General features: G+C 64.2%; 51 protein-coding genes and 1 pseudogene (2 of these 52 running past the window's edge). 29 read left to right on the top strand and 23 right to left on the bottom strand.

Annotated features, from left to right (window positions below; genetic code table 11):
- From FNL56_RS26625 to FNL56_RS26615, 3 genes are all read right to left on the bottom strand, one after another.
- Positions 1-39, bottom strand: the 5' end (the start) of a protein-coding gene (locus FNL56_RS26625) for an EAL domain-containing protein (RefSeq protein WP_143575800.1). 1656 nt of this gene lie to the left of the window's left edge; only the first 39 of its 1695 coding nucleotides appear in the window; its start codon is at positions 37-39; its stop codon lies off the left edge, out of view.
- A 1748-nt stretch (positions 40-1787) separates the two neighbouring features.
- Positions 1788-2474, bottom strand: coding sequence for a GntR family transcriptional regulator (locus FNL56_RS26620; RefSeq protein ID WP_246660805.1), 687 nt, complete (start codon positions 2472-2474; stop codon positions 1788-1790).
- Positions 2461-3153, bottom strand: coding sequence for a DUF4286 family protein (locus tag FNL56_RS26615; RefSeq protein ID WP_143582476.1), 693 nt, complete (start codon positions 3151-3153; stop codon positions 2461-2463). The genes FNL56_RS26620 and FNL56_RS26615 overlap by 14 nt, the downstream gene beginning before the upstream one ends.
- Positions 3154-3236: 83 nt before the next feature.
- On the opposite strand from FNL56_RS26615, the gene FNL56_RS26610 reads away from it, so the two are divergent.
- The 6 genes and pseudogenes from FNL56_RS26610 to FNL56_RS26585 all read left to right on the top strand — a co-directional run.
- Positions 3237-3815: an amino acid synthesis family protein gene (locus FNL56_RS26610; RefSeq protein ID WP_143575798.1), complete on the top strand. Its 579-nt coding sequence runs from the start codon at positions 3237-3239 to the stop codon at positions 3813-3815.
- 3 nt (positions 3816-3818) lie between these two features.
- Positions 3819-5015 carry an amidohydrolase family protein gene (locus tag FNL56_RS26605; RefSeq protein WP_143582475.1) on the top strand — a complete coding sequence of 399 codons (1197 nt, stop codon included), beginning with the start codon at positions 3819-3821 and terminating at the stop codon, positions 5013-5015.
- 97 nt (positions 5016-5112) lie between these two features.
- The gene (locus tag FNL56_RS26600; protein ID WP_143582474.1) at positions 5113-5295 is read left to right on the top strand and encodes a hypothetical protein; all 183 of its coding nucleotides are present in this window, start codon (positions 5113-5115) and stop codon (positions 5293-5295) included.
- A 6-nt stretch (positions 5296-5301) separates the two neighbouring features.
- Positions 5302-6084, top strand: a complete 783-nt coding sequence (locus tag FNL56_RS26595) for a Bug family tripartite tricarboxylate transporter substrate binding protein (protein WP_143582473.1) — start codon at positions 5302-5304, stop codon at positions 6082-6084.
- A 1-nt stretch (position 6085) separates the two neighbouring features.
- Positions 6086-7318 carry an FAD-dependent oxidoreductase gene (locus FNL56_RS26590; RefSeq protein WP_143582472.1) on the top strand — a complete coding sequence of 411 codons (1233 nt, stop codon included), beginning with the start codon at positions 6086-6088 and terminating at the stop codon, positions 7316-7318.
- 152 nt (positions 7319-7470) lie between these two features.
- Positions 7471-8034, top strand: a pseudogene (locus FNL56_RS26585) (Fic family protein); the annotation flags it as partial.
- Between the two features lie 148 nt (positions 8035-8182).
- Here FNL56_RS26585 and rsgA read toward each other — a convergent pair.
- The 4 genes from rsgA to FNL56_RS26565 all read right to left on the bottom strand — a co-directional run bounded on the left by rsgA (position 8183) and on the right by FNL56_RS26565 (position 13714).
- On the bottom strand, positions 8183-9256 hold the full coding sequence (gene rsgA / locus FNL56_RS26580) for a ribosome small subunit-dependent GTPase A (RefSeq protein WP_441351255.1): 1074 nt from the start codon (positions 9254-9256) through the stop codon (positions 8183-8185).
- Between the two features lie 164 nt (positions 9257-9420).
- Complete coding sequence (locus FNL56_RS26575; protein WP_210245442.1) at positions 9421-11289, bottom strand: dihydroxy-acid dehydratase domain-containing protein; 1869 nt, start codon at positions 11287-11289, stop codon at positions 9421-9423.
- Between the two features lie 321 nt (positions 11290-11610).
- A complete protein-coding gene (locus FNL56_RS26570) occupies positions 11611-12579 on the bottom strand; it encodes a tripartite tricarboxylate transporter substrate-binding protein (RefSeq protein ID WP_143575793.1) in 969 nt (322 codons plus the stop codon).
- A 61-nt stretch (positions 12580-12640) separates the two neighbouring features.
- A complete protein-coding gene (locus FNL56_RS26565; RefSeq protein WP_143575792.1) occupies positions 12641-13714 on the bottom strand; it encodes a tartrate dehydrogenase in 1074 nt (357 codons plus the stop codon).
- A gap of 144 nt (positions 13715-13858) precedes the next feature.
- On the opposite strand from FNL56_RS26565, the gene FNL56_RS26560 reads away from it, so the two are divergent.
- A complete protein-coding gene (locus FNL56_RS26560) occupies positions 13859-14764 on the top strand; it encodes a LysR family transcriptional regulator (RefSeq protein ID WP_143575791.1) in 906 nt (301 codons plus the stop codon).
- A 6-nt stretch (positions 14765-14770) separates the two neighbouring features.
- On the opposite strand, the gene greA is transcribed toward FNL56_RS26560, so the two are convergent.
- A complete protein-coding gene (gene greA / locus FNL56_RS26555; protein ID WP_143575790.1) occupies positions 14771-15253 on the bottom strand; it encodes a transcription elongation factor GreA in 483 nt (160 codons plus the stop codon).
- Positions 15254-16756, bottom strand: coding sequence for an ATP-binding protein (locus tag FNL56_RS26550; protein WP_143575789.1), 1503 nt, complete (start codon positions 16754-16756; stop codon positions 15254-15256).
- A 261-nt stretch (positions 16757-17017) separates the two neighbouring features.
- Here FNL56_RS26550 and FNL56_RS26545 point away from each other — a divergent pair, with 261 nt between their 5' ends.
- Positions 17018-17935 carry a WecB/TagA/CpsF family glycosyltransferase gene (locus tag FNL56_RS26545; protein ID WP_441351319.1) on the top strand — a complete coding sequence of 306 codons (918 nt, stop codon included), beginning with the start codon at positions 17018-17020 and terminating at the stop codon, positions 17933-17935.
- A 108-nt stretch (positions 17936-18043) separates the two neighbouring features.
- Here the strand turns inward: FNL56_RS26545 and FNL56_RS26540 are convergent, their stop codons facing one another.
- Together FNL56_RS26540 and FNL56_RS26535 are read right to left on the bottom strand one after the other, a co-directional pair.
- Positions 18044-19177, bottom strand: a complete 1134-nt coding sequence (locus FNL56_RS26540; RefSeq protein ID WP_246660804.1) for a glycoside hydrolase family 5 protein — start codon at positions 19175-19177, stop codon at positions 18044-18046.
- A gap of 57 nt (positions 19178-19234) precedes the next feature.
- Complete coding sequence (locus FNL56_RS26535; protein ID WP_246661609.1) at positions 19235-21517, bottom strand: exopolysaccharide transport family protein; 2283 nt, start codon at positions 21515-21517, stop codon at positions 19235-19237.
- Positions 21518-21736: 219 nt separating this feature from the next.
- Here FNL56_RS26535 and FNL56_RS26530 point away from each other — a divergent pair, with 219 nt between their 5' ends.
- The 9 genes from FNL56_RS26530 (at position 21737) to FNL56_RS26490 (ending at position 32041) form a co-directional block, all read left to right on the top strand.
- A complete protein-coding gene (locus FNL56_RS26530; protein WP_246661608.1) occupies positions 21737-23254 on the top strand; it encodes a hypothetical protein in 1518 nt (505 codons plus the stop codon).
- Between the two features lie 180 nt (positions 23255-23434).
- The gene (locus FNL56_RS26525) at positions 23435-24814 is read left to right on the top strand and encodes a lipopolysaccharide biosynthesis protein (protein ID WP_143582470.1); all 1380 of its coding nucleotides are present in this window, start codon (positions 23435-23437) and stop codon (positions 24812-24814) included.
- Positions 24811-25944: a glycosyltransferase family 4 protein gene (locus FNL56_RS26520; protein WP_143578441.1), complete on the top strand. Its 1134-nt coding sequence runs from the start codon at positions 24811-24813 to the stop codon at positions 25942-25944. The genes FNL56_RS26525 and FNL56_RS26520 overlap by 4 nt, the downstream gene beginning before the upstream one ends.
- 19 nt (positions 25945-25963) lie before the next feature.
- On the top strand, positions 25964-27439 hold the full coding sequence (locus FNL56_RS26515; RefSeq protein ID WP_143575786.1) for a glucosamine inositolphosphorylceramide transferase family protein: 1476 nt from the start codon (positions 25964-25966) through the stop codon (positions 27437-27439).
- 155 nt (positions 27440-27594) lie between these two features.
- Positions 27595-28539 carry a hypothetical protein gene (locus FNL56_RS26510; RefSeq protein ID WP_143575785.1) on the top strand — a complete coding sequence of 315 codons (945 nt, stop codon included), beginning with the start codon at positions 27595-27597 and terminating at the stop codon, positions 28537-28539.
- Entirely contained in the window at positions 28536-29666 is a 1131-nt protein-coding gene (locus FNL56_RS26505; RefSeq protein ID WP_143575784.1) for a GNAT family N-acetyltransferase, read from the top strand. The genes FNL56_RS26510 and FNL56_RS26505 overlap by 4 nt, the downstream gene beginning before the upstream one ends.
- Positions 29667-29690: 24 nt before the next feature.
- Entirely contained in the window at positions 29691-31043 is a 1353-nt protein-coding gene (locus FNL56_RS26500) for a lipopolysaccharide biosynthesis protein (protein WP_246660801.1), read from the top strand.
- Positions 31044-31263: 220 nt separating this feature from the next.
- Complete coding sequence (locus tag FNL56_RS26495) at positions 31264-31509, top strand: DUF2934 domain-containing protein (RefSeq protein WP_143575783.1); 246 nt, start codon at positions 31264-31266, stop codon at positions 31507-31509.
- 139 nt (positions 31510-31648) lie between these two features.
- Positions 31649-32041 (top strand): hypothetical protein, encoded by a 393-nt coding sequence (locus tag FNL56_RS26490; protein ID WP_143575782.1) that lies wholly within the window; start codon positions 31649-31651, stop codon positions 32039-32041.
- A 41-nt stretch (positions 32042-32082) separates the two neighbouring features.
- Here the strand turns inward: FNL56_RS26490 and FNL56_RS26485 are convergent, their stop codons facing one another.
- Positions 32083-32301: a hypothetical protein gene (locus FNL56_RS26485; protein WP_143575781.1), complete on the bottom strand. Its 219-nt coding sequence runs from the start codon at positions 32299-32301 to the stop codon at positions 32083-32085.
- 99 nt (positions 32302-32400) lie between these two features.
- Entirely contained in the window at positions 32401-33702 is a 1302-nt protein-coding gene (locus tag FNL56_RS26480; RefSeq protein ID WP_210245441.1) for a PQQ-dependent sugar dehydrogenase, read from the bottom strand.
- A 109-nt stretch (positions 33703-33811) separates the two neighbouring features.
- Between FNL56_RS26480 and tenA the strand changes: the two genes are divergently transcribed.
- The 3 genes from tenA (at position 33812) to FNL56_RS26465 (ending at position 36388) form a co-directional block, all read left to right on the top strand.
- Positions 33812-34474, top strand: coding sequence for a thiaminase II (tenA, locus tag FNL56_RS26475; protein ID WP_143575779.1), 663 nt, complete (start codon positions 33812-33814; stop codon positions 34472-34474).
- 139 nt (positions 34475-34613) lie between these two features.
- Positions 34614-35402, top strand: a complete 789-nt coding sequence (locus tag FNL56_RS26470) for an alpha/beta fold hydrolase (RefSeq protein WP_143575778.1) — start codon at positions 34614-34616, stop codon at positions 35400-35402.
- Positions 35402-36388 (top strand): Bug family tripartite tricarboxylate transporter substrate binding protein, encoded by a 987-nt coding sequence (locus FNL56_RS26465; RefSeq protein ID WP_143578438.1) that lies wholly within the window; start codon positions 35402-35404, stop codon positions 36386-36388. The genes FNL56_RS26470 and FNL56_RS26465 overlap by 1 nt, the downstream gene beginning before the upstream one ends.
- A gap of 51 nt (positions 36389-36439) precedes the next feature.
- On the opposite strand, the gene FNL56_RS26460 is transcribed toward FNL56_RS26465, so the two are convergent.
- Genes FNL56_RS26460 through FNL56_RS26430 form a run of 7 tightly spaced genes read right to left on the bottom strand, consistent with a single transcriptional unit; the run spans position 36440 to position 44641 of the window.
- Complete coding sequence (locus FNL56_RS26460) at positions 36440-37471, bottom strand: ABC transporter ATP-binding protein (RefSeq protein WP_143578437.1); 1032 nt, start codon at positions 37469-37471, stop codon at positions 36440-36442.
- Positions 37468-38463: an ABC transporter ATP-binding protein gene (locus FNL56_RS26455; protein ID WP_143582469.1), complete on the bottom strand. Its 996-nt coding sequence runs from the start codon at positions 38461-38463 to the stop codon at positions 37468-37470. The genes FNL56_RS26460 and FNL56_RS26455 overlap by 4 nt, the downstream gene beginning before the upstream one ends.
- Positions 38464-38465: 2 nt before the next feature.
- Positions 38466-39362, bottom strand: a complete 897-nt coding sequence (locus tag FNL56_RS26450) for an ABC transporter permease (protein WP_143575774.1) — start codon at positions 39360-39362, stop codon at positions 38466-38468.
- Positions 39359-40339, bottom strand: coding sequence for an ABC transporter permease (locus FNL56_RS26445; RefSeq protein WP_143575773.1), 981 nt, complete (start codon positions 40337-40339; stop codon positions 39359-39361). Before FNL56_RS26445 ends, FNL56_RS26450 begins: the two co-directional genes overlap by 4 nt.
- 27 nt (positions 40340-40366) lie before the next feature.
- On the bottom strand, positions 40367-41998 hold the full coding sequence (locus FNL56_RS26440) for an ABC transporter substrate-binding protein (protein WP_143582468.1): 1632 nt from the start codon (positions 41996-41998) through the stop codon (positions 40367-40369).
- On the bottom strand, positions 41985-43001 hold the full coding sequence (locus FNL56_RS26435; RefSeq protein ID WP_143578435.1) for a CobW family GTP-binding protein: 1017 nt from the start codon (positions 42999-43001) through the stop codon (positions 41985-41987). Before FNL56_RS26435 ends, FNL56_RS26440 begins: the two co-directional genes overlap by 14 nt.
- Entirely contained in the window at positions 42998-44641 is a 1644-nt protein-coding gene (locus FNL56_RS26430; RefSeq protein WP_143582467.1) for an amidohydrolase, read from the bottom strand. Before FNL56_RS26430 ends, FNL56_RS26435 begins: the two co-directional genes overlap by 4 nt.
- Before the next feature lie 207 nt (positions 44642-44848).
- On the opposite strand from FNL56_RS26430, the gene pdxR reads away from it, so the two are divergent.
- Positions 44849-46363 carry a MocR-like pyridoxine biosynthesis transcription factor PdxR gene (pdxR, locus tag FNL56_RS26425; RefSeq protein ID WP_441351318.1) on the top strand — a complete coding sequence of 505 codons (1515 nt, stop codon included), beginning with the start codon at positions 44849-44851 and terminating at the stop codon, positions 46361-46363.
- Here pdxR and FNL56_RS26420 read toward each other — a convergent pair whose 3' ends face one another.
- Positions 46364-47146, bottom strand: coding sequence for a sulfite exporter TauE/SafE family protein (locus tag FNL56_RS26420; RefSeq protein ID WP_143578432.1), 783 nt, complete (start codon positions 47144-47146; stop codon positions 46364-46366). It abuts the gene before it with no gap.
- Positions 47147-47327: 181 nt separating this feature from the next.
- Between FNL56_RS26420 and FNL56_RS26415 the strand changes: the two genes are divergently transcribed.
- Together FNL56_RS26415 and FNL56_RS26410 are read left to right on the top strand one after the other, a co-directional pair.
- On the top strand, positions 47328-47735 hold the full coding sequence (locus FNL56_RS26415; RefSeq protein WP_143575767.1) for a nuclear transport factor 2 family protein: 408 nt from the start codon (positions 47328-47330) through the stop codon (positions 47733-47735).
- Positions 47732-49108, top strand: a complete 1377-nt coding sequence (locus tag FNL56_RS26410; RefSeq protein ID WP_143575766.1) for an NAD(P)/FAD-dependent oxidoreductase — start codon at positions 47732-47734, stop codon at positions 49106-49108. The genes FNL56_RS26415 and FNL56_RS26410 overlap by 4 nt, the downstream gene beginning before the upstream one ends.
- A 44-nt stretch (positions 49109-49152) precedes the next feature.
- On the opposite strand, the gene FNL56_RS26405 is transcribed toward FNL56_RS26410, so the two are convergent.
- On the bottom strand, positions 49153-49950 hold the full coding sequence (locus FNL56_RS26405; protein WP_143575765.1) for an alpha/beta fold hydrolase: 798 nt from the start codon (positions 49948-49950) through the stop codon (positions 49153-49155).
- A 120-nt stretch (positions 49951-50070) separates the two neighbouring features.
- On the opposite strand from FNL56_RS26405, the gene FNL56_RS26400 reads away from it, so the two are divergent.
- The 4 genes from FNL56_RS26400 to pyrC all read left to right on the top strand — a co-directional run bounded on the left by FNL56_RS26400 (position 50071) and on the right by pyrC (position 54970).
- Positions 50071-50706 carry a GntR family transcriptional regulator gene (locus FNL56_RS26400; RefSeq protein ID WP_143575764.1) on the top strand — a complete coding sequence of 212 codons (636 nt, stop codon included), beginning with the start codon at positions 50071-50073 and terminating at the stop codon, positions 50704-50706.
- A gap of 11 nt (positions 50707-50717) precedes the next feature.
- The gene (locus FNL56_RS26395) at positions 50718-52247 is read left to right on the top strand and encodes an aldehyde dehydrogenase (protein ID WP_143582466.1); all 1530 of its coding nucleotides are present in this window, start codon (positions 50718-50720) and stop codon (positions 52245-52247) included.
- Positions 52248-52323: 76 nt separating this feature from the next.
- Positions 52324-53691, top strand: coding sequence for an MFS transporter (locus tag FNL56_RS26390; protein WP_143575762.1), 1368 nt, complete (start codon positions 52324-52326; stop codon positions 53689-53691).
- A 184-nt stretch (positions 53692-53875) separates the two neighbouring features.
- Complete coding sequence (pyrC, locus tag FNL56_RS26385; protein ID WP_143575761.1) at positions 53876-54970, top strand: dihydroorotase; 1095 nt, start codon at positions 53876-53878, stop codon at positions 54968-54970.
- A gap of 208 nt (positions 54971-55178) precedes the next feature.
- On the opposite strand, the gene FNL56_RS26380 is transcribed toward pyrC, so the two are convergent.
- Positions 55179-56183 carry an ABC transporter substrate-binding protein gene (locus tag FNL56_RS26380; protein ID WP_143575760.1) on the bottom strand — a complete coding sequence of 335 codons (1005 nt, stop codon included), beginning with the start codon at positions 56181-56183 and terminating at the stop codon, positions 55179-55181.
- Between the two features lie 116 nt (positions 56184-56299).
- Between FNL56_RS26380 and FNL56_RS26375 the strand changes: the two genes are divergently transcribed.
- Both FNL56_RS26375 and FNL56_RS26370 read left to right on the top strand, forming a co-directional pair.
- A complete protein-coding gene (locus FNL56_RS26375; RefSeq protein WP_143575759.1) occupies positions 56300-56947 on the top strand; it encodes a TetR family transcriptional regulator in 648 nt (215 codons plus the stop codon).
- A gap of 282 nt (positions 56948-57229) precedes the next feature.
- Positions 57230-57358: the start of an ABC transporter permease gene (locus FNL56_RS26370; protein ID WP_143576395.1), read on the top strand. 630 nt of this gene lie beyond the right edge of the window; the window shows 129 of its 759 coding nt (coding positions 1-129); it begins with the start codon at positions 57230-57232; its stop codon lies off the right edge, out of view.

Raw genomic sequence — 57358 nt, 5'->3', positions numbered from 1 at the left:
ATCTATGGCTGACGCGAGGCGGCTTTTCTGCTTGAGCATGCGATACTAAGTACGATTAAAATCGCCGTTGCTAATGCCCCGTAAAAAGCCAACGTCCAAAACGCCGCCTGAACCGGTTCAGGTGCAAAAAATGTGATCATGTGGACCCACCCTGCGCCGGACCTCCGGACACACCCAAATGTAAGCCGACGCACTTAGCAAATGACCGAACTTTCTTGGAATGCCGTCTGTTCCATAAGATATAGTTAATGACGTGTCCCCTCTGCGTTCTTTGCTTGGTCAGCTAACCGGCCCGTCGCGTATTCAGTGTGTTCATAGAAAATTCTACCCGGTGAGTGGATTTGTTGCATCGGGTACAGCGGTAGCTCTGTGACTGTTTCGAATCCCCCTCGGGGGTGGGAGAAGTGGGAAATCTTTGCCATATTCAGGTTCTGCTTCAGCTGCGGCAGAACGGGCATATGGCAAGATCACTCGACCACTGTGGAATCCCTGTATTGCCGCCGTCGGAGGGGGAACCGGTTTTGTCTCTAGCCTCAAGGTTTGATTGGACGCCGGGGAATTATATGACCGCCTGCGGCGATCATGATGCTTCGCGGTCTTGATCGCCGCCGACCAATCAACTTTCAAACTGGTGCCGGGCCTCCTCGGTCTGCAGCCAAAAGCGTGCCACGCACACATGAGGATTGAGGAGACACTCACGCGTGTCATTGTCCGACGTCTATCGGGACCGCTACTACAAGCCGGGATGGGTTTATATCCAGGGGTCGACCGATGCGCGGCTGCTGAAGTTCGGCATCACGCTTCGAAGTCGTACATACTCCGATGAGGCAACGAGCCTTAGATCAGGGCCAACATCCCGTCTTTGTCGGTTCGAAGCCGTTTTATGCTTGGCGGGACGTTCGCGGAGCTGACGGAATGCCTCCGTTTGTCGATTACATTCAAAAATCTGGGCGAACACATAAGGTTGTCTGGATGCCGTCAGTGTAGCCTCCGACCCGTATTGCCCGTGGCAAGGAAGAAGGGCTAGCCGATGAAGAGGAATGGACCAGTAACCGGATTGATCCAAGCCATTCTGAGCCCCACGATGACGAACAATAGCTTTAGCGGGTCGGGAGTGAACAAGTGCGAGTGGCCTGCTAGCGCCAGACTGCCAATCAACTCCCAAATAGAATCTGGTCAGGGTTTAGAGCCTGAGGGAGCGGACCGGTTAGGGTGGTTATCCAGAGAGAGCCAGAGCTCAATCGAGAAAGCCCACCTACCATCGCAGACCGGTGCAAGCAGTCGTGCTGTTCAGCTGACGCGCGATCGGTCCAGCTTGCGATGCGACCATCCTGCGATGGGCTGGATCTCGCTTACTCAGGCTTGCGGTTGGTGGCGCAAGGGGGAGGGGGCCTAAAAGTCTGTGCGATGGGGAAAGCCGGACCGGTTAGGGTGGTCCGTGCGCAAAAAGTTGTTTTTGAATTTAGAATAAGGCCACTTGCTGGCTGATCTGCAACCGAGCACTCAACGGAATTAATACAGAAAGCCACTTCAGGTTTCGGGCACGCCGTCGACCATGGACCCATTCTGGCACGAAGCGGTCAGGTGCACATGTCCGCACTCGGGGGCAGTACCGACATTTCGCGCCGGCAAACTGAGGTCGCCATTAGACCCACTATCCGCGTCACACACTTAGCATCTGAATGATCGGGCATCACGCGATCTTTTTGAGACTGCGGACGATGACGCCACGAGCAGGTCATGCACTCAAATGGGAGACGGCGCGACGCGCCACAACCGGTCGGCAATCACACCGAGCTTTCTTCTGCGCTAAAAGATTCAAAGGCAGCATTCGCCGACAGGTGCGCATTCTCTACATGCTTCATAGCGGCGCTGCGCGCAGCGCTGCCGTTTTTCGTTGCAATGGCCTCATAAATCGCCTTCATCTCCCGCAGGCTGATCCTGGCCCGGCCCGGCTGCGACATCGAATGGGCCCGCAGGAAATTGATGCGTGCCAACAAGCCGTTCAGCGTCTCCTCTATGATGCGGTTGTCGCAAATCCGAAGAATATGGCTGTAAAACACCGAAGTAGCCGACACCTCGGTCCGCATGTCGTTGGAGCGAACCGCCCTGCCGAAAGCAGCAAGCGCCCCGCGCAGCAACTTGAGGTCGTCCGGGGTGGCACGTTTCGCTGCTATGAAGGCGGCTTCGCTTTCCAGAAGCGCCCGCACCTTATAGATATCAGCCGCATGGTCACGGGTCAGCACCGGAATCTGCGGGCCGCGATTGGGTATGATGGAGACCAGACGCTCTGCTTCGAGGCTGCGGAGCGCCTCGCGAATCGACGGGCGGCTGACACCCAGCATCTCGCACAAGTTTGCCTCAATCAGCCGGTCGCCCGGCTTGAACATGCCGTCCGCAATGGCGCCGCGCAATTTCTCGACGATCTGCTGCTGCACCGTCTTTGGCGAAATCCGAAGATTAAGTGTTGCCATTATCGCTGAGTTTTCCAATTTGCCGCGGCCCAAGGCGATCGAACATCGAATAGCTCGCCTTGAACCAGTCATTCTTGGCCAGGCGGTCGCGCCATGGGGTCTTTCTGGCGGCTTCGCGTTCCGGCGATTGCAGCGCCGTTGCGTCCGCCAGGTAGTGCAAAGCCATTTGGGTATAGTGGCCGGGAACGCCATCTGCAATCCGCATCCGCCGCACCATCAGCCATTCCTTGCACTGCATCAGGAGTGGAATGTGATCACTCTCATACCAGTCGTTGAAGTCCTCATGGTGCTCCGCCGGAATGTTGAACATCACTGCATAAAGTACCGGCGCATCCAGACGCGTGTCCGCCTCGACAGGGTTGTTGGGGGTCACCGAAGTCTCGCCGCCAAGGTAGCGAGTAAACCCCGTCACATTGGCGAGCATCCATGCGGTTTCTTCCGACGGATTTGTCTTGATCTCCTTGTAGGCGTCGCTGGACAGCACGTTCACGTCGTCCATTTCGTAGACAGCCAGAAAACCGCCGTCGCCCTGACGGCTGTAGCGTTGGGCGCTGACGAAGCCCTCGCAATCGACGCGGATCGGGATGTGATGGGAATCGTACCAGTTATGAAACCGGTCGACGAAGATCTCGCCCGGGATCATCTCCGAAAACAGAACCGCCTGGCCTTTGATAGTCATGATTCAAATAACTCGATTGACAGATTGTCAGACAAGATGATAGCGAAGTTACTGCGCCTGTCAAGTATGTGAGAGTCATTGCTATGAAGCTGAACATTCGCCGGACCTGGTCGATCGTCGAGGACAAGCACGAGCATGCCGGCCGCAAGGCCACCGTACCGGTGCGCAAGGTCGCCGTGGTCGCGGTACTGGAGAATCCCTACGCCTCGCAGGCGGTGGACGACCTCGGTCCACTGATCTCGGCAAGTGCAGGGCTTGGCGAGATGATGGGCAAGATGGCGCTGCAGGCGCTTGGCTCGTTCGAGGCGCAAAGCTACGGCAAGGGCGGTCTGGTCGGACTGAATGGCGAGATCGAGCACGCAGCCGCGCTGCTCAGCACCACCTATGCAGACCCGCTGCGCGACGTGATCGGCGGCGGCAAAGCGTGGATTTCGTCGATGGTCAAGGTGGCTCCGCCGGGCGGCTCGATCGACATTCCGATGAACCACCGCAATGACATCTACGTCCGTTCGCACTACGATGGCATGACCCTCACGATGCTGGACACCCCGATGCCCGACGAAATTGCGATCATCTTCTGCATGGCCAGCGCCGGCCGAATTGGGGCGCGGGTCGGCGGCCTGACCCACGAGGACGTTCTCAATCGCGACTTAAAGGCCTGACCTATGAAAACCGCCATCGTCAATCTCGGGGCGATCGTCAGTGGTGATCTGGAGGCGCCGATGGTAGCGGGTGACGCCATTATCATGTCCGACGGGCTGATCGTGTCCGTCGGCACGGCCTCCGCTGCTGCGGTCGATGCCTGCGACGTGGTGATCGATGCCGGCGGCGCCATCGCCATGCCAGGTTTGATCGACTCCCACGTCCACATCACGTTCGGCGACTACACGCCACGACAAAAGGTCGTCGGCTTCCTCGAGAGCTACGTTCATGGTGGCGTAACGACGTCGATCAGCGCGTCGGAAGTCCATGTACCCGGCCGGCCCGAAGATGTGGTTGGCGTCAAGGCGCTGGCCGTCGCCGCGCAGCGCTGTTTTGCCGATTATCGCCCGGGCGGTATGCGTGTCCATGCCGGGTCGCTGATTCTTGAGCCCGGTCTCGCGGAGCAGGACTTTGACGACCTGGTGCGCGATGGCGTCTGGATGGTTAAGGCCGGCTTCGGCGGCTTCAGGACACCGTATGACTACGCGCCGCTGATAAAAATGGCGCGCGCCCGCGGTATGATCGCTATGGTGCATACCGGAGGGTCTTCGATCCCCGGCTCCTCCGGTATCTGGGCGGACCATGTGCTAGCGATGAACCCCGATGTTTCCTATCACGTCAACGGCGGTCCGGTAGCGATTCCAGACCAGGATTTTCCGCGGCTGGTAAATGAGTCCGGCATGGCGCTGCAGGTTTGCACTGCCGGTAATCTGCGCACCACATTGCTGGTCGCAGATCTCCTCGACAAGGCCGGACAGAACGAACGGCTGCTCATAGCCACCGATACGCCGACCGGCAGTGGCATCATGCCGCTCGGCATGCTTTATACAATCAGCCATCTCGCATCACTAGGCGGCATTCCGCCCGAACGCGCCATCGCCGCTGCTACAGGCAGCAACGCGCGGGTCTACCGTTTGAACAGTGGCGTCATCGCCGCCGGTCGTGATGCCGACATCGTCATTGTCGATGCCTGTCTCGGCGGATCGCAACCAGACGCGCTGTCGGCATTGCGCAACGGCGATGTCCCCGCGGTGGGCGCGGTGGTCACGGCTGGCATTCCCCGCTTCGTCGGACGCAGCCGCAATACGCCTGAGACGACGCGCCGCGTGCACGTGGCACGCAGCAGCGTGGTTCAGGATTTTTCCGGCGCAGCGCACTAGCACCGCGCGCCGGCATGGTTACCGGCCTTGCCCGTAGGTCGACGCAAAAACGGACATCGCATCAATCGTTTCGCGCGCACTGACAATGGAGATTATCATGCACACTCGCCGCAACGTCATCGGCCGCGCTGCCGGAGCCGCCCTTTTCTCCTCGGGCGCGCGGGCGCAATCCTGGCCGCAAAAGCCGGTGACGGTGATCGTACCGTTCGCAGCTGGCGGCAACACCGATGGTATCGGCCGCATGTCTGCGCAGTGGCTGGGCGATGCCTTCGGCAAGTAGTCGTTCGTGGTGGAAAATCGGCCGGGTGCCGGCGGTGCCATTGCAGCCGAGATGGTGAAACGGGCGACACCGGACGGCTACACGCTGTTCATTGCTGCGCTGCCGGTGATGGCGGTGGTGCCGGCCATGCAGAAGGTGCGTTACGATTCACAGAACGATTTTGCGCCAATCAGCAACATCGGGACCAATCCGTTCGCGCTGGTGGTCAACAAGGATATTCCCGTAAAAACGTTGAAGGAATTCGTGGAGTACGTCCGCTCCAGCAAGGGGCAATTGGTCTACGGCTCTGCCGGCGTCGGTAGCCTGAACCATCTCTCCATGGCGCTGTTTCTTAAGCGCGCCGGCATCGAGATGACCCACGTGCCGTACAAGGGCAACGCGCCGGCTATGTCGGACATGGTGGCAGGCCACGTCCCGGCGATGTTTTCCAATCTCTCCGATGCGCTGACGCAGGTCGCCGGCGGAAATGTGCGGATGCTGGCGATCAGTTCCGAAAAGCGTTCGCCCCTGACGGCAGACGTGCCGACGGTCGCCGAGTCCGGCTATCCGAATTTCAACGTGCTGACCTGGAACGGTCTGATGGCGCCGGCGAGAACGCCGCCGGAGATTATCGACCGGATAGCGAAGGAAATGGCGGCGGCGGTGAAAGATCCGAAGTTTGCCGCGCAACTGTTGAACTACGGCGTCGACCCGCTCGGCGACACGCCGGCCGAATACGCGGCCACGCTGGCGAAGGACATCCCGCTATGGGCCGAAGCCGTACAAATCGCCGGCGTGCAGCAGCAATAGGATGCGTACAACAATGAGCGACCGACCTGTATTGATTGCCGGCGGCGGTCCCGTCGGAATCCTGCTGGCGCTGGCCCTCGCGCAGCGCAACATTCCGTTGCGGCTGTATGAGGCTTCGGATGCCATCAACGAAGCCCCCCGCGCCTCCACGCTGCATCCGGCGACGCTGGAAATGATCAGCGCGCTGGGCTTGCTCGATGACGTGATCGGGCAGGGACTGATCGCGCCCACCTTCCAGTTCTGGGACCGGCCGACGCGTCGCATCGTGGCTGAGTTCGACCATGCGATCCTGGCCAAGGACACCAAGATCCCGTTTGTCGTGCAATGCGAGCAGCACAAAATCGCGCGGCTGGGACTGGAACGGCTGAAGGCGTTTCCCCATGCCTCCGTCTCGTTCGGGGCACCGGTCGCGAGCATTGCGGATTGCGGCGATCACGTGGAGATCACGACACAAACCGGCCTCGGCATGGAAACCGTGTCCGGCAGCTACCTGGTGGGTGCCGACGGCGGCCGATCAACGGTGCGCAAGGCACTCAACATCGACTTCGAGGGATATACGTTTCCAGAACGCTTTTTGGTGCTCACGACGCCGTTCGACTTCGCAACCGAGCACGGCGTCGCGTTCCGCGCCTATTTCTCCGATCCGGACGAGTGGGCCAACCTGTTCAAGGTGTCAGGCGATGACGGCAAGGGCCGCTGGCGCGCGGTGTTTCCCGCCGTGCCCGGACAGACCGACGAAGAGGTGCTGGACGAATCGGCCACCGAAGCGCGGCTGCAAAAGTTTTTCCCTAAGGCTGGCCGCTACGACATTTTCCACCGCAACATTTACCGCGTGCACCAACGCGTTGCCGCGAGCTTTCGCAAAGGACGCGTGTTCCTGGCCGGCGACTCCGCCCACGTCAACAATCCGATCGGCGGCCTCGGCCTGAATTGCGGTGTGCATGACGCCATGCAACTGGCAGACCAGCTCGCTGCGGTCATGCTCGACCAGCTTCCCGAGACAGATCTGGATCGCTACAATGGCATCCGGCGACCGATGAATATCGAATATGTCCAGCAGCAGACAATCGCCAATAAAAAGCGGCTGGAGGAGAGGGACCCTGCGGCGCGCGAGGCGAATTTCGACCATTTGAGGCGCACGGCCGCCGATCCGGTCGCACACCGCGCCTTCCTGATGCGGACGTCGCTGCTGGAAAGCGTGCGCAAGAACGCGTCACTCGCCGGCGCGTCCTGAAGGGACGCCGCTCCGGCAGCCTAAAGGTCGAGCGCGCCCGCATTCTAGACAGCGTGCGCCATGGACGCGTGGGTCAATTCATCGCCAGATAAAGCTCGGCGCCTCTGGCAAACAACTTCATGCCGGCAACGAGATCCTCTTCCCTGGTGTGTGCGCTGCCGCTGCATGTTCAATTCGAGACCATCCACCCGTTCCTCGACGGCAACGGCAGGATCGGCCGTTTGCTGGTCACGCTGTATCTCTGCGTCAACGGCGTGCTGCGCAAGCCGCTGCTCTATCTGAGCCTCTATCTCAAAACCCATCGCGCCGACCATTACCGACTGCTTCAGGAGGTTCGCGAACATGGCGCGTGGGAAGCCTGGCTCGACTTCTTCCACACGGGCGTCGCGGACACTGCCAATCAGGCGTTCGATGCCGCCACCCGGATCGTCGAGTTGTTCAAGCAAGACCGCGAGCGCATCGCGGTGGACAGCGATCGGGCAGGATCGGTGCTGCGCATTCACGATCTGTTTCAGCAGACCCCCTATCTGATGGCCAACCAGCTCGTTCGCCAGACAGGCCTCTCTGCCCCCACGGTCAATGCGGCGCTCGCCGATCTGGAGCGGTTCGGCATCGTCGAAGAAGTCACCGGCCGCAAGCGGGGCCGCGTGTTCAGTTACCGGGGGTATCTCGCCATCCTGAGCGAGGGCACCGACCCGCTTCCTGCGGCGGTCTGACAGAAGGATGCCTGCGCTATACATCGTCGGGCGTGGCCCGCCACTCTGTATCCACCGGTTTGCCGGCAACCACCTGGCCAATTCCGCCAACACGGCGCTCCCAGCCGCGCCCGATCGGTCGTGCACGCGCGTCAAACCGGTTGCGGCGTTAGTCCGCTTCGGCTTGCGGTCGGCGGCGGCCGGGTCTGCCGCCGGCAGGTCGGCTTTCGCCGGGTCGGCTGTCGCCGGGCTTCGCCGGCTTCGGCGTGTTGGTGCGATTTTCCGTGACCATGGCGCGCCAGCGGTCCAGACGCTCCGGCTCCAGCTCGCCGGCGGCGACCGCGGCGCGGACGGCGCAGCCCGGCTCGTGGGCATGGGTGCAATCGCGAAACTTGCACCGCGGAGCAAGTTCGGTGATTTCTGCAAACAGCTCGTGGATTCCCGCGGCGGCGTCGCTGACATGGAGCGTCCGCATGCCCGGCGTATCGATCACCCAGCCGCCGCCGGCCATCGCATGCAGCGAGCGCGAGGTGGTGGTGTGGCGGCCCTGCGCATCATGCTCGCGAATGCTGCCGGTGGGCTGATGCTGCTCCGGGGCCGCGCCCGTCAGCGCGTTGACCATGGTCGATTTGCCGACCCCCGACGAGCCGACCAGCGCCACGGTCTGTCCGTCGCCGCACCATGCGCGCAAGGCGCTTGCCGCATCCGCGGCATTGGGATTGGAGACGATCACCGAAAGCCCGCGCTGCAGCGCGCTGGCTTGGTCGAGATAGGACCCGGCGTGCTCCGTGAGGTCGGCCTTGGTCAGCACGATCACCGGCGTGATGCCGGCCTCATTGGCCAGCGCCAGATAGCGCTCCAGCCGGGCGACGTTGAACTCGGCATTGGACGAGGTGACGATGAACAGCGTATCGATATTGGCGCCGGCCAGTTGCGGCGTCGGGCTGCCCTCGGTGCGCCGCTGCAGCACCGTCTTGCGCGCCAGGCGGCGTTGCAGCAAGTGAGTCTGCGGCTCGACCAGCACCCAGTCGCCGACGGCGTAATCGCCGGTGTTGGTTTTGGCCGGAAGCACCAGCCGGATGGGCCCCGTCCGGGACATCGCCGCCATGCGCGACCGATGCACCCCGGAAATGCGGACGGGCAGCGCGTCGGTCTCCTCTGGCAGGATCTGCGCGCCGAAAAAACCGGACCATCCAAGATCCGCCAGCGACACTCCAGGACTGCCTTGCGCTTGATCTGTCACGATGCCGTCCACCGGGAACCCGAGTGGTTCATATGCGCCTCAAAGCCGGGGCGTGTCGACGAACCTTTCAGCGCCGCGCCGCGGCCGGCTGCGGCTGAACGCGCGACAGCCCCGCACGCAATGCGGGGCTGTGATGGCCGGCCGTGTGGGGCGAAGGACAAGTCCTAGAAGGCCTTGTCGGCCTCGGGCCGGTGCCTGTTCGACGGCACGAAGCCGGAGCGCACGGCTTCGCGCGGCAGCCGCACCCAGACTTCGCGGTTGGGATGCAGCCCCGCGCCGCGCGTGGCGGGAACGGCGGTGAGGCGGGCGCGGTGCAGCAGCCTTGTGTCGGCGTCGCCGCAGTTCGGATGAACGCCGCCATTGGCCGCGACCACCTTGTTCCAGGCGTCGGTGCGCTGCTTCAGGATCGCTGGATCCGACAGCGGCGTGCAGTTCAGTTCGTTGTTGTTGAGATCCGCCACGATCTCGTCGCCGTCCTGCACCATCGCGATCGGTCCGCCGAGGCTCGCCTCGGGGCCGACATGGCCGATCACCAGGCCGACCGATCCGCCGGAGAAGCGCGCATCGGTCATCAGCGCGATCACGATGCCGCGCTCGCGGCATAGCGTCGTGATGCGCGAGGTCGGATCGAGCATTTCCGGCATGCCCGGCGCGCCGCTCGGGCCCTCATAGCGCACGATCACCATGTCGTGGTTCTCGAATTTCTCCGGCGTCGTGTCGAGCGCGGCGAGCAGATGCTGCTCGCCCTCGAACACGCGGGCACGGCCGCGGAACAGGTTGTCCTCCAGCCCGCCCTCGACGCCGGCGAGCTTCAGGATCGCCGAGAATTCCGGTGACAGGTTGCCGCCGAGCACGCGCAGGCCGCCGGTCGGCTTGTAGGGCTTGGCGACGGTGTAGATCACACGGCCGTCGGCGCTCGGCGTGCCCAGGCGCTTGACCTGTTCGGCCAGCGTCTCGCCGGTGCAGGTCATGACGTCGCCATTGAGCAGGCCTGCCTCCAGCAATTCACGCACGATCACCTGCACGCCGCCGACAGCATCGATATCGACCATCGAATATTTGCCGTATGGTCGGGCGTCGGTGAGCACCGGCACGACATATTGCGATAGGTAGTTGAACTCAGCCGGCGTCATGACCTCTTTCCAGAAGTCACTGAAGCCCGCGGCGCGCGCGATTTCCGGCGCATGCAGCGTGACATTGGTCGAGCCGCCGATCGCCAGCGAGACGATCACGGCGTTGCGGATCGAATCGCGCACCACGATGTCGCGCGGCTTCAACCCCTTGGCCATCATCTGGGCGAGGTATTCGACCAGCTGCTCGGGGAATTCCTTCAAGCGGCGCGGATCGTCGGACGGCGGCGCCACCATGTGCAGCGGCTGCATGCCGACCACGCCGATGAAGGTCTGCATGGTGTTGTAGGTGAAGATGCCGCCGCAGCTGCCGATGCCGGGGCAGGCGTTGCAGGCGACGCGGTCGCGCAGAGCGGCGTCGGTGCTGCCGGCGACCTGATAGGCGCTGACGATGTCGAGCGCCTCGCCAGTTTCCGGGTCCTTGCCGGGATGGATCGAGCCGTCCGACATGATGATGCCGGGCTCGTTGTGTTCGAGTAGCGCGGCCAGCGTGCCGACCGGCGGCTTGTCGCAGGCGACCACGGCGATGGTGCCGGCGAGCCCGGTGGCGTTGAGATGTTCGGACAGCGCATCATGGGTGACTTCGCGGCCGATCAGCGAATAGCGCATCTCGCGCGTGCCGTTGCGGATGCCGTCCGAGGTCGCGATGGTGTATTCCGGCTGCACCAGGCGCAGTCTGAGCTGGCCTTCGCCCTGGCCGATGCGGCTCTTCAGGGCGGCGTGGATCGCGTCCACCTTGGAGGCCACGCCCATGTAGCACTGGCTGTCGCCCTTGGTGCCGACGACGCCGACCGACGGCTCGTGAATCAGGCTCGTATCGGTGCCGAGTACCTTGGCCATGCCGAAAGTCTGGGCGGAGCGGCCGGGATGATGGTCGATGCGGACGACGGGCGATTTGGACACGGCGGGTTCCTTCCTGGCGGCGACTTATTTGTCGTGAACGGCGGGCGTCCGGTAGAGGTCACCGGCTCGAACACCTCGCTGGCCTGATTGCGTGTAAAATTCTGCCTGGCACCTGTCGTGGCAAAGCCGCGACGCCGTCGAGAAAATTGACCGAAATCGGCTTGCCCAGTGTCTAACCCCCGGGGATCGCGAACACAATCGGATTGAACCGCGCGGCAGCTGCGCGCGACGGCCGTATCGCGCGCCGAACAAGCGGGGCAGAACGGCCTATCCGTGCAGGTCAAAGCCCCACGGCATCCCGCCGTGGGGCTCGCGCATCGCTTAATCGGCGAACTGGTTCGCCGCCCGGATGATCGGCGCCCAGCGATCGACTTCGCTGAGCAAGGTCGCTTTCAGGGCGGCCGGCGTCGCCTGGTCCTGCGCGACGGGCTCGGTATTGATGTCGTTGAAGCGCTTCACCAGGTCGGGATCGCTCAGGGCCTGCTGCAGCGTCTTCGAGAGTTTCTGGACGATCTCGTCGGGTGTGCCCTTCGGCGCGTAGATGCCGTGCCAGGCGCCGACCTCGAAACCCTTCAGCCCGGCCTCGTCGGCGGTCGGCAGGTCCGGCATCGACGCCAGCCGCGTTTTGGTGGTGATGGCGTAGCTCTTGACCAGCTTGGCGGCGATCGGGCCGGTGGTATTGGTGGTCTGGTCGCAGGTCATGTCGATCTGCCCGGCGATCAGGTCGTTCATCACAGGGCCATTGCCCTTGTAGGGCACCGGCAGGATCTGCTTGTCGACCGCGGTCATGAACAGCATGCCGCAGAGGTGCGAGGCGGCACCGAGCCCGGCATTGCCGAAGGTCATCTTGTCGCCGTTGGCCTTGATGTAGGTGACCAGCTCGGCGAGCGTGTTCGGCGGCAGGCCGGGCCGGCCGATGATGGTCATCGGCGCATTGGTGACGAGGCCGATCGGCGCGAACGCCGTCTTGGTATCGTAAGGCAGCTTGCGATACAGCGTTGCGGCGGTCGAGATGCCGATGTGATGGATCAGCAGCGTGTAGCCATCGGGCTCGGCGCGTGCGGCCCGCGCCGCGGCGATGGTGCCGCCGGCGCCCGTGGCGTTCTCGATGATGATGGTCTGGCCGAGGATCTTCGACATGGTCACGGCCGTGACCCGCGCCACCGTATCGGTCGCGCCGCCGGCGGCAAACGGCACCAGCATGGTGATCGGCTTGCTGGGGTAGGTTTGCGCGTAGGCGGGACAGGTGGTCACGGCAAATGCGATCGCAGCAATGACGTTCAGCTTCATGTTGGCCTCCCTGACTGTTTTTATGGGGTCGCTCATCATCCGCTTTTGTGGACGATGCCGTTCAGATGTTGGAACTCTGGATCGCCTCCACCACGGCGTCGGTCACCTGTTGCGTGGTGGCGGTGCCGCCGACGTCCGGCGTTAGGATGCCGGCGCCGGTGACCTGCTCCACCGCCCGCATCAGCCGCGTTGCGGCGTCGCTCTCGCCGAGATGGTCGAGCATCTGGGCTGCGGTCCAGAAGCTGGCGACGGGGTTGGCGATGCCCTTGCCGGTGATGTCGAAGGCCGAGCCGTGGATCGGCTCGAACATCGAGGGGAAACGGCGTTCGGGATCGATATTGGCGGTGGGCGCGACGCCGAGGCTGCCGGCCAGCGCGCCGGCGAGATCCGACAGGATGTCGGCATGCAGGTTGGTGGCGACGATGGTGTCGAGGCTCTGCGGCTTCAGGGTCATCCGCACGGTCATGGCATCGACCAGCATCTTGTCCCAGCTGACATCGGGGAATTCCTTCGACACTTCCTCGGCGATCTCGTCCCACATCACCATGCCATGGCGCTGCGCGTTCGACTTGGTGACGACCGTAAGGAATTTCCGCGGGCGCGACTGCGCCAGTTTGAACGCGTAGCGCATGATCCGCTGCACGCCGACGCGGGTGAAGATCGCGACTTCGGTGCCGACTTCTTCCGGTAGCCCGCGGTGCACGCGCCCGCCGCAGCCGGCATACTCACCTTCGGAGTTCTCCCGCACAATCACCCAGTCGAGATCGCCGATCCCGACATTACGCAGCGGCGAGGTGATGCCGGGCAGGATCTTGGTCGGACGCACATTGGCGTATTGGTCGAAGCCCTGGCAAATCGGTAGCCGCAGGCCCCACAGCGTGATGTGGTCGGGCACGTCGGGCGCGCCGACCGCGCCGAAATAGATGGCGTCGAATTTCTTCAGCTGCGCCAGGCCGTCGGCCGGCATCATGACGCCGTGCTTGCGGTAATAGGCCGAGCCCCAGTCGAAGGTTTCGACGTTGAATTTCACGTCGCCGATGCGCTTGGCGAGGCTTTCCAGCACGGTGGTGCCGGCGGCGATCACTTCGGGGCCGATACCGTCGGCCGGGATAGCCGCAATGGAATATTCGCGCATAAGATTCCTCACTGGGTCGTCTTGGTCTTGGTGCATCCGCTGCCGCGCGTTGGCGGCGCCGGCACCGTGAGGCCATGCGAGACCGGGCTCAACCGCATTGGTTTATACAAATAAATGATGTAATCTGGGGCAGGGGAGACGAGGATGGACCTGCACCAGTTGCGCTGTTTTGTGGCCGCCGCCGAGGAGCTGCATTTCGGGCGGGCCGCCCAGCAGCTCGACATGATGCCGGCGGCGCTCGGCCGCCATGTGCGGATGCTGGAAGACGATCTCGGCACACGGTTGCTGACGCGGACCACGCGCAGCGTGGCGCTGACCGAGGATGGCGCGGCGTTTCTGCTACAGGCGCAGGAATTGCTCGCGCAGGCCGATCGGCTGGCGGCGAGTTTTCGTGCCCGGGCGCGGGATCGCGCAGCCACGATCCGCATCGGCGCGATCGATAGCGCTGCGGCCGGGCTGCTGCCGGCGCTGCTGCACGACATGCGCGAGCAGCAGCCGGAGGTCGCGGTGCAACTGGTGGAAGACAAGACCATCCGTCTGCTGCCGCGGCTGCTGTCCGGCGGGCTGGATCTTGCTTTCGTGCGGCCACCGGACCGCGCCGACAAACGGTTGGAATTCCTGTTCCTGTTCCACGAGACCGCGGTGGTCGCGGTGTCCAACCGGCACCCCCTCGCGGATCGCTCGAGCCTGACGATAGCCGATCTGGCCGACGAGCCTCTGATCGTGCCGGAGCGGCGGTCGCGGCCGCACAGCCATGACCTGACGATGAAGCTGTTTGCGGAGGCAGGCGTCCGCGCGAATGTGGTGCAGGTGGCCGACGAGAAGCAGACCATCGTCAATCTGGTCGCCGCCGAACTCGGCGTCGCGATCGTGCCGCGCTGGACGTCGCGGATGGCGGCGCGTGGCGTCTGCTACGTGCCGCTGGCGATGTCAGCGATGAACAGGCTGCCGCTCGCCGCAGCGTGGACGCGCGGCACCCGCGATCCCGTGCGGACGAAGCTGATCGAGATGCTGCGGGTCAAATTGTCGAGCTACGCCACCGAGGCGTGAGCGCCGTCAGGCGATCGCGATGATTTCGAGTTCCTGGCCGTCGAGGCCTGCCACGTCGCCGACCGCCTTGCCCGTCAGCAGCCGTGCCACCGGAGAAACATAGGAAATCGAGCCCGTCTTTGGGTCGGCCTCATCCTCGCCGACGATGCGATAGGTCTGCACGCGGCCATCGTCGCGGCTGAACGTCACCGTGCTGCCGAAGATGACGGTGTCGGTCGAGGTGGGATCGGGGATCAGCTGCGCCGTGCGGACGCGCGCGGCAAAGTAGATCGTATCGCGCAGCGGCGTGGCGGCCTGGCGTCGCTTCTCGTTAACGTCCTCGATCTTCTGCGTGGCGTCATAGGCTTCGCGCGCGGCGAGAAGCTGGGCTTCCAGCGCCTTCAACCCGGCTTCCGTGACCAGATTGGGATGCGACGAGATCGGCCGGTCCGGCAGCATCGTTTCCGATGCGGTCTCGGCGCTGTCTTCCTTGGTAAAAGCGACACTCACTTACGAAATCCCTGCGATGGCGGCGTCCTCGGCGTTGGGATCGCCCGGCGCCGTGGCCCAGGCCAGTTCGACCAGCGTCACAATGCGACGTCCGGCGCCGTCGAGCTGGCAGACGATCAGGCCCTGCTCCTCGATATAGCTAAGCAGTCGCCTCGCCCTTCGCAACGAGTGCGAGCCGTAGGCGCGGGCGATTGTGGCGTCGCCGGGGCAGGGCAGGCCTTCCTTGGCGGCGCGCGCGATCATCATGAACACGCCCTGCATATCCTCGGGCAGGAGGCCAGCGCGGTCCGAGACGTCTTGCCAGCCGTCGTCCTCGGCGATGTCGGAGCCGAGCCCGGCGCGGGCGCGGGTCAGCATGTGCCGGAAGTCGGCGAGATCCGGCACGGCCAAGCCGAGGCCGGCGATCCGGCAGCGCACTACGAATTCCTGATACAGCACGCCGACGGCGCGGAAGCCGGCATCGGGCTCCGCCATCACGGCGCGCAGGATGGCATCGACGCGCTCGCGTTTCTTCTCCAGTTCCTCGGCGCTTTCCGGCGGCGCGACGGGATCGGGGCGCACCTCCATCGCGGCGGATTTCGCGGCCATCAGCTGGCCGAGCAAATCGGGCGATGACGGCGGCGGCCGGCGCGGCGCGCGAGCCGGCTCCGGCGGCGGCGCGGCCAGGATCATGGCGTGCATGTCGAGCGAGGATTCCGGCAGCGGCATCAGCCGCGGCGTGGCGTTGCGCGGCTGGGTGTCGGTCGGGCCGATCCGCAGCCCGAGCGGGCGGCGCGACAGCGCCGGGCCGAGCGCTATGAACTGGCCGCGCTCGAGGTCGCGAAACGATTCCGCCTGGCGCCGCTCCATGCCGAGCAGGTCGGCGGCACGCGCCATGTCGATGTCCAGGAAGGTGCGGCCCATCAGGAAGTTGGACGCCTCGGCGGCGACGTTTTTGGCCAGCTTGGCGAGGCGCTGGGTGGCGATCACGCCGGCGAGACCGCGCTTGCGGCCGCGGCACATCAGATTGGTCATGGCGCCGAGCGACAGTTTTCGGGCGTCGTCGGAGACTTCGCCGGCGACGGCGGGCGCGAACAATTGCGCCTCGTCGACCACCACCAGCATCGGGTACCAGTGATCGCGGGGAGCGTCGAACAGCCCGCCGAGAAAGGCGGCAGCGCGCCGCATCTGGTGCTCGGCGTCGAGGCCCTCCAGATTGAGCACGGTGGAGACACGGTGCGCGCGGGCGCGCTCGCCGGCGACCTGCAACCCGCGCTCGGTATGTTCCTCGGCATTGATCACCAGATGGCCGAAGCGGTCGGCCAAAGCGACGAAATCGCCTTCGGGATCGATGATGGTCTGCTGCACCCAGGGTGCGCTCTGTTCCAGCAGCCGGCGCAGCAGATGGGATTTGCCGGAACCGGAATTACCCTGCACCAGAAGGCGGGTCGCCAGCAGTTCTTCCAGGTCCAGGGTAACGGGCGTGCCGGCCGTCGTATTTCCCATCTCGATCGCAACGGTCATATCGACTCACAGGCTCCTTGCAGCGTGCGGCTTAACAACCCGATCGCAGCCCGTCGAGCGCCACCGGGCCGGTCATCCCCGTGTTCCCGGTCAGGATCAGGACGGTGGCGTCGCGGCGATCCGGTTCATACCCCGTTAACCAGCTATTAATTTCTCCGCGCCCGGCGGTGGCAACCGGCGGGCAGCAACGGTAGAAATAACGCTACAGGTGACCGTGATCCGCCTCATCGCCCCACGCGGAAGCTTGCAGGGACCGGAATGTTGAACGAAACGGAAATCGTTGGTTCGTCCTCCGAAGCCGAGGTGCCGCGGCGTCAAACAGCCGATCGCCGCATCATGAGTTTCGAAGAGACCAAGGGGGCCTTCGCCGCCCTTGGCATCGAGGAACGCCGGGCGACCGGCGATCGCCGGCGCAATCCGTTTCGCCAATGGCGGCGCATCGTGCTGGGCGGGTTGCCGGTGGTGGTGGTGGACCGGCAGGAGGCCGCCCAGGTGATCGTCGAGGAGGCCCTGAAACGCCGGAATATGTGGCGCTATCCGGCCTATCTGACCTCGACCAATGGCGAGGTGACCTATCGTTGCGATGTCGATCGCACGGAGCGATCGCTGTTCCTGCAGGCCGATGCGATCTCGGCCGACGGCATGTTTCACGTCTTCGTTTCGCGCTTCAAGGGCGATGCGTTGCCCGAGCGGGTGGCAACGTCGGATCTGTTTTACGACGTGGCGCAGCGCGCGCAGGCCACCGGCGCCACCATGTTCATGCTCGGCGCAACAGCTTCGGCCAACCAGGCCGCGGTCGATGCCGTCCGGACCCAGTTTCCCCAGCTGCGGCTGGTCGGGCACCGGCATGGCTTTTTCGACGGCCCGGCCGACGAGATCGCCACCTGCGATGAAATTGCCAGGCTGGCGCCGGATATTCTGTGGGTCTCGATGGGCGTTCCCCGCGAGCAGGAATTCGTGGTTCGGAACCGCGAACGGCTGTGCTCGGTCGGCGTGATCAAGACGTCGGGCGGCCTGTTCGATTTCCTGTCGGGCAATGCGGTGCGCGCGCCGCTGTGGATGCAGAATATCGGGCTGGAATGGCTTTGGCGTCTTGGCCGCGAGCCGCGCCGGCTGGCGTGGCGCTATATCAAGACCAATCCGCGGGCGCTGTATCTGCTGCTGACGAACTCACGCTGACATCCGTCATCGCGCGGGAATGGGCGCTTCAGCAGCGCCCGGTTCCAGCGCTGGCGGTCGGTGTCGAAGATCGCCAAATCTTGGTTGAACTGCCAGCTCGCCCATAGGCTAGGGTCGGTGTAGAAGGGCTCGCAGCACACCGCCATCCGGTCGTCCGGTCCGATCGTCCATTAGGCCAAAGCCCTGCGCCAGTTCCCAGTGTGCCCAGCCCCAGCAGTGCTGTTCGGCGTGTTTGACGACCGACCGTAGCCAACGCAGACGGCTGTCTCGAGGCGCGTGCGCTTTAAGAACGCCGAATTCGTTGATGATGATCGGTCGTCGGTTCTGCTGTTGCCAGCGGATCGCAGGCTCCAAATTCGTCGACACGATATCTCCGGCACCATGGATGGTCGCTTCGCGCAACACCTGTAGCGCTGCGGTCCTGTGCGCAGCGCTCAGCTGCGCATCAATCGCAACCACCGCTTTCTCGGTCGCCACGATCGGAAAGGGCAATCCCCGGATGTAGCTCAACGGATCGTTGGCGTCCCAATGCCCTTGGTGGGTAAAGGCCATTGGATCGTAGAAGTGAATGGCGTAGACGACATTGAGGTCCTCAAGCGCCCGGAAACGTTCCAGTGAATCGGGGCGCTGCCAGTTGACGGGACCCACGATGATCGTCGTGTCGGGCAGCAGTTTGCGGACAAATTTGGCCAGTTGTTCGGCCTGCGTTTGCCAGATCTCAGCGCTGACGTCTGGCTCGTTCAGCAGTTCGGCGTACACCATCTTCGCTGGATATCGCGCAATGACAGACGCCAGCGCTCTCCAGGCTTCCTGCAACAGGCCCATCGCAACCGCAGGGGCCTTTTTATGCATCTGGTTGAAGGCGTCACCGGGATGCACATCGACTGACACGACGAAGCCCATCGTGGTCAGGTCCTCGAGTGCGCGGTCGAGCGCTGCCAGTTGCGCGCCTCGATCCTCGGCGGACGAATCGATGCTCATCACGTTTTCGGCCGGCACCGGAAGCCGGATGTGGGTCATTCCGGATTTGCGCAGCTCGCGCAGCGTTTTCGATACCTTCGAGATCATCTTCGGATCGTCGGTCCAGCCGGCAAGGTTGAAGCCCTTGGCCAGCGCAGCAATGGTTTCAGCCGGTACTCGATGGGTAAGCGGCGGACATGATGCGCCCACCTGCGATGACGCCGGCGTCGCGATCAGCGCCGCGAGGAGAGCAGCAAATAGCCGAGCGTTGACGAAGCTCACCCGTTTCAAACTGCCGACCTTAATGTTGACTGGACGCAGATCCAGAAAAATACGTCATCAGGAAGCAAGCTCCACGTGCGAATCTGTAACCTTGACCAAGGCCGGAGCTTCGGTGGAGTTCACCACCAGACCAACGCGCCCGGCACCGGCGGCAGCCAGCATCGACCGGATCGTGCCTAGCTTCGCGGTCGGGGTCCCGTTGTCCCTGGCCACAATGATAGTGAACTCGGCCTGCGCCGCGAGGCCGGCTATAGCCGCGGATTCCGACATCGAACTTGTATCGATGACAATCAGGTCGAATTCCGTGCGGATGTCGGTTGTCGGCGAGGCCGCCTTGTCGATGCTACCGGCGGTCAGCAGCAACAGAACCGATGCGGCATCGGCCTGCAGCGTATGATGGCCATTGTCGATGAATTCCCGCGGGGCGCCAGCCCGCTGCGATGACGGTTGGTCGATCCCTATCACGACGCTGCGCTGGCCGCGCTCGGTCGCGCACTGCCCGAGAGCGCGAGCGACGGCAGTCTTGCCGACGCCGGGCTCCTCGGAAATGATGAGCACGACATGGCCGCGACCTGGTTCCCGACTCTTGACGACTTCATATAGCGCCGCACACGCCGCGCGCAGGTCGATTTCGCCAGAGCCGGCGATCGGTGTTTGCCAGACGGACTTCAAGCCTTGCTTGGGCGCCACGTAGGGAATTGTGTGCCAGACGGGGAGCCGGGAAAGTGCAGGCTTGCGATCCGGCGCGACAGGCGAGACAGGCGAGACAGACTGCCGGGTGAGTATTTCTTCCAGGTTGAGTTTCCGCACCTCCGAAGGTTCGGTTACGGCAGGCCCTGCTACGACAGCCTCGGCGTCAGCAGGCCTGGCTTCAAGCAGCAGGGGGGTGGCGGGCTTCATATTCGGATCGGAGGCGGGCGCTGTTGCGGGGGCGTCCTTCTGCGTCGTTCGGACGGAATCCATGATCGCCGTGATGGTCGTGGCCACCAGAACCGAGGCCAGCGCAAGACCGACCAGGATTATAGACAGCGGCGGGCGTGTCGGGCGCGTCGGCGGATTGGCAACCGAGACAACCTTTGTCTGCGATGTCTGCAACTGCCGCTGTTCGCTCGTCGCCTTGTAGCGGGACAAGAACTGCTCGTAGATGTTCCGGTTGGCATCCGCATCGCGCTGCAATTCCTGCAGCTTTACGGCGTCCTGTCCATCCGTCAGCATCGCGGTCTCCACTGCGCGAAACTGCTGCTCGACTGTTTTTTGCTGACTCAGGAGCGTTTCGTAATCGGATCTCGCGCTATCGATATTCCGCTTCCGCTCGGCTTCGATCTGGCGATTGACCTCGCTGAGCTGGCTCATCGCAATCATCAGGTCGGGATGGCGATCGCCAAACACCGCGCGCTTTTGGGCGATCTGGTCATTCAACTGCAGGCGTTGTGCGCGCAGGCTTGACAGCAGGTCGGGCCGCGCCGGACCCTCGATATTGCCCTTAAGGTCGCGCTGGGCCTGCTCGTAACGCGTTTTGGCCTCTTCGGCGCGAAGCCTGGATGCGGCCAATTGCTGGCTCAATTCGGAAACGCGCAGCTGCGCCGTCGTGGAATCTCGACCGGCGCTGACGATCTTGTGCTCGAGCTTGAAGGCAGCAACCGCTTCTTCGGACACGCGCAAGCGGGCATTGAGGTCCTTCAGCCGACTATTGAGCCAAGCCGCCGCATCGTCGGTTGCACCAGAGCGGATCTGCGCCTGGTCATCGACAAACGCCTGCGCGACCGCGTTGGCATAGGTCGCTGCCTTCTGCGGGTCCTTCGACGTAAACGTGATGGCGATCACGTAAGTGAGGCCGCGCCGCGAGATGTCGAGGCGGCGGCGGAAGTTATCCAGCACGCGCGAAGTGTCGGTCTCGCTCGCGGCGATCTCGTCGTCGCTCGCAATCTTCAATTTTTCGATCAGCGGACGAAGGAAACCGTCCGATTTGGCAATCTCGATCACGCTCTGCAAAGCCGCGGCGTCCTGCCCGATCCCGGGAAGAACGTCCTGGTCTGTCGTGACACGCTGTTCCCGGGGATCGATCACGACAAGGGCGGTGGCGGCGTAGCGGACCGGCAGCATCATGGTGACGCCGATGCCAAGCGCCAGAAGAACGGCCGACAGCAGCACGATGCGTTTGAACCGCCGCTGGAAGAACGCTACCAGACCCGACGGCGTCAGCATGCCCGTGAGCATGGCCGGCTGCGACGTGTTGATGGCGGCGCGGGGCCGGACGTCCCACGGGTCAGCGTCACGCGGACTGCGCGGGGCATCGCCGAACTTCTGGGAATCATTATTCGGCTGCATCGAATCCAACATCATTCACGCCGCTGGAAGGGAGAACATAGGATTGCACGAGGGTACCTAATTAGAGTTAACCGTTTCTGCAGCCTGATACTGGACGGTGCGGCGTGCACAACCGGCAGACCTGGTATCGGCGGCGGATATCGCGCCAGGCATTGCCCGTGCCGGGTGGGCCAACACGGTTAACGCTTGGTTACCATTTTCGAGATATAGCAGGCCCGAGGAACGCGCAGGATGGCGACCGATTTGAGCACCGCTGTTGCGACAATCAAAGGCATCGGCATTCCCGCCGCTTGGACGGACGCCGCGATTGTGCTCGCCGCCGCTGTCGTGCCGGTTGCTCTGGCGCCTCTGCTGCACAGCGTGAGCCTCTATCTCGCTATCGGCGTTCTCTCTATTTTTGCTTGCGGCGTCGTGGCTGTGATTCCGGCCTACGCTCCGGTTGTCGCGATCGTCGGCCTGCTGTTTCAGAACATCTTCGTCTCGCTGTGGTCGCCCGTGCTCGACCCGGCGGCGGTGGAGTTCATTAAGGGGTACAATTTTCTCGTCTGCGCGGTTATGTGGCTGGCGACGCTGGCGCTGTTCATTCTTGGCCAGCGCGACCGTTCGCCGCCGACGGTACGGTTGATGGGGATGAGTTCCATCGCACTGGGGGCGGTGCTGCTCTATTTCGTGCTAGGCGCGTTCGCGAACCCGATGGCGGCTACAATCTACCTGCGCAATATCGTCCTGCCGATCTTTCTGTTTCAACTCGCACTGTTGACCTCGGCCAGCATGGAGTTGCGGATTAAGCCAGCGCTGATTGCGATTGCGATCGTATTCATCGTCTGCGGTTACATCGAACTGACGTTTCGGGACTTCTGGCTCGACGTGACGCACGGCTATTCCTACTGGCGGTTCGACGAACTGAAAGCAACGGATTCGGGCGTCTGGGAGCGCGAGATGCGACGGACGGGCGCGGTGGCGGTCGATCTGAAGGACCGATTCAAATTCGGGTTTCTCAATACGCCTTTGCTGGATGGGTTTGGCCTGTCCGAAATTCTGCGCATCTTCGGGCCGAATATCAGCGCGATCAGCTACGGCTACGGCGTCGCCTTTTTCGCTCTGTTCCTGTTTTCCGTGGGACGTCCGGTGATGGCGGTGATAAGTCTGCCGTTATTGGTGCTCTGCAGCGTCAAAGGAGCGCTAATTCTATTGCTGTTCGTCAGTGTCGGGTGGCTGGCCACACGGTTGATCGGCGCGGTGCTCGCGCTGACCTTCGGTCTCGCCGCCCTGGTGCTGTATATCCTGGCCGGCATCTATGTCGGCCTGAACATTGGCGACTATCACGTCCTTGGCTTCATGGGCGGTATCAACGGTTTCCTGCAAGCGCCTTGGGGGCGGGGCCTCGGCATCGGCGGCAACCTGTCCGAAGGGTTCGACGAAATCGACTGGAGCGCGGCGCAACAGGCCGGTTCGGTGAACGGCGCTGTCGAAAGCGCCGTCGGCGTCCTGTTGTACCAGATGGGCCTGGCAGCGCTCGTGCCGCTCGCGTTCTACTTCTATCTCGCCATGCGGGCGTGGCGGCTCTACGCCTATTCAGGCATTGCGAGCCAGGGCATGGTCGCCTTTGGCATCTGCGCCATCCTGGCCAACGGCATTTTCCAGGAAGAAGCGCTTTTCGCGCCACCGGCGCTCGGGCTGCTAGTATGTCTGTCTGGCATCATCCTCGGCGCGTCGGTGCGGGCCGAAAATTTGCAGCTGGAGGCTTAAGGTTAATCCGCGGTTACCCCGGCCGCGTGCGCACTCGTCGATTGCCGGATCGCGAGCCACGGGGACATGGCCGCGGTGTGGCCGCATTAACCGCATCCCGGCGTAGTGATGTCGAATCCGGTCGGCACATGATAATTTACCACCGTGCCGCGATGTCCGTGCGGCGCCGTGGAGTACCCCTTGTCAGCTTTCAACACCGGCGCCCGCGCTGTGATGACGATGCTCGGCTCGCTTGCCGGCGCGTTGCGGCGCGACGTCACGCAGGGCCTGATGGTCACGATCACGCTGCAGGTCGGCGGCGGGATCGTCTCGTTTGCGATGTTCTCGCTGGCTGCGCGGGTGCTGTCGGCGCCGGAGTTCGGCCATCTCGCGCTGTGGCTGAGCGTGTGCCAGATGGCCAGCGTCGCCGCCCTGCTCGGGCAGGAGATGTTCATCCTGCGCTCGCTGAACGAATATTCGGTGGCAAAGCGCCCGGATCTCGCCAAGGGCTCGCTGCTGTTTTCGATCGGCCTGGTATCGGTCGTGCCGCTGCTGGCGGGCGCTGCCATCGCGCTGCTCGGCACGACGATGCCCGGCCAGACCACCGCTTTGTCCCTCGCTACCGGGCTGTTTCTGGTGTTGAGCTCGATGCTGGCGCTGTCCAGCCATATTGCGCGGTCCACCGTCGGCATTTTCATGGCCGACGGCATGCGCGAATTGTTCTGGCGCGCGTTGGTGGTCGCGACGTTGGTGGGGCTGACGGTGGCCGGGCTGCATATCCAGATCGATCAGTTCTTTCTGATCGGGTCGCTGGCGCTCGCGATCGCACTGCTGATCCAGGTGACGGCGGTCTGGCGCGCCTTTCCGAAAGATATCTTCCCCGCCAAGGCAGTCTGGCGCCTGCGCGAATGGGCGCGCACCTCATCGGGGTTCTGGGCCTCGACCCTGCTGGAAACCGTCAACCAGTATTTCGATGTGGTGATCGTCTACTGGTTTCTCGATCCGGTTTCCGCCGGCGCCTATTTCATCGCGACGCGGCTGTCGAACATGTTCGCCACCGTGCTGGCCGCGGTTCACAACTTCGCCACACGGCGCATTCCGGCGCTGTATTTCGCCGGCCAGACCGACGAACTCAACGGCGTGTTGAGGCGCATGGCGGAAGTTGTGCTGCTCAGCGTGATCGCCGGCGTGGCGATCATCGGCTTTGGCGCCGAATACATCCTGGCGCTGTTCGGTCCGAACTTCGTTTCCCAGAAGTGGACGCTGATCATCCTGACCGCCGGCACCGCGATGTATGCGGCCGGCGGGCCTGCCTCTGCGATCCTGATGATCGCAGGATTCCAGGCGCGCTACCCCTTGATCGTCGCGGCCAATATCGGCATTCGCTTCATCGGTTTCGCGGTGCTGATCCCGATCTGGGGCCTGCAGGGCGCAGCCGTGTCGGCAGCGTTGAGCCTTGCCATCGTGACCGTGGTGCTAAACGTGTTGTGCCGGCGCTGGGTCGGGGTCGATCCGTCGGTGCTCAATCTGATCGGTCGGCCGGGCGCACGCCTGGTGCCCGCCACCGGGAAGACGCCATGACATTGCCGTCGGTCCGTTCCGGAAAACCGCGCGTGCTGTTCATCCAGACGCAGGGCGAGAATGCCGGCGCGCAGGAGATCACGCGGCTGGTCGGCGCAGGTCTCACGGCGCGCGGTTTCGACGTGCATCATCTGTTTTTCTATCGCAAGTCGGCGCATTTCAATGAGCCGCCGAACACGCTGTATTGCACGCCGGGGCGGCCGAAAAATCCGGTCGCAGCCATGCGGTTCCTCGCCACGCTCGGCCAGCGCATCCGGCAGTTACGGCCGGATGTGATCCTGCCGTTTCAGCACTATGGCAACACGGTCGGCGGCGCGGTCGCGCGGCTGGTCAGCGCCGCGCCGATCATTGCCAATCAGGTGTCGCCGAAGGCCACGATGAACCCAATGGTGCGCGCCGTCGATTTTGCGCTGGGCAATCTGGCATTCTTCAAATCGATCGTCGTCAATTCGCATGACATGCTGGTCGACTATTCGCGCTACCCCCGGCCGTACCGATCGCGGCTGCGCTATATCCCGCACGGCTTCGAGCTGAAACGCACCACGCTGTCGAAGCAGGAAGCGCGACGCGCGTTCAACTTGCCGCCGGACGCCATCCTGCTCGGCGGCGTCGCCCGTCTGCATCCGATCAAGCGGCTCGACAAGGGAATCCAGGCGCTGGTGGATCATCCCGAATGGCATCTGGCCGTGGCCGGACAGGGGCCGGAAGAAGCCAACCTGAAGCGGCTCGCCGAACAATTAGGCCTCGGCAAACGTGTTCATTTCATCGGGGAGATCGCGCCCGAACGGATCGGTGATTTTCTCGTCGGTCTCGATGTGTTCGTGTTTCCCTCGGAGTCGGAAACCTTCGGCCTGGCCGCGGTGGAGGCGGCGGGCGCGGGAATCCCGACGGTTGTGACCGATCTGGCGGTGCTGCGGGAAGTGTTGTCCTACAAGGGTGAGCCCGCCGCGCTGTTCGTCGATGCGGCAGATGCGCGCCAACTGGCCGCTGGCGTCGCGCGGCTGCTGACCGACGATGTGCTGCGCGAGACCCTGCAACGCAGCGCTGCGGGCCTGACGGTGCGCTATTCGATCGACGCGATGACGGACGAGTATGTCCGGCTAATGGGTGAGCTGGGGGTCTCGGCATGAGCCGCGCGGGGCCGGGCCGATGCTGATCGAACTGCGCTGCGATCACGCGCGGCCACGGGCGTGGATGGACGCCTTCGCCGGCGAGGTCGGCGGCGAGCGCGCGGACACGCGGATCGTTCGGATCGAGGCCGGCCAGCCGCCAGCCGGACTCGGCGCGCTGTTCGAGTTGGAGCGCCTGCTGCTGCGCAAGGGCCGGTCGTCCCTGGTCGATCCAGTGAAACACTTGAGCCGCGCGGCAATAGCGGATCCGACAGCGGACCCGGAGATCGTGATCGATTTCACCGCCCGGCCGCGCGACGCGGCCAGCCCCGCGCGGATGTATCTGCGGCCCTACTACAACGGCGTTGCCGGCGAGGACGCCGCGCTGGCGGCGATTCTGACGGGCGACCTGCCGCAGATCGAAATCGTCGATGAGGCGAGTGGCCTGACGCTGGACCGGGGATGGCCCTCCGCCGAGATCGCCGCCGGGCTGAGCGGCCATCTCGAGGCGGTCGTCGCGCGGACGCTGACCTTGCTGCGCGCCATCCTGTCGGGCAGCCCGCGGCTGCCCGTTCCCGAACGTGCGGTGGTCGGCGAAAGTTCGCCCAAGACGCCGGTGGCCTATGTGGCCGGCAGTCTGGCGCATGCGTTGGCCCGGCGCATCTATCATCTGTGTTGTTACGCCCCGCACTGGCACATCGGCTGGCGCTTGAACGCCGGCGCGGGCGTGTGGGAGAACGGCGACCTGTCGGGCGCGCCGTGGCAGCGTCTCGCCGATCCCGGCCATCGCTTTTTCGCCGATCCGTTTCCCGTGACCTGGCAGGGCCGCACCTTCGTCTTTTTCGAGGATCTCGATCACCGAGTCGGCAAGGGCACGATCTCGGCGATCGAATTCGACGCGCGTGGCCCGATCGGGGCGGTGCTGCCGGTGCTGGAACAGCCCTGGCACCTGTCCTATCCGTTCCTGATCGAGGATGGCGGCGAGCTCTGGATGATCCCCGAGAGTTCGGCGAACCGCGATGTCGCGCTGTACCGATGTGTTGACTTCCCCGATCGATGGGAGCGCCATGCAACGCTGCTCGACGATCTGGAACTGGGCGACGCGACCGTGACGCGGCATAACGGGCTGTATTATCTGTTTGGCGCCATTCGCGACGGCGCCGGCGGCTATTCCGACACGCTGGCGATCTATTACGCCGATCGCCTGACAGGCCCCTGGTTGCCGCATGCCGCCAACCCCGTGCTGATCGACCGTGCGCAGGCCCGCCCGGCCGGCAACATGGTGGTTCACGATGGGCAGTTGTGGCGGCCGGTGCAGGACTGCACGCAGGGCTACGGCGGCGCATTGGCGCTGGCGGAAGTAACTGAACTGTCGCCGACGGCGTTCCGGCAGCAGGTCCGTCACCGCATCAGCCCGGGACCGGCGTGGCCGGGCCGCAAGCTGCATACCCTCAACCGCATCGGGAACCTGGAAGTGATCGACGGATCTCGAATCCAGCCCCGATGGCGCCGTTAAGGTGAAATCAGCAGTTCCTGCAAACGCGCCTTAACCGTCAATCACGTTAATCATCGGCGCCTCATTTATCGGGGCGCGCCGGCAGCGTATTGTACCCACGCGGCGCTGATCGGTATTCCGGGTGTCGCGACTGGATTGCAGACGGGAGCCCCGAGATGAATTCCATGACCAAGAACGACGACATCCTTGTTGACTGGCAGTCCCGGCATCAGGACCTGTTCGGTGTACACGCCATCAAGCTGCACCACCGCCTCATCGATACGGGACTGTTTTCGCGCGAGGTGCTCGGCCGGCTGATCGAGCGCTGTCCGAAAAATGAACTTGGCCTGGAGTCGGTCAGTTTCGAGGGCGAACAGCACCAGCGTCTGTATGGCGAGCTGGGCGCTGCGTCCGGCATGGAGGCGATCGACGCCATCGCGAAGGGCCGGATGTGGATGAACATCCGTCGCGTGATGGACTGGGCACCGGAATATCAGGCACTGCTGACGCGGATATTCGACGAGTTCGACGCCCGCATGGGCGGCTTCAAGACCTTCAAGCGCAATCTCGGCGTGCTGATCTCGTCGCCGAACTGCCGCGTGCCCTATCACGCCGATATCCAGGGCCAGTCGCTGTGGCAGATCGAAGGCGTCAAGCGGATCTTCTTGTATCCGCGCTCCGACGTGTTCATGCCGTCGACGAACATCGAGAAGATCCTGCTGCGCGAGACCACCGAAGACATGCCGTATCGCGGCTGGTTCGACGAATTCGCGACGGTCTACGACCTGCATCCCGGCGAGATGCTGACCTGGCCGCTCTACGCGCCGCACAAGGTCGAGAACCACGACTGCCTGAACATCTCGGTGACGATGGAGCACTGGACCCAGCAGATCTGGAATTCCTACGCCGTGCACTATGGCAACGGCGTGCTGCGCCGGACGCTCGGCCTGCAGAACTCGTCGACCCGCGATCACGGCATCCACGTCTATCCGAAGGCGGCATCGGCCTTCCTTTGGAAGAAGAGCGGGCGACAGATCACAGGCGACGTCGTCTCGAAACGCGATTTCCGGATCGATGCGGCCAGCCCGATCGGGCGGACGGATATTGCCGGAGCGCAGTGAGCACCAAGCCGATGTTGATGACCGACCTGAAGACGCTGCAGTTGGACGTCGAGGTCGGCGTCGAGCCCGACTTTGACTTTCTTGGCGAAGAATATCGCGCGTTCTTCAACCTGAAACGCGGCACCGTGTTCCAGGCGCCGCTGTGGCAGGCGTCGATCCACGCGCGTCTGGTGCCGGGTCTTGCTGCCAGGCCCTATACGGTGACGATCCGGACCCGCGCGGACCGGCGGCTGCTCGCGCTGATCCCTTTCGTCGTTCAGAAACCGGCCGGCATCTCGATCCTGCAGCCGGCCGACTTCGGCGTCTGCGATTACAACGCCGTCGTCGGCGATCGCGAAGTGCTGGAGACGCTGGCTGCGGACCCGTCCGTGATCGGTAGGCTCGATGCGCTGCTGGGCACGGCCGGCGTGATGATGTTCCGCAAGGCGCGGGATGACGGCTTCTCGCCGGCGCGACTGTTTCGCAAGACCAGCGCCACGCCGTGCGACAATGCCGCCTACCATATCGAGACCGGCCCCGATTTCGAGGTCTGGCAGCGCCAGAGGGTGAACCGCAAGTTCACCAAAGAGCTGGGCCGCCTCGGCCGTCAGGTCGCGCGCGACTTCGGCGCTTACGAACAGCGCGTCCTCACCGATGAACAGGGTATCCGCGACGCCTTCGCGTTTCTGCGAGCCGTGCGCAAGGGGCGCTTCGAGGGCGACCTGCTCGACGACGAACTTTACGCCGCGTTCTATCTGGATTTCGCGATTGCCGGCGCCAAATCGGGCGACGCCATCACCTATGTCAGCACGCTCGACGGCAAGCCTGTCGCGGTGCTGCTTGGCGTCGCATATGCCGACGAGTGCCACGCGGTGCTGATCGGTGCCGACACGCAACGGCTCGGCAAATACTCGCTCGGCATGCAGCTGCTATACCGCATCGTCAAGATGCGCTTCGATAAAGGTCTGCATCGCTTCGATCTTGGCCTTGGCAACACCGGCTACAAATCGATGTTCCGGGTCGAGGAGACCACGCTGCACAATTACACCGTGGCCCGCAGCCTGGCTGGTGCGGCACTGTCGATGGTGTATCACCACGCCAAGCCGCTGAAGAACTTCCTGCGCCGGCTGTCGCCGCGGCTGCGCTGAGGAAATCCGAAGGATGATGATCGCTTGAGCATCTTTTCGTCCTTTCCGCGGCTCGCCGCGCTGTGGACCAATCCCTCGCTGCGCGGGATGGCCGGCGTGTTCGTGCTGCGCATCACCATCACGGCGCTCAGCTTTGCGCTGATCACGCTGGCCGCGCGCGCGATGCCGATGGCGGCCTTCGGCACCTATTCGATCCTGTTTAGTGCGGCCGGCCTGTTCTGCATTCTCGCCACCGTCGGCCAGCAATTGCTGCTGATGCGGTCGTGGAACGAATATTCGGCGAGCCGGCAGACAGGCCTGCTGAAGGGCGCGCTGATCTTCGCGGCGCTGGTATGTGGCGCGGGCGGCGTGCTGGTGGCCGTGCCGTTCTATGCGTGGTTCGCAGCGTCGCAGGGGCCGCTGGTCGCGGTTTCGGTCACGCTGTATCTGGTCACCTTGTCGGTGTTGCTGACGACGTCGCATCTGGTACGCACGGCGATCGGCATTGGTATCGGCGACGGCGTCGGCAATCTGTCGCTGACCGTGCCACCGACGATCTATCTGGGCTGGATGCTCCTGACCGGCGCGACCGCACGGCTCGACAGCGTGTTTTTTCTGATGGCCGCAGGCGGCATCGCCTGCATTGTGTGGCACGTCACCGCCATGACGCGGTTGATCCGCAGGAAATTTCCGGGCTTCGCGGTCACACCGGCCGAGTTCGACTGGCCGTCGTGGCGTAGCCGTTCGCTCAAGCTGTGGCTGTCGAACAGTCTGGAAGCGTCGAACCAGTATCTCGACGTCCTGATCGTCGGCGCGTTGATGAGCCCCGGCGTCGCCGGCGCCTATTTCGTCACCAGCCGGCTCGCCAACGCCTTTGCGATGGCGACGGACGCGATCCACATGTTCTCGACCCGGCATATTCCGGATCTGTACTATCACAAGAAGTTTGCTGAACTGGGGGCCTTGCTCGACCATGTCGCCGGCGTCACGCTGCTGGTCGTCGTCACCGGCATGGCGGTGATCATCGGCGCCGGCCACTGGATGCTGCTGGTTTTCAGCGCCGCGTACGTGCCGTATTACGATGCGCTGGTGACGCTCTCTTTCGGCATGGTCGCGCTGGCGGCCTCCGGCCCATCCGGCTCGATCCTGATGCTGACCGGGCACGAGAGCCGCTATCTCGGCATCATCGGCGCCAGCGTGCTGTTGCGTGTGATCGGATTCGCGGCGCTGATTCCGTTCTTCGGCGTGATGGGCGCGGCGGTGGCAACGACGCTGTCGTTCGTCTTCATGGCGGTGATGATGGCACGGTCGGCAAAAGCCATGACCGGCATCGACGGATCGGTGCTGCGATTGCGCGACGTGGTCTGGCGGCGGCCGGCACTGGCCAAGCCGAACTAGACATTGGCCAGTCGAGCGGCCCTGCGTCCGTCGTCACGTCCGGCCGCCGCAACACCTTTTGCGTTTGAATGATAAGCGTCGCCTGACTGAATCGATTTGACAGGTCATTCATCGCAAGTACTCGCGCTGAAGGAACTTCAGAACTCGCTGCAGTGCGGCGGCATTCGAATTCTGTTAATCGTGTTTCGGCATCAATACCTCCAGCAGCAAGGAGTTATCGATGTTCAATCTGGAACACGCCATTCGCGAACGCGCCTATCATCTGTGGCTCGCCGACGGCTGCCGCGACGCCGCCGCCGATGCCTACTGGATTGCTGCACAGCGCGAAATGTTGAGCGCGTCGATGTCGGGGTCCGATATCGGAACTCCGTCGATCCCGTCGGAAGCGGCGACCGTGCAGAAAAAAGCGCCCGCCAAAACGAAGATCGTCAAGGTGCCGGCGAAGAGCAAGCGGCGCGCCGCCTGACCATGACGATGATCGCGCGCCTACATCTCCCGATGCACGCGCGCTGTGCATAAAACCCCTAATCTGTGGACAGCCTATTCGCGACGCAGATACCGTCACAAAACTGACCGGATTGGACCCGGCAGGTGGGGCGTATGCGTTGGGTTTGCAGATTGCGATTTTGAAGGTTCTGGCGAGCTATCCAGACGGTCGGGCAACCGTTGCCGCCATGAAAAACGATCTGGCGATCCTCGGCGGCGCGGGCGTGGCGTGGAGCCAGCGTCTCAAGGCACTCGCGGCGCGGGCGCCCAGCCTCGATATTTTCAGCGAAGGCTTCGTGATCCGCGACAGCGATGGTTGGCAGTTGACGCCGGCCGGGCGCAAGGCGTTGCATCGTATCGAGCATCCCGCGCCAGCGAAAGCTGCCACACCCAAGCTCGAAGCGATCGCGCGGCTGACGCCAGCGAGCCCACCGCGGGCACGCATGGTTCTGCAAGTGATCGGCCGCAACGAACGACGTCGCCGGCACGTGGCCGTGGAACGCTCGGCCTGACAATCTCTGCCTGACCACGCGTCGTCGAACGTGCGGTTCAATCAGGCGGCCAGGTCCCACAACTGCGGTGAGCCGCGTAGCAATACCGCGCGTCCCTGAGGCGTCAGCTGTGGAGCGCCATCCGACAGTACTACGAGTCCGATCGTGCCGAGTTGCTGCAAGACGTAGCCGTTCAGCTTGCCGGCAGGCGCCGCCGGGCGCAGCGCGCGCAAGGCGGCCCACTGGTCGCTGGTCAGATCGTGATCGAGTTCGGTATGCATGCTGTCCTGCCCGGTGTCTGGATGCAGGCTTTAGCGGGCGATGGTGAATCTTTCGCGACAGGCGCCGGCCGTATCACTACGGCCGTCGGATCGCAGCCGTTACGCCGCCGTGACGCGCCAGATCACGTCGCCGACGTCGTCGGCTACCAGCAGCGCGCCATCCGGACCGAGGGTGACGCCGACCGGGCGTCCGTAAGACACCTTCTCGTCGGCCGCCAGGAACCCCGACAGGATGTCGCGCGGCGGACCGGACGGGCGGCCATCGACGAACGGGATGAAGACCACCTTGTAGCCGCTCAGCGTGCTCCGGTTCCAGGAGCCGTGCTGCCCGATCACCATGCCATCCGGAAATCCTGGCAGCGTGCCGGCCGGCAGCCAGCACAGGCCCAGCGACGCGGTGTGGCCGCCGAGCGCATAATCCGGCGTGATCGCCTCCGCGACCAGCGCTGCATCCTGCGGCACGCGGTCATCGACCGTCTGGCCCCAATAGCAATAGGGCCAGCCGTAGAAGCCGCCGTCGCGCACCGAGGTCAGATAGTCCGGCGGAGTCTCGTCGCCGAGGCCGTCGCGTTCGTTGACGACGGTCCAGAGTTCGCCGGTGACGGGCTCCCAGGCCAGGCCGACGGGATTGCGCAGGCCGGAGGCGAAGATGCGGCTGGCGCCGCTTGCCACATCGAGCTCGACCACCGCGGCGCGGCCCTGTTCGGCGTCCATGCCGAAATCCGCGATGTTGCTGAGCGAGCCGACTCCGATGAAAATCTTGCTGCCGTCGGGGCTCGGCAGCAGGCTGCGCGTCCAGTGTCCGCCGGATTTGAAATGAGTGAGTTTCTTGCCCGGCGCATCGATGCGGTCGGCACCGGCGACATAGGGAAACGCCATGACGCCATCGACATTGCCGACATAGAACGTGTCGCCGAGCTGCGCCATGCCGAATGGCTGGTTCAGCCCCTCCATGAAGATCGTCTGCGATTCAGCGATGCCGTCGCCGTCGCCGTCGCGCAGCAGCGTGATGCGATTAGCGCTTTCGCCGAGTGCCGCGGCGCGGCGCATCGTCGCCTGCATCGCATAGCCGAACACGCTGCGGACGGGACCTGCGACCTGCGACGCCTCGGCGACCAGCACGTCGCCATTGTCGAGTGCATGGATCCAGCGCGGATGCTTCAGGCCGGTGGCGAAGGCATTGACCTTCAGCCCGGCCGCGACGACGGGCTTCTGCCCCGCGGCCCAGCCCTGCGCGGTCGGCATCTTCAGCGTCATGATCGCGCCCTGCGGCTTCGCGGCCGGCACAGCCGGCGCGTGGCCCCAGGCGGCCTGGCTCGGTACGCCCTGCAGCTTGCGCCATTGCAGCGCGCCCGCGCCGACCACCGCCACCATCCGCGCGAAAATTGCCGAAAATTCCATCATGTTCCCCTTTGATCGCGCGTACCCTATCCGCAAAACGCGACGAAGGTCCAACCGCCGCGGCATGGTATGGCTGCCATGGTTTCACGACGAACAGCCGGGGATATCGATGAGTTTTTTTGCGCGACTGAAGACTGCGGCGGCACCGGAGTGGCGGGCCTATACCTCGCATCCCTTCACCAACGGGCTGGCCGACGGCTCGCTCGCCGAGGCGGCGTTCCGCCATTATCTCGCGCAGGATTATCTGTTCCTGATCGAATTCGCGCGGGCCTATGCGCTGGCCATCTACAAATCGCCGGCGCTTTCGCAGATGCGCGATGCCGCGGCCGGCCTGTCGGCGATCCTCGACGTCGAGATGGACCTTCATATCAAGCTCTGCGCCGGCTGGGGCCTCACGCCCGGCGATCTGGAGCGCACCGAGCCCGCCGCCGAGACGCTGGCCTATACGCGCTACGTGCTCGACACCGGCATGCGCGGCGACCTTCTGGCGTTGAAGGTGGCGCTGGCGCCCTGCGTAATCGGCTATGCTGAAATCGCCACGCGGCTCGCCGCGCATCCGCACGCTTCGGCCGCCGGCAATCCCTATCGCGCCTGGATCGCCGAATATGCCGGCGAAGCGTACCAAGACGTCGCGGTTTCGGCACGGGCGCAGCTCGATCACCTGGCCGATCTCTACGCGACGCCGGCGCGCGAAGCCGAACTGATTGCGATCTTCAAGGAAGCCACGAGGCTTGAAGCCGACTTCTGGGAAATGGGCTGGCGGCACGGGTAGCTTCTGGACTTGGCCCGGCGCACATGGCCGCCCGAGGGTGGCGCGATGCACCGGCCCGGGCAACGATCGTCGCGATTGCATTTCTGACGGCTTCGGCATGTAAATTGCCGGATCGAATTTGAAATGGAATGCCGGACCCATGCCGATTGCGACGTCACGTGGTGCTTCTCTCTATTGGGAAAAGCAGGGCCAAGGCCCTGCGCTGGTTCTGGGGGCGGGCCTTGGCGGGGTCGGGAGCTACTGGACGCCGAACATGGCGGCGCTGACGCAGCATTTCACCGTCTATCGCTTCGATCAGCGCGGCACCGGCCGCTCCAGCCGCGAGGCCGTGGAATCGATCGAGCAGATGTCGGCGGATCTGGTGGCGGTGCTGGACGATGCCGGGCTGTCCCAGGCGATGTATCTCGGCCATTCCACCGGCGGCGCGATCGGGGTGGCGACGGCGCTCGATTATCCGGAGCGCCTTTCGGCGATGATGATCTATGCCAGCACCACCCATGGCGACGCCTATCGGAGGAAGATCCTGGGATTGCGTTCGGTGCTGTTCAGCCAGCTCGGCGTCGAGGCCTATGCGCAATATTCGACGTTGCTGCTGTATCCGCCGTACTGGATCAACACCCATGAGAGCGAGATCGCGCAGTCCGAGGGCGTTACGCCCGACCAGCTCGGCAGCGCCGAGATCCAGGCCAGCCGGTTCGACGCCATCCTCAATTTCGACCGCCGTGCCGAACTGTCGCGGATCGCGATTCCGACCCTTGTCGTCTGCGCCGACGACGATATTCTGACGCCGAGATACTTTTCCGAAGAGTTCGTCCGGCTGATACCGGGCGCGCGCGGGCATTTTCTACCGCGCGGCGGCCATGCGCTGTCGCGCACCGAGCCCGCGCTTTTCGAATCGATTGCAGTTGAATTTTTCCAGGGAGTTTGATGTCGATGATGGCCCGTTCGTTCACAACCCTGCGCGTGGCGGCCCTGCTGGCAGCCCTATCGATTTCAACGTTTGTCCAGGCGCAGGAATGGCCGCCGCACAATCTGCGCATCCTCGTGCCGTTCCCGGCCGGCGGCAGCGCGGATATTCAGGCCCGCGCCATTGCGGACGAACTATCGAAAAAGCTGGGCAAGCCGGTGCTGATCGAGAATAAGCCAGGCGCCGGCGGCAATCTCGCCGCGACCGAGGCCGCGCGGTCGGTACCGGACGGCACCACGCTGTACATGGCGACGACCGGCACGCACGCCGCCAATATCAATCTCTACGAAAAACTGTCCTATGACCCGGTCAAGGACTTCCAGCCGCTGACGCTGGTGACGATCTACCCGCAGGTCATCACCGCCAGCGGGCCTTACAAGGATCTCGACCTCGCCGGCCTGATCGCGGCGATCAAGCAGCAGGGCGACAAGCTCAATTTCGGCTCGTCGGGCGTGGGTTCGCCGACCCATCTCGGTGGCGAGCTGTTCAACCGTGAGGTCGGCACGAGGCTGATGCATGTGCCGTATCGTGGCCAAGGCCCAGCGATTACCGACCTGCTCGGCGGCCGCCTCGACGTCATGTTCCCCTCGATCCCCGACGCGCTGGCGATGCTGCAGGCCGGCCAGATGCGTGCCATCGCGATCATGGCCGAGAAGCGCTCGAAGGTGCTGCCCGATGTGCCGACCACCGCCGAGCTCGGCTATCCCAAACTGCTGAGCGCGATCTGGGCCGGGCTCTATACGACCGCGGGCACGCCAAAGCCGGTTGTCGATCGACTGGCCAAGGATCTGGCCGAGATCGTCGACTCCCCGAAATTCAAGGACAAGTTCGAGGCCATGGGCTTCGAGGTACGCTCCTCGACGCCGGAACAGTTCGGCGCCTACGCTGCTGCCGAGACCAAGCGCTGGGGCGACATCATCAAGGCACTCGACATCAAGCTGAACTAGAAGCGATGGCGTTGAGCGATCCCCTCTTGAATTTAGTCGCCGTCGCCAGGTTCATGCTGTCGCATCCGTAAAATCGGGGCTCGCGATCTCGTCGACACGATGACACGCGACAAAATGCGCCGGTCCCGTCGCCTCCAGCAACGGCAATTCCTCGCGGCATTTCGCGATCACGAAGGGACATCGCTGCGCAAAGCGGCAGCCGGGCTTCGGATCGACCGGGCTCGGCGGATCGCCTGTCACCAGAAACTGCGCCTTCAGCCGGTTGCGCAAGGGGCCGGGAGGCGCCGCGGCGGCCACCAGCGACCAGCTATAGGGATGACGCGGCGCCGAGAAGAACACCGAGGCCGGCGCCTGCTCGACGATCTTGCCGAGATACATCACCGCGAGCTCGTCGCAGAAATGCTGGATCACGCCGAGATCGTGCGAGATGAAGATATAGGTCAGGCCGCGCTCGCGCTGCAACTTCTTTAGGAGGTTGAGGATCTGCGCCTGGATCGCGACGTCGAGCGCCGACACCGCCTCGTCGCACACGATCAGGTCCGGCTCCGGCGCCATCGCGCGGGCGATGCTGAGACGCTGCCGCTGGCCGCCGGAGAACTGGTGCGGGAACAGGTCGGCGGCCTGCGGCGGCAATCCGACGTCGGCCAGCAACTGGCTGACGCGGGCATCGCGCTCCTTCGCCGTGCCGATGCCGAGCAAATCGAGCGGCTCGCGGACAAGATCGCCGGCGCGGCGGCGCGGATCGAGCGAGGAGAACGGATCCTGAAACACGATCTGGAATTTGCGGCGCGCCAGGCGCAGACGCTCGCCCTGATACTCCGCGATGTTCTCGCCGCCGAACACGATCTGCCCGGAGGTCGCCGGGATCAGCCGCATCACCGCCTGCGCCGTGGTCGATTTGCCGGTGCCGCTCTCGCCGACGATGCCGAAGGTGGTGCCGCGGCGAACGCGGAACGACACGCCATCGACGGCATGGACCTTCGACGGCTTGCCGAACAGCCCGCGGCGGCCGGCCGGGAAATGCACCACGAGGTCGTTAACGTCGAGCAGGATGTCGCCTGCCGCGGACAGCTCGTCGCTCATGGCGCGATCTCCGGATGCCGCCAGCACGACACCGCGGCCTGTGGGTCCACCACATCGAGCGGCGGCTGCGGCCGCGCCCGGCAGATGTCGGCAGCAAAGCCACAACGCGGCAGGAAGGCGCATTCGGCGCCGCGCGCGCCCAGTGGCGGCACCATGCCGGGAATTTCCTCGAGGTCGGCCTGTACATTCGGAAGCACGGGACCGAGCCGCAGATGCGGCACGCAAGCCATCAGCCCGCGCGTATAGGGGTGCCGCGCCTTTGCGATCACGGCTTGCGATGTTCCTTGTTCGATACAGCGACCGGCATAGAGCACGGCGACGTCGTCGGCGAGTTCGGCGACGGCGCCGAGACCGTGGGTGATCAGCACGATGGCGGTGTCGGTGTCATCCTGCAGCGCGCCGAGCAGGTCGAAGATCTGGGCTTGTACGGTGACGTCAAGCGCCGTGGTCGGCTCGTCGGCGATCAACAGTTTCGGCTTGCAGGCCAGCGCCATCGCGATCATCACGCGCTGCCGCATGCCGCCGGAGAGCTGGTGCGGATAGGCATGGACGCGGCTTTCGGCGGCGGGAATCTGCACCGCCTTGAGAAAGCCGATGGCCTGTTCGGTGGCATCGCGGCGGCCGAGCCCGCGATGCTGGCGCAGCACCTTGCCGATCTGGTCGCCGACCGTGTAGAGCGGATTGAGCGCGGTCATCGGTTCCTGGAAGATCATCGACATCTTGTTGCCGCGCAGCGCCCGCAATTGCGCCGGGGCAGCGGTCAGCACATCCTCGCCGTCGAGCAGGATGCGGCCCGAGGTGACGACGAAATCCTCCGGCATCAGCCGCATGATGGCGAGTGCCGTCATGCTCTTGCCGCAACCGGATTCTCCGACCAGCGCCATGGTCTTGCCGCGCGCCACGTCGAAGGACAGATTTTCCAGCACCGGCACAATGCCGTTGGCGCCCTTCATGGCGACGCCGAGATTCTGCACGGAGAGAACGGGCGACATATTCAGCCCCTTTTCCGCAGGCGTGGATTGATGGCGTCATTGATGCCGTCGCCGATCAGGCTGATCGCCAGCACCGCGACGAAGATCGCCGCCCCCGGGAAGGTCACGGTCCACCAGCTATCGAGCACGTAGTTGCGGTTCTGTCCGATCATCAGGCCCCAGCTCATGGTATTTGGATCGCCGAGGCCGAGGAAGCTCAGCCCGCCCTCGAACAGGATCGCGACGCCGATCGCCAGCGTCGCCGAGACGATGATCGGCGGCAGCGCGTTCGGTAGCACCACGCGCAGGATCAGGTGGCCGTTGCCGGCGCCGGCGGCGCGCGAAGCCTTGACGAAATCCAGATTGCGCAGGCGCAGGAATTCCGCGCGCGTCAGCCGCGCCGCCGTTGGCCAGCTTACCACGCCGATGGCAATGGTGATGGTGGTCAGCGTCTGCCCGAACAGCGTCACCAGCACCATCGCGAACAACAGTGGCGGCAGGATCTGGAAGAACTCGGTGAGTTTCACCAGCGCGGTGTCGATGGCGCCGCCGAAGAAGCCGGACAGCGCGCCGACGGTGACACCGATCGCGATGGTGATGAGGGCGGCGGTGCCGCCGACCGTGAGCGTGGCGCGGCCGCCATGGATCAGCCCGGCCATGATGTCGCGGCCGAGATAGTCGGTACCGAGCCAGGCGTCGGCGCCGGGCGGCGTGAACGGCATGCCGGCGATGTCGAGCGGATCGATGCCGTACAGGCTCGGCCCGAACAGCGTGACCAGAATGAGCAACAGCAGCACCACGGCGCCGGCGACGCCGGCCGGGGAGCGGCCGAACTGGCGCAGCATCGCGGCAAACGGCGATACCGCGGGGCGCGCCGGCAGCGCGGTGGCGTCGCGGATGGGCGCTTCAATCGTGTTCATCGGGCCCCCGACCGGATGCGCGGATCGACCAGCCGATAGACCAGATCGGTGATGATATTGGCGGCCATTACCAGCACCGCGGAGAAGAACAGCACCGCCAGCAGCGTCGGGTAATCGCGGCGCAGGATCGATTCGAACACCAGCCGCCCCATGCCGGGCCAGCTGAACACCGTCTCCACCAGTACCGCGCCGGCGAACAGGTGGCCGAATTGCAGCCCGGCCACGGTGACGATCGGGATCAGCGTGTTGCGCAGCGCGTGCTTGCCGATCACGACATATTCCGGCAGGCCCTTGGCGCGCGCGGTGCGGACATAGTCGGCGGTCAGCGCATCGATCATGTTGACGCGGGCCAGCCGGCTGTATTGCGCGATGAACACCAGCGCCAGCGTGATCGACGGCAGGATGAGGTGCTGACCGACATCGAGCAGATGGGCGAAGCCGGCTTTCGGCCGCGCCACGTCGGACATCCCCGTCACCGGCAGGATCGGCCATACCGAGCCGAACAGCAGCAACAGCAACAACCCGGTCCAGAACACCGGCGCGGCATAGCCCGTCAGCGAAATCACCGTCACGCTCTGGCTGAACCAGCCATTAGGCCTGCGCGCGCTGATGACGCCCAGAAGCGTGCCGACGACAACCGACAGCAGCAGCGCGGAGATCACCAGATAGAGCGTGGCCGGAATACGATGTGCGATCAGATTCACCACCGGTTCGTTGAAATAATAGGAGTAACCGAAGTCGCCAGTGACGACCTTGGCGAGGTAGGTCCAGAGCTGATGGAACAGGCTCTGGTCGAGACCGTATTTGACACGCAGCGCGGCGATCACGTCGGCCGACGCGCCGCCCATTTCGCCGGCGATCACCAGGGCGGGATCGCCGGGTGCCAGATGGATCAGGCAGAAATTCAGCACCAGCACGGCCAGCAGCAGGCCGACCGCATTGGCCAATTGTCTGGTCATGTGGATGAGAAGATTCATATTGCTGCCTGTTGCGAAACGACGACCTCAGTTCTTCGGCAGCGTGTCCCAGCTGATCTCGTCGAGCGGCGACATCATGCCCCAGATCGTCGTCGGCAGGTTCGACAGGCCCTTACTGAAGGCGTTGTAGTAGGGCACCGCGTTGACGAAATAGATCGGCGCGTCCGAGACCACGATCTTCTGGAATTCGGAATACATCGCCTTGCGTTTGTCGGGCGAGGTTTCGCGGGCCGCAGCGACCAGCAACTCGTCCACTTTGGGATTGCTGTATTGCTGGGTATTGGACCAGATGATGCCCTTGCGGATGTTGCTGGTGAGATAGGTGCGGTCGACGCCGATCACCGGGTCGCCCCAGTTGAAAACGGTGTCCATGGTGAGATCGAAGTCGAAGCTGGAGATGCGCTGTGCCCAGGTTGGGAAATCCGGCGCGGCGCGGACTTCGAGGTTGATGCCGGCGCGCTTCAACTGCGAACGCAGATATTCGGCGACGTTGCGCTGCTGTTCGTCGGCGCCGGGGATGTAGTCGATGGTCAGCGACATCCGCGAACCGTCCGGCTTCTTGGGATAGCCGGCGGCATCGAGTAATTCGCCGGATTTGGCGAGGTCGAGCTTGTATTTCTCGACGTTGGGTTCATCGAGCGGCGATCCCGGCGCGATCGGGCCGGTGGCGGCGGCAGCCTTTCCGGCCATCAGCTTGCTGGTGATGAAGTCGCGGTTGGCAGCAAAGGCGATCGCCTGCCGGACGCGGACGTCGTCCAGCGGCTTCTTCTTCGTGTTGAAGGCCAGCCAGTTGATCGGACCGACGCCGGTGAAGCCCTTGTTGGTAATGGTCACGCCCGGCATTTTCTCGAGGCGTTCGATGTCGCGGACGCCGACCACGAAGGGCAGCGCGTTGACGTCACCGCGTTCGATCGAGACCATCGCGGCATTGCTGTCGGAGACGATTTTCACCACGATCTTGTCGAGCTTCGGACGGCCCGGAATGAAGAACTTGTCGAACTTCTCGAGCGTATAGTACTCGCCCTGCTTGTAGTCGGTGAGGCGATACGGGCCGGAGCCGACCGGCTTCAGATTCGCCGGATGCGCCTTGATCTCCTGCCCGTCGCCGTAGATGTGCTTGGGCAGGATCGGCATCGGCGCCGGCGACATCGCCAGCAGCAAAGCCGGATGCGGATGCAACAGCTTGATGATGGCCGTGAACGGATCCGGCGTCTCCACCTTGTCGACAGCCGCCAGCATGGTCTGGAACGGATGGTTGGCCTTGATGGTCATGATCGAGAAGGCGACGTCTTCCGAAGTAACCGGCTTGCCGTCGTGGAATACGGCGTTCTTGACGAGCTTCAGCGTGACCGACATTCCATCCGGGGCGACCTCCCAGGATTCCGCGAGGTAGGGCTTGGGATTCCAGTTTTCGTCATAGCGCAGCGGGCTGGCGAAAATCTGCGTCGAGGGCATCGCGGTGGCGAGGCCGGACTGTACCGCGCCGTTGAAATGCCGCGGCACCTGCGACGTGGCCATCACCAGCGTGCCGCCATCGGCGGCGGCAGCCGGCGCGAGGTGGCTCGCCGCATCCGCCAGCAGCACGGTGAGGCCGAACGCGATTTTGAGAAGCGTCCTTCGCGAGGCCGTCAGTTTCAACGACGGGTCATTCAACGGCATGGGGCGGTCCTTTTTGCAAGGGATGGAATAAAGCCGCGGGCGGCTGAAACCCGCCGTGCGCGTTGGTGAAAGGCAGGGGCGCAGCCAGCGCGCGGTCAAGAATGGCATCGAGTTGGGTGGTATCAGGCAGATCGACGGTGCCGACTCCGACCAGCAGGATATCGTGATCCTTCGATTCGGCCACCGGCGTCAGCGACCAGTCGCGTCCGACCATCTGCAGCAGCAGGGCACCGGTATCGCAGGGGCAGGCGCCCTTGAGGCGCAGCAGCGACGGCGGCAATGCATGCAGCGCGGTTTCCAGCCGGGCGCGGTCGAAGGCGCCCGGACGCCGGAAGGTCCAGCGTTTGAAGAGTTGCTCATGGATAGCGGTATCCGCCACCGCGTCGGCCCGGAACGGCGAGGTCGATGTCTTGCCGATCCCGGGAAGATCCGGCATTGCCTGCGGCGACGTCGCGGCGATCGTTACGCTGTCGCGCAAAGCTGCGATCGCGGCGGCTGCGGCGCGGGTCGCGCTCTCGCCGACGAGGTCTGTCTTGGTAAGCAGCACCAGATCGGCGCGGTCGAACTGGTTGCGCACGGTGTCGCCGACGCGTGGGTCGGCGAGCAACGTTTCGATCCGCGTCGCGTCGGCGAGTACGACCACCGCGTTTAGCCGCAGGCTGGGCTCGACCAGTGCGATCTCCGCAATCCGCCAGGGATCACCGACGCCCGATGCCTCGATAATGATGTGATCGAAGGGAATGGCGTCGTCGAGGATCCTGCCGAGCGTATCCAGGAAGCCGCCGCCGATGCTGCAGCACACGCAGCCATTGGTCAGCGTCATCGTGGTGCCGTCATGCTTCGCGATCAACCCGGCATCGATATTTACCGCGCCGAAATCATTGACCAGCACGGCGGTGCGCGACCGCCCGGTGCGCAGCAGGTGATTGAGATAGGTGGTCTTGCCGGCGCCGAGGAAGCCACCCACGACGGTCACGGGAATCGTCATCGGCTTGGCCGTCATGCGCGGGGCGCCTCGCGGACACGACCACCGACCACGGTGCCCCATACGGCGATGTCCCGGATCGCATCGGGCGCGACCTCGAACGGATCTTCGTCGAGTACCGCGAAGTCGGCATATTTGCCGGTCTCGATGCTGCCGACCAGATGGTCCATCTTCAGCGTGTAGGCGGCGCCGATCGTGACTGCGGCCAGCGCCTGCTGCACCGTGAGCGCCTCGGTCGCCTTGCCGAGTTCGCGGCCGCCGGACGAGATGCGGTTGACCGCGCACCATGCGGTGAACAGCGGACTGAGCGGCGTCACCGGGGCGTCGGAATGAATCGCGTAGGGCACGCCGACGCGTTCGGCGGTGCCGGTGGCGTCGAGCCGGTGCGCGCGCTCCGGGCCCATCGTCAGGTCGTAATGCGAGTCGCCCCAGTAATAGAGATGGTTGGCAAACAGATTGACGCACAGGCCGAGCGCCTTCATGCGGCGGAACTGCGCGGCGTCGGCCATCTGGCAATGCTGTAGCGTGTGACGGTGGTCCGGCTGGGGCGCAGCAATCTGCGCGGCCTCGACGGCGTCGAGCGCCACTTCGGTGGCTTCGTCGCCATTGGTATGGATGTGCAATTGCACGCCGGCGCGATGATAGGCCTCGACGATAACCGGCAACTCTTCCGGCGCGATGTACCACAGGCCGTTCGGCGCGCCGTTATGATAGCCCGGCCAGCGCAGCCGCGCGGTAAAGCCCTGGATCGAGCCATCGACCACCAGTTTGACGATGCCGTAGTGCAGCTTGTCGTTGTTCGTCAGCTTCAGCGCCGCGAGCTTCTCGATGCCCTGTTCCGGCGTATGCGACACCGAGGCCAGCGCCGGCACCAGCCGCACCGAGAAATCCTCGCGCCGGCTGGCGGCGCGATAGACCTCGACGGTCTGCTCGGCGAGATCATTGTGCAGGTCGGTGATGGTGGTGACGCCCTGCACGCAGGCGGAGGAAGCGTAGCGGTTGACGTCGTCGATGGTGAGATTGCCGGACAGCGGATTGACGCCCATCACCCGGAAGACGCGGAAGCGCGCGGCAATGCCCTGGACTTCGCCGGACGGCTCGCCGTCGCTGCCGATCACCACGCCGGAAATGTTGGTGGTGCGGTTCAGCTCGGCCTTCTCCAGCACCAGGCTGTTGACGTTGCTGATGTGGAAGCTGGCGTGGACCACCATGATCAGCCGCGTGGTGGAGACGCGGTCGAGATCCTGCCGCGTCAGCGAATGGCTGCCGATGTGCAGGGGATCGAAGCCCCAGGCAAATAGCGGCGCGTCGGGATCGGTCATCTCCGCTTCGGCCTGCTGCAAACGCGCGACAATCGCCTCGATATCCGGCAGGCCTTTGACGAGTTTGCCCTCCGGGGAGCGACGGTCGCCGGCGCCGACATAGGGCAAATTCCACATCATGCCTTCCATGATGTGACTGTGGCCCTCGACGAAGCCGGGCAGCAGCACCTTGTCCTTGAAGCGCTCATCGACGGTGGCGCCATGGCCGCCGACTTCCGCGAGGCTGCCGACCGCAACGACGCGCCCCTCACGCACTGCAACATGCGTCGCCTGCGGGCGCGACGGATTCATCGTCACGATTCTGCGGGCCGAAAAGATCACTGTATCCGCGTGCACTGGCTATCCTCGAAATGTTGTGATCGAAGCGTGCGGCTCTGGATTGCGCCTAGCCAGCGCCAGATAGTATGCACGAATGGGGCCAGTGCCCGGCATCTTTTCGAGATGCTGGCGCGGCTTTTGCTCGGTGAATGGATTGGAAATCGGGAAGATGGCGTGGTGCTGCTTCCCGCGGAGCTCTTGATGGCGAATTCACGTTCCAGCCGAATGGCAGCCGAGGCCCGGCCGGTTTCATCGGGGATCAGCGACGGGCTGTTCTGGGGCTCGTTGTTTCTCGATCTCGATCGCCGCGGCCCGTTTCTGCAACTGCAGATCCGGCAGATGATCTATGCGGCGATCGAGGACGGCCGGCTGTCGCTGGGCGTGCGGATGCCGTCGAGCCGCGAACTGGCGGCCCTGCTGCAGGTGTCGCGCAACACCGTGGTCATTGCCTACGAGCAGTTGGTCGATCAGAACTTTCTGGTGTCGCGCGAACGCTCGGGCTATTTCGTCGCCGGCCTGCCGAAGCATATGGCAACGGCCGCTTCGATCAGGCCTGCGGCGATCGAACTGGACGCCGCGCGCTGGAGCGATCGCTACGCGGTTCGCCCCTCGACCCATCGCAACATCGTCAAGCCGCTGAACTGGCAGGACTACCCGTACCCGTTCATCTTTGGCCAGTTCGATCCCAGCCTGTTCCCGACCAATGACTGGCGCGAAAGCGCGCGTGCGGCGCTCAGCGTTCCGGAGATCAACAACTGGGCGCGCGACACCATCGACGAGGACGATCCCGCGCTGATCGAGGAGCTCCGGCTGCAGGTGCTGCCGCGCCGCGGCATCCGCGCCCGGCCGGACGAAATCATGATGACGATCGGCGCGCAGCATGCGCTGTATCTGATCGCGACCTTGTTCACCAAGCCTGAAACCCGCGTCGGCCTCGAGGATCCCGGCTATCCCGACGCGCGCAACATCTTCGGCATGCTGACCGGCAACATCGTTCCGTTGCAGGTCGATGAGCACGGCCTGGTACCCGACGCCGAATTCGCGGGCTGTGATCTTGCTTATGTCACCGCCGGCCACCAGTGCCCGACGACGGTCCCGATGTCCTATGCGCGCCGGCTCGACCTGCTGAAAAAGGCGCAGGATCACGACGTCCTGCTGGTCGAGGACGATTACGAGAGCGAACTGATCGCGGAAAGAAGCGTGCTGCCACCGCTGATGAGCCTCGATCGCCATGACCGCGTGCTCTATGTCGGCAGCTTCTCCAAATTGCTCGCGCCCGGCTTGCGGCTTGGGTATGCCGTGGCGCCTGCGCCCGTGATCCGCGAATTGCGCGCGCTGCGCCGCCTGATGCTGCGGCATCCGCCGCTCAACAATCAGCGCGTCGTGGCGCTGTTCATCGGCCTCGGCCATTACCGCTCGCATCTCGCGCGGGTTTCGCGCGTGCTGCTGGAGCGCGCCCGCGTCATCGACCGGCTGTTGCCGAAACATCTGGCCGGCTGCGGCTGGCTTCGCGGCGCCGGCAGCACCAGCTACTGGGTAACCTGTCCGCCGGGAGTCGATGCCGCCCAGCTCGCCGAACTGGCGCGCCACGAAGGCGTGGTGATCGAGCCCGGCGACGTGTTCTCGATGGTCGAGGGCGCGCAGCGGCGCTGCTTCCGGCTCGGCTTTTCCTCGATCCGCACCGACCGCATCGAGCCCGGTCTTGAGCGCCTCGGCCGGCTGATCGCGAAAATGTCGTGACTACAACAGCTCGCTGATGCCCTTGGCGGCGCTCACCAAAGCGATCACGCCGAGGCTGACGATAGAGACGCGGCGGTGCATCGCGTCATTGCTGCGAATGAAAGCGAGGTGGCCGATCCTTGTGCCGATCCACATCACCGGCAGGCCAAGCAGCGACAGGGCGAAGGTCTGGACCGTGATCAGGCCGATGGCGAGTCCCGAAATCATCGCGGCGACCGAGGTCAGCAGGAAGAACACCATCAGCGAGGCGCGCACGGTGGCGCGCGGGACCGGTGCCGACATGTAATATGCCACCGCCGGCGGGCCCGGCATCGCGGCAAGACCGTTGAAGAGGCCGGCGACAAAGCCGGTGATCGCCGTCACCGCCCGGCCGGGCATCGCCGGCAGGGCAAAGCCGCGGCCGAGCGCCAGCACCGCGAGCAGCGTGATCGCGCTGATGACCAGCCGCGCCACCGGGGCGGGCACCTGGCTCAGCACCAGCGCGCCGATCGGCGAGCCGAGAGCCGCGCCCAGCATCATCCAGCGCAGCGACGGCCAGTGGCAGGTTTTTGTCGCGTGGCGGAAATCGAGCAGGCTGCCCATCAGTTGCAGCCCGATGGCGATCGGCACCGCCTGCGTCGGCGACATGAACATGCCGAGCAGCGGCACCGCCGCCAGCGCGAAGCCAAAGCCCGTGAAACCGCGCAGGATAGCCGAGAAAAACACCGCGGCGACCGACAGAGCGATCAGGCGCGGGGTCAGCAATGGGCCCAGCGTACCGAGCGAAAGCAGCAAATCAGTCATGCCGGACCATGCCGGTTTTTGCCGGACAAGCGAAGGGGCCACTCGCGGCCTTTGATCGGGCCAGATCGGTCTGGCCGGATGGCGCGCCGCAACTGGCCCTAATCGCGCGGCGAGCAGGCTGGCATCGTGAGTCCCGTCGTCGCCGTGGCGATGGCCAGCGTTGAGATGAAAGAGCATTGCCATGTCCGATCTGCAGAGCCGGCGCGAAGCGCTGCTCGTCCGCCTGTTCGAAGCCTTCAACAAGCACGACGCTCCGGGTGTCATGGAATGCATGACCGACGACGTGGTGTTCGACACCGCCGCAGGTCCCGAAATGTTCGGCCGTCGCATCACGGGCACCGCGGACGTCCAGGCGGCGTTCGAGGCGGTGTGGGGCGCGATGCCCGATGTCAGCTGGACCTGCACGGCGCATTCGGTGTTCGGCGACCGCGGCCTGTCGGAATGGATCTTTCGCGGGACCGCCGCCAATGGCACCCGCATCGAGGCCGAAGGCTGCGATCTCTTCACCTTCAGCGGCGACAAGCTCTCGCGCAAGAGCGCCTTCCGCAAGGATCGGCCGGTGCTGCCCTCTGAGGTAGCGACGCCATGACCTCGCAGGCGCCGTACGATCCGCATTACGATCCGCTGGTCTCCGCCAGCCCCGGCCGCAACCGGCGATACGCGCCGACCTACTGGGTCGACACCGCCGGTACGCCGCCGGAGGATGACGGTCCGGTCAGCGGCGACATCGACGCCGACGTCGCGATTATCGGTTCCGGCTATACGGGTCTGGCCTGCGCGATCTTCCTGGCGCGCGAGTTCGGCATCAAGGCCGTTGTGCTGGAAGCCAACGGCGTCGCCTGGGGCTGCAGCACGCGCAATGGCGGGCAGGGCCAGAACGCCGCCGGCCGGCTGTCGCGCTCGCAATGGATCGAACGCTGGGGCCGCGATATCGCGCTCAAGCTGCACGCCGAGGTGCAGGACGGTTTCGAGACGTTCGAAGAGCTGATTGCCTCCGGCAACATCGACTGCGAGCCGCAGCGCGGCGGGCATCTGCATATCGCGCACCGCCAGCGCGCGCTCGATCATCTCGCGGCGGAATCTCGCGTCCAGAACGAGGTGTTCGGCTACAAGACGCACATGCTGTCGGCCGAAGACGTGCGCCGCGATTATCTCAACGAGGCCGAAGCCGTCGGCGCGCTGCACGAGCCGCTCGGCACCGGCGTACATGCCGCCAGGCTTGCGTTCGGCTATCAACGCATGGCGCGCGAACTCGGCGCCAAAGTGCATCCCGGCAGTCCGGTGCTGGAGATCATGACGAACGGCGGCATCCACTCGCTGCGCACGCCGGGCGGTACCGTGCGCGCCCGCGCCGTCGGCATCGCCACCGGAGCCTATACGGCGGGTGGCCTGACGCCGGCCTTGCGCGGTCGCTGCATGCCGATCCTGTCGAATTCGATCGTGACGCGGCCGTTGACCCCGGCCGAACTCGACGTCACCGGCTTTCGCACCACCCAGGTCATCACCGACACCCGCACGCTGCGCTATTACTATCGCTTGCTGCCGGACAACCGCGTCCAGATCGGCAGCCGCAGCGCCATCACCGGCGCCGACGCCGCGCATCCGCGCCACCTGCAACTGCTGATCGATGGTCTGCACCGCAAGTTTCCGGCCCTGACCGGAATCGAGATCGATTATTCCTGGTGGGGCTGGGTCGATGTCAGCCACGACATGATGCCGCGCATTTTCCGCCCGGACCCGAAGCAGACGCTGTTCTATGCGCTCGGCTACGGCGGCAACGGCGTGTCCTATTCGGCGCAGGCCGGCCGTCGCATGGCGCAGATGATCGGCGGCCAGCGCTTCGCGGCGCAGGACCTGCCGATCTTCACCTCGCCGCTGCCGCCGCACCCGTTCACGTCGTTCCGCCGCATCGGCCAGCGCATGCTGTACCGCCTCTACCAGATGCGCGACGAGGCGGCGTGATTTCGGAGGCCCTCAACATCCGAGGACGGCCGCGGTCGCATTGATCAGGCGCCGCGGGTCTGCGCGCCGTTGGTCAGGAATGGCGCGATGGCGTCGAGGAACGCCTCCGGCGCCTGCAGGGGCGGCACGTGGGCGCAGCCTTTCAGCACGTGCAGGCGCGCGTCGGGCAGCAGGGCGCTCAGTTCTTCGGACATCGGCGGTGGGGTCGCTTCGTCCTGATCGCCGACCATCACCAGGACAGGCACGGTCACTTTCGCAAGCTCCGGTCGCAGGTCGAGCCCCGCCAGTGAAAGGCAGGCCGCGTGGAAGACATCGACGTCGGTGCGCAGGAACGCCGCCTCGCGTTCGCGCATCAGATCGGGGTGCGCCTCCTGATATTCCGGGGCGAACAGCCGGCGCATCGCCACCGGTGTGATCGCGGCCAGTCCCTTACCGCGCGCCGCTGCCGCCATGTTGCGAAATGCCTCGCGGCCGGGTTCCGAGAACGCCGCGCCGCAATCCGCCAGTACGAGTTGTTTGGCGATGCCCGGATGGCGAATCGCCATCTGCAGCGCGACGAAGCCGCCATAGCCATTGCCGAGCACGATCGCGTACTCGCCCGCCGTCGCCTCGCGCAAGAAGGCGGCCATGCGATCGGCGACCGCGGCAAGGCCGCCGTCGACGGCGCGTGACGCGCCGAATCCCGGCAGCTCCGGCACGATCACGCGAAACGACTTCGCGAGCTCGGGCACGATGCGCTCGAAACTGCCGCGGTCGGCCAGCAGCGAATGAAACAGCACCAGCGGCGGACCATTGCCGGCAATGCTGGCGTTCACGGTCCCGTCGGCAAAAAGCTGGTCCATCGAAAATCTCCTCGTTGCTGCCCGCCATTGATACGGCATTTCACGGACAGTTCAAGCTCAGTACGGGTTGACGTGATATTTTACGTGTGTCAGGTTTGAGGAACAAAATCGGAAAAAACGATGCTTTTGCGGGATAATATCTACGATCTGCTGCGCGATGATATCCTGACCTGCCGCTTTGCGCCGGGTGATGATATGCGGGAGCAGGACCTCGCCGAGCGTTATGCCGTCAGCCGTCAGCCGGTCCGCGAGGCCTTGCTGCGGCTGGAGCGCGAGCATCTGGTGACGGTGCAGCCGCGACAGGGCTACCGGGTGAACCCGATTTCGCTGGCCGATGCGCGCGACCTTCTGCGCTTCCGGCTGGCGCTGGAGCCCGCCTGCGTCGCCGAGGCGATCGAACACGCGCCCGCCGCGGTGCTGACGGCGCTGGATGAATTCCGCACCTTCGTTGGTGATCGCCAGGAGTTCATCACCTACAACCGCGCCTTCCACACCGCCCTGGCCTATGCGTCCGGCAACCGCCGCATGGCGGTGGCGGCGTGCGACCTGATCGGGCAGGCCGACCGACTGGTCCGCGTCAGCCTCGCCAACGTCAAAGGCCACGATCCCGCGCAGCTCGTGACCGAACATGCCGACCTGATCGACGCGATGCAGCGTCGCGATGGCCGCGCCGCCGCCCGCATCATCCGGGCCCACATCCAGAAGACCGAGAAACGCGTCCTGCCAGCCTTGGCCAGGAACGCCGTCATTATCTAGGAGACATCCCCATGAATATTCCCGCCAATCCGACCGCGCTCAAGGTCGAGACGCACAGCAACTTCGTCGATGGCCGACAGATCGAAGCCGGCGACGGCACGCTGCTCGACGTCCACAACCCCGCCACCGGCGAAGTGATCGCGCAGATTCCGAACTCGACCTCCGCCGATATCGACCGCGCCATGAAGAGCGCGCGCGCCGCCTTCGAGAGCAAGGAATGGGGCGGCATGGATATCCGCAGCCGCGCGCGGCTGGTGAACAAGCTGGCCGACGCGTTCGAGGCGAATCTCGATACGTTGTATCGATTGGAGACCCTGAACAACGGTCGTCCGCTCAACGAGACGCGCGCCCAGCTCGGCCGGCTGCCGGACTTCTTCCGCTACTTCGCCGGCCTCGCGCTGTCGCGCCGCGATTATGTTATTCCGGTTGAGGGCGATTATCTGAATTACACCTTGCGCACGCCGATCGGCGTCGTCGCCAACTGCACGCCGTTCAATCATCCCCTCATGATCATGTGCAAGTCGCTGGCCGCCGTGCTGGCGTCGGGCTGCACCACCGTGGTGAAGCCGTCGGAATATACCCCGCTGACCACGCTGAAGCTGGCGCAGATCTTTACCGAAGCCGGCCTGCCCAATGGCGTGTTCAATGTCGTGCTCGGCCTCGGCCAGAACGCCGGCAAGATGCTGGCGGAGCATCCCGACATCAACAAGCTGGTGCTGACCGGCGGCACCGAGGCCGGCCGCATCGCCGGCAGCGCCGCCGCCAAAGTGTTCGCGCACCAGACCATGGAGCTCGGCGGCAAGACGCCGGTGATGGTGTTCGACGATTTCAATATCGACCAGGCCGTCAATTATGCGGCGTTCGGTGCCTTCATTGGCGCCGGTCAGACCTGCGTCTGCGCCTCCCGGCACATCGTGCAGGATACGATCTACGACGAGTTCGTCGAGAAGCTACTGCGCAAGACGGAGTCGATCCGGATCGGCGACCCGTTCGATCCGGCGACGCAGCTCGGTCCGGTGATTTCCGCCAAGCAGCGCGACCGTGTGCTGATGTATTCGCGGTTCGGCCATGAAGACGGCGCGCGTCTCGTCACCGGCGGCATTGCCGCCGAAGTGCCGGGCCATGCCGGCGGTTTCTTCGTCAAGCCGACGGTGTTTGCCGATGTGCGCGCCGACATGCGGATCTTCCAGGAGGAAGTGTTCGGACCGTTCACCTCGGTGACGCCGTTCAAGGACGAGGCCGACGCGCTGCGGCTGGCCAATGACTCGCCGTTCGGCCTGGCGGCGGCGATTCGCACCAATAATGTCGGCCGCGCCCACCGCGTCGCCGCGGGCGTCCGCGCCGGCATCGTCTGGGTCAACGACCACCACCGGCTCGATCCGGCATCGCCCTGGGGCGGCGTCGATGACAGCGGCATCGGCAGCGAATTCGGCACAGAGAGCTTCGAGACGCACTTCAACACCAAGAGTGTCATGGTGGCCACGGCCGAGAAGGATTTCGACTGGTACCGCGACACGGCGGGCCAGAAGCGCCTGAACTAACAGATCGAAACGGGCGGCTGCCAAAGTCCACAGAGACGCAGCCGTCCGGCGCACCCCATCAACATAGGAAACGCCCATGCCGACTTCAGTCAACGCCGGAGGCCGCCTCGATCGGCTTCCGATCGGACCATTCCACTACCGCATCATGACCCTGATCGGCATTGGCATGTTCTTCGACGGCTTCGATATCTATCTCGCCGGTACTGTGCTCGGCGTGACCTTGAAGACCGGATTTTCCACGCTCGGCGAGAACGCGATCTTCATCTCGATGACCTTCGTCGGCATGATGGTGGGATCGTTCGGCACCGGCTTCGTCGGCGACCGCTTCGGCCGCCGCTTCAGCTACCAGTTCAACCTGCTGCTGTTCGGCGTCGCCTCGCTGGCCGCCGCATTCGCTCCGAATATGACCATCCTGATTATCTGCCGCTTCTTCATGGGTATCGGCCTCGGTGCCGAAAACGTGGTCGGCTATTCCACCATGACCGAATTCGTACCCGCCAAGTCGCGCGGCAAGTGGCTCGGGCTGATGGCGGTATGCGTGGTCACGGGCCTGCCCGTCGCACTGCTGGTGGCGTCCTTCGTCGTGCCGCAGTTCGGCTGGCGAGCGATGTTCGTGCTCGGCGGCATCGGCGCGCTGGTCGTCTGGTACTTGCGCAAGAACCTGCCGGAATCGCCACGCTGGCTGGAAGCCGTCGGCCGCAAGGAGGAGGCGGAAGCCTTGATGCAGACCATTGAGCGCGAGGCGTCGCAGGGCCAGCCGCTGCCGACCCCCGCGCTGGCGCCGGCGGTGGCCCCGTCCAGCAATATTTCGACGCTGTTCACCCAGCCACTGCTGAGCCGGATGATCGTGGGCTCGATCTGCTTGATCACCATCAACACGCTGCTCTACGGTTTCGTCACCTGGCTGCCGGTGTTCTTCATCAAACAGGGGCTGAGCGTCGCTACTTCGTTCAGCTATGCCTTGCTGATGGCCTTGGGCGCCCCGGTCGGTTCCGCCATCGGCGCGCTGACCGCGGATCGCTGGGGCCGCAAGCCGACGATCATCGGCTCGTCGCTGATCGCTGTGGTGCTGGGCATCATCTATCCGATGATCTCGGATCCGATTATGCTGCCGGCCGTCGGCTTCCTGCTGACGATCCCGATTTACGTGCTGGTGGCGCTATTGTTCGGCATCTACATCCCCGAACTGTTCCCGACCGAAGTGCGGCTGCGGGCCTCGGGCATTGTCAATACGCTGGGTCGCGGCGCTACCATCGTCACGCCTTTCCTGGTGGTGATGCTGTTCGAGGCGCGCGGCGTCGCCGGCGTGATGTCGCTGATGATCGGGCTGTTGATCGTACAGATCATCGCCGTGGCAGGCTTCGGGATCGAGACGCGGCACCGCCGGCTGGAAGAGCTGAAAAGCGAGGACGCCGCCCCCGTCGCGCTGAAGCAGACGTCCTGATCCAAGCAATGGCGTGAAAGAAAGGACCGGCGAATGGCACTGCCTTCGCCGGTTCTTTTATTTACGGCTGGATCAAGGCCTTCGCTGAGCGATTCTGATGGCGCGGCCGCACACAAGCCCCCGAATGGCTTGACTTTGTCCGACACATTGCCGTGATGCGCAACATCCCTGCGGAGATGTTCTGATGACCCTCGACACCCTGTTTGACGCCGCGGCGAAGCCGCAGGCTCAGTCCACCGAAAGCCTGACGATCCGGCGGCCCGACGACTGGCACATCCATCTGCGCGACGGCGCCATGCTGCGCGCAGTGCTGCCGTTCACCACGGCGCAATTCGCCCGCGGCATCGTGATGCCGAACCTGGTGCCGCCGGTGACCACCGTGGCGATGGCATCGGAGTATCGCGACCGCATCCTCGCGGCGCGCGGGGAGGGCTGCGACTTCCAGCCGATGATGACGTGTTACCTCACCGACCAGACTTCGGCCGACGAGATCGAGAAGGGCCATGCCGAAGGCGTCTGGCTCGCCGCGAAGCTTTATCCCGCAGGCGCCACCACCAATTCGGCGCATGGCGTCCGTGACCTCAAAGCGATCCAAAAGGTGTTGGAGCGGATGGAGAAGATCGGCATGCCGGTGCTGATCCACGGCGAGGCGACCGATCCCGCGGTCGATATCTTCGACCGCGAATCGGTGTTCATGGAGCAGGTGCTGCTGCCGTTCCTGAAAGATTATCAGGGGCTCAAGGTGGTGATCGAGCACGTCACCACGCAGGAGACGGTGGAGATCGTCAAGGCGCACGCGCCGCGCGTCGCCGGCACCGTCACGCCGCACCACCTGATGATCAACCGTACCACGCTGTTCCAGGGCGGGCTGCGGCCGCATCTGTATTGCCTGCCGGTCGCCAAGCGCGAGCACCATCGCCTCGCGCTGCGCCGCGCGGTGACCTCGGGCGCGACCTGCTTCTTCGCCGGCACCGACACCGCGCCGCATACCGCGAGCAACAAGGAGGCGAGCTGCTGCTCGGCCGGCGTATTCGCCGGCGCCACCGCGCTGCAGACCTATGCCCAGGTATTCGACGAGGAAAACGCCCTGCAGCATCTGGAGGCCTTCACTTCGCTGAATGGCGCGCGCTTCCATGGGCTGAAGCCGAATGAGGGCACCATCGAACTGCTGCGCAAGCCGAGCGCCATGCCGGCGGCGGTGGCCGTGGACGACGACGAGATCGTCGTGTTCCGCGGCAACGAGATGCTGCCGTGGTCGCTGGGCGAAGTACGCCGTTAATTCTGTTTCAGGAATCAGAGTAAAAGCAGCGACGCTCTAATACCTCTCCGACCAGGGAGAGGTCGACCGGCGAAGCGCAGCGAAGCCGGTCGGGTGAGGGGCCAACTTTCGATCGAGGGGGCTCTGCCCCCTCACCCGCCATTCGCTGCGCGAATGACGACCTCTCCCCGGCGGGGAGAGGTAAGAGGCGCCGGCGTGTTCCGCGGAACTACTTCTTCACCTTGCTGGCGTCCATCTTGATGGAAGGGTCGAGCAGCTTGGTGTTGAACGCGTTATCGACCGCAAACGGCTTTTCCATGCCGAGATAGGTCTGCACCAGTTCGTAGTCCTTTTGCATGCGCCCGGCGTCGATCCAGCCGAGGCTCTTGGTGGTGGTGAAATCGTCGGTCATCAGGAATTTGATGCGCTCCCACTGCTTCTGCTGGTTCTCCTTGTCGAGGCCCGAGGCGGCCGCGAGCAGCGCCTGCAGGCAGGGATCGACATCGGCGACGCAAGCGGCGAACGCCTTCTGCGTGACGCGGATGAAATCTTCCGACAGCTTGGGGTTTTTGGCGAGGAACGCGCCGTTTACGATCACCGAATTGCCGTAGGGATTGAGCCCGATATCCTTCCAGTTGATGTAGCCGAGGTCGTCGCCGAACTCTTTCACCTTCTGGTCGTGCTCGTTGTAAAAGTCGCTGATGATGTCGACCGCGTGGCTCTTCAGCGAAGCGATCTTGGCGGTCGGGCCGATATTGACGAAGCTTACCGCATCCGGCGCGATGCCGGCGGCCTTGGCAAAGGCCGGCCACATTACGCGCGAGGCGTCGCCCGGCGGATTGCCGATCTTGTGGTTCGGGAAAGTCTTCGGGCCGTCGACGCCATAGCTCTTCAGCCAGTAGAACGTCTGCCCGGTGTTGGCATAGACGCTCATCAGCGCGACCACGTCGGCGCCCTTGCTCTTGGCCACCAGCATGGTCGCGAGGTCGGCTATGCCGAACGCCGAGCCGCCGGAGCCGACCTTCACTGCGGACACGCCGGAGCCCTTGCCGACCTCGATGTTGAGGTCGATGCCAGCCTTCTCGTACCAGCCCTGCGCCTTGGCGTAGTAGTACGGCGCGTGGTCGGCGGTCGGCGTCCAGTTCAGGATCAGGTTGACGGATTCTCCGGCGGAGGCAGAAACAGCCGGCGCAAGCAGCGCCAGAGCCAGGCCGAAGGTTCGAAGGCGCTTCATGGCAACTCTCCTTGGTTGGGCAATGAGATGATTGTCGTGCAATGCTTGCCGCCAATCCCGCGGGCGTCTACCAATGCAACAGAGGACGCCGTCAATTGTCAACTGTCTGGTTGGATATGCCGAAACAACGATCATCTGCCGTTGAACCGCGCAAGCGCGATCCGGTCGCCACCCGGCAGAAGCTGTTGGTCGCCGCCCGGCGCGAATTCGCGCAGAGCGGCTTGGCCGGCGCCCGTGTCGACGACATCGCGGCCCGCGCCGGCGTCAACAAGCAGCTGGTCTATCACTACTTCGGCGACAAGGACGCGCTGTACCTGGCCGTGCTGGAGTGGGTCTACGAGGAAATCCGCGCCCAGGAGCGCAAGCTGAATCTGGAGGGCCTGCCGCCGGAGAAGGCGATCCGGAAACTGATCGAGGCGTCGTTCGATCACCTCGCGGCGCATCCCGATTTCATCGTGTTGCTCAACGACGAGAACCGCGGCGGAGCGTCGCATGTCGCAGGTTCGCGCAAGCTGACGGCGATGCATTCGCCGCTGGTCGACATGGTGTCGAAGATCCTCGGCGAGGGCGTCAAGGCAGGGACCTTCCGCAAGGGGATCAACCCGGTGCAGCTCTACATCTCGATCGCCGGATTGAGCTATTTCTTCTTTTCCAACACGCCTACGCTGTCGGCGATCTTCGGCAAGGACCTGACCAGCAAGGCGTCGAAAAGCGCCCGCCGCAGGCACGTCGTCGACCTCGTGATGCACGCGCTTCGGTCGTGATGGTATGTGCAGAGTCTGATTGACGCCGCCCCGAACACCGTTGTCGTCACCCAGCTTGACCGGGTGACCCTGTACACGCCGGCCAGCGTATAATGGATCGCCCGGTTAAGCCGGGCGATGACAGCGGTGATCGTCGTGACAAACCAAAGCTTCCCAAGCGCCGCCTCCAAAATAATCAACCATATGGTTGAAACCCGCCGGCGATCCCGCTAGGCTTCCCGGATCCGCCGCGGCACCCGTGGCGCGAAACGGCACAAGGAGCACGCGGTGTCCAGCGGCGGAATGCGGACGGCTCGGTCGTTGGCGGTCATCGTGATCGTCCATCTCGCCGTGATCGTGCTGTGGCAGGTCCTGGTCGATGCCTTCCAGGTACCGAAGTTCGTGCTGCCGTCGCCGCTGGCGGTGATCAAG

The sequence above is a fragment of the Tardiphaga sp. vice304 genome (assembly GCF_007018905.1).
GTDB lineage: Bacteria > Pseudomonadota > Alphaproteobacteria > Rhizobiales > Xanthobacteraceae > Tardiphaga.
The sequence above is the reverse complement of the archived record's forward strand: the minus strand, read 5'-3'. Positions and strand labels throughout refer to the sequence as shown.

Bases quoted from the DNA above. Each gene is read 5' to 3' on its own strand.
- FNL56_RS26455 (WP_143582469.1), bottom strand. From the start codon at position 38,463: ATGTCGCCCGTTCTCTCCGTGCAGAATCTCGGCGTCGCCATGAAGGGC.
- pyrC (WP_143575761.1), top strand. From the start codon at position 53,876: ATGACCCTCGACACCCTGTTTGACGCCGCGGCGAAGCCGCAGGCTCAG.
- FNL56_RS26620 (WP_246660805.1), bottom strand. From the start codon at position 2,474: ATGGCAACACTTAATCTTCGGATTTCGCCAAAGACGGTGCAGCAGCAG.
- FNL56_RS26530 (WP_246661608.1), top strand. From the start codon at position 21,737: ATGGCGACCGATTTGAGCACCGCTGTTGCGACAATCAAAGGCATCGGC.
- FNL56_RS26440 (WP_143582468.1), bottom strand. From the start codon at position 41,998: ATGCCGTTGAATGACCCGTCGTTGAAACTGACGGCCTCGCGAAGGACG.
- FNL56_RS26395 (WP_143582466.1), top strand. From the start codon at position 50,718: ATGAATATTCCCGCCAATCCGACCGCGCTCAAGGTCGAGACGCACAGC.
- FNL56_RS26445 (WP_143575773.1), bottom strand. From the start codon at position 40,339: ATGAATCTTCTCATCCACATGACCAGACAATTGGCCAATGCGGTCGGC.
- FNL56_RS26470 (WP_143575778.1), top strand. From the start codon at position 34,614: ATGCCGATTGCGACGTCACGTGGTGCTTCTCTCTATTGGGAAAAGCAG.
- FNL56_RS26570 (WP_143575793.1), bottom strand. From the start codon at position 12,579: ATGAAGCTGAACGTCATTGCTGCGATCGCATTTGCCGTGACCACCTGT.
- FNL56_RS26560 (WP_143575791.1), top strand. From the start codon at position 13,859: ATGGACCTGCACCAGTTGCGCTGTTTTGTGGCCGCCGCCGAGGAGCTG.
- FNL56_RS26485 (WP_143575781.1), bottom strand. From the start codon at position 32,301: ATGCATACCGAACTCGATCACGATCTGACCAGCGACCAGTGGGCCGCC.
- FNL56_RS26565 (WP_143575792.1), bottom strand. From the start codon at position 13,714: ATGCGCGAATATTCCATTGCGGCTATCCCGGCCGACGGTATCGGCCCC.
- FNL56_RS26535 (WP_246661609.1), bottom strand. From the start codon at position 21,517: ATGTTGGATTCGATGCAGCCGAATAATGATTCCCAGAAGTTCGGCGAT.
- FNL56_RS26610 (WP_143575798.1), top strand. From the start codon at position 3,237: ATGAAGCTGAACATTCGCCGGACCTGGTCGATCGTCGAGGACAAGCAC.
- FNL56_RS26615 (WP_143582476.1), bottom strand. From the start codon at position 3,153: ATGACTATCAAAGGCCAGGCGGTTCTGTTTTCGGAGATGATCCCGGGC.
- tenA (WP_143575779.1), top strand. From the start codon at position 33,812: ATGAGTTTTTTTGCGCGACTGAAGACTGCGGCGGCACCGGAGTGGCGG.
- FNL56_RS26460 (WP_143578437.1), bottom strand. From the start codon at position 37,471: ATGAGCGACGAGCTGTCCGCGGCAGGCGACATCCTGCTCGACGTTAAC.
- FNL56_RS26520 (WP_143578441.1), top strand. From the start codon at position 24,811: ATGACATTGCCGTCGGTCCGTTCCGGAAAACCGCGCGTGCTGTTCATC.
- FNL56_RS26450 (WP_143575774.1), bottom strand. From the start codon at position 39,362: ATGAACACGATTGAAGCGCCCATCCGCGACGCCACCGCGCTGCCGGCG.
- FNL56_RS26495 (WP_143575783.1), top strand. From the start codon at position 31,264: ATGTTCAATCTGGAACACGCCATTCGCGAACGCGCCTATCATCTGTGG.
- pdxR (WP_441351318.1), top strand. From the start codon at position 44,849: ATGGCAGCCGAGGCCCGGCCGGTTTCATCGGGGATCAGCGACGGGCTG.
- FNL56_RS26465 (WP_143578438.1), top strand. From the start codon at position 35,402: ATGTCGATGATGGCCCGTTCGTTCACAACCCTGCGCGTGGCGGCCCTG.
- FNL56_RS26605 (WP_143582475.1), top strand. From the start codon at position 3,819: ATGAAAACCGCCATCGTCAATCTCGGGGCGATCGTCAGTGGTGATCTG.
- FNL56_RS26405 (WP_143575765.1), bottom strand. From the start codon at position 49,950: ATGGACCAGCTTTTTGCCGACGGGACCGTGAACGCCAGCATTGCCGGC.
- FNL56_RS26435 (WP_143578435.1), bottom strand. From the start codon at position 43,001: ATGACGGCCAAGCCGATGACGATTCCCGTGACCGTCGTGGGTGGCTTC.
- FNL56_RS26375 (WP_143575759.1), top strand. From the start codon at position 56,300: ATGCCGAAACAACGATCATCTGCCGTTGAACCGCGCAAGCGCGATCCG.
- FNL56_RS26390 (WP_143575762.1), top strand. From the start codon at position 52,324: ATGCCGACTTCAGTCAACGCCGGAGGCCGCCTCGATCGGCTTCCGATC.
- FNL56_RS26600 (WP_143582474.1), top strand. From the start codon at position 5,113: ATGCACACTCGCCGCAACGTCATCGGCCGCGCTGCCGGAGCCGCCCTT.
- FNL56_RS26510 (WP_143575785.1), top strand. From the start codon at position 27,595: ATGAATTCCATGACCAAGAACGACGACATCCTTGTTGACTGGCAGTCC.
- FNL56_RS26415 (WP_143575767.1), top strand. From the start codon at position 47,328: ATGTCCGATCTGCAGAGCCGGCGCGAAGCGCTGCTCGTCCGCCTGTTC.
- FNL56_RS26400 (WP_143575764.1), top strand. From the start codon at position 50,071: ATGCTTTTGCGGGATAATATCTACGATCTGCTGCGCGATGATATCCTG.
- FNL56_RS26590 (WP_143582472.1), top strand. From the start codon at position 6,086: ATGCGTACAACAATGAGCGACCGACCTGTATTGATTGCCGGCGGCGGT.
- FNL56_RS26550 (WP_143575789.1), bottom strand. From the start codon at position 16,756: ATGACCGTTGCGATCGAGATGGGAAATACGACGGCCGGCACGCCCGTT.
- FNL56_RS26480 (WP_210245441.1), bottom strand. From the start codon at position 33,702: ATGGAATTTTCGGCAATTTTCGCGCGGATGGTGGCGGTGGTCGGCGCG.
- FNL56_RS26420 (WP_143578432.1), bottom strand. From the start codon at position 47,146: ATGACTGATTTGCTGCTTTCGCTCGGTACGCTGGGCCCATTGCTGACC.
- FNL56_RS26515 (WP_143575786.1), top strand. From the start codon at position 25,964: ATGCTGATCGAACTGCGCTGCGATCACGCGCGGCCACGGGCGTGGATG.
- FNL56_RS26380 (WP_143575760.1), bottom strand. From the start codon at position 56,183: ATGAAGCGCCTTCGAACCTTCGGCCTGGCTCTGGCGCTGCTTGCGCCG.
- FNL56_RS26410 (WP_143575766.1), top strand. From the start codon at position 47,732: ATGACCTCGCAGGCGCCGTACGATCCGCATTACGATCCGCTGGTCTCC.